This is a genomic window from Pseudomonas sp. NCHU5216 (assembly GCF_052156495.1).
Lineage (GTDB): Bacteria > Pseudomonadota > Gammaproteobacteria > Pseudomonadales > Pseudomonadaceae > Aquipseudomonas.
Window position 1 is genome coordinate 1 of sequence record NZ_JBQLIX010000040.1, and the last position, 48,848, is coordinate 48,848.

39 protein-coding genes and 2 pseudogenes are annotated in these 48,848 nt (G+C 64.2%); 20 read left to right on the forward strand and 21 right to left on the reverse strand.

Features of this window, described 5'->3' with window-relative positions; all coding sequences use genetic code 11:
• Positions 1-258: 258 nt before the first annotated feature.
• From ACSVIK_RS21485 to recQ, 4 genes are all read right to left on the reverse strand, one after another.
• A complete protein-coding gene (locus ACSVIK_RS21485) occupies positions 259-2,466 on the reverse strand; it encodes a FimV/HubP family polar landmark protein (RefSeq protein ID WP_442446232.1) in 2,208 nt (735 codons plus the stop codon).
• 305 nt (positions 2,467-2,771) lie between these two features.
• On the reverse strand, positions 2,772-3,206 hold the full coding sequence (locus ACSVIK_RS21490; RefSeq protein WP_442446233.1) for a MarR family transcriptional regulator: 435 nt from the start codon (positions 3,204-3,206) through the stop codon (positions 2,772-2,774).
• A 110-nt stretch (positions 3,207-3,316) separates the two neighbouring features.
• On the reverse strand, positions 3,317-4,477 hold the full coding sequence (locus tag ACSVIK_RS21495) for a diguanylate cyclase domain-containing protein (protein ID WP_442446234.1): 1,161 nt from the start codon (positions 4,475-4,477) through the stop codon (positions 3,317-3,319).
• Positions 4,478-4,538: 61 nt separating this feature from the next.
• Positions 4,539-6,677, reverse strand: coding sequence for a DNA helicase RecQ (gene recQ / locus ACSVIK_RS21500; protein ID WP_442446267.1), 2,139 nt, complete (start codon positions 6,675-6,677; stop codon positions 4,539-4,541).
• Between the two features lie 151 nt (positions 6,678-6,828).
• On the opposite strand from recQ, the gene ACSVIK_RS21505 reads away from it, so the two are divergent.
• Together ACSVIK_RS21505 and ACSVIK_RS21510 are read left to right on the forward strand one after the other, a co-directional pair.
• Positions 6,829-7,413: a UPF0149 family protein gene (locus tag ACSVIK_RS21505; protein WP_442446235.1), complete on the forward strand. Its 585-nt coding sequence runs from the start codon at positions 6,829-6,831 to the stop codon at positions 7,411-7,413.
• Between the two features lie 16 nt (positions 7,414-7,429).
• On the forward strand, positions 7,430-7,840 hold the full coding sequence (locus ACSVIK_RS21510) for a YbaN family protein (protein ID WP_442446236.1): 411 nt from the start codon (positions 7,430-7,432) through the stop codon (positions 7,838-7,840).
• Between the two features lie 326 nt (positions 7,841-8,166).
• On the opposite strand, the gene ligA is transcribed toward ACSVIK_RS21510, so the two are convergent.
• The 4 genes from ligA to ACSVIK_RS21530 all read right to left on the reverse strand — a co-directional run bounded on the left by ligA (position 8,167) and on the right by ACSVIK_RS21530 (position 15,830).
• The gene (ligA, locus tag ACSVIK_RS21515; protein WP_442446237.1) at positions 8,167-10,584 is read right to left on the reverse strand and encodes an NAD-dependent DNA ligase LigA; all 2,418 of its coding nucleotides are present in this window, start codon (positions 10,582-10,584) and stop codon (positions 8,167-8,169) included.
• A 100-nt stretch (positions 10,585-10,684) separates the two neighbouring features.
• Positions 10,685-11,506 carry a cell division protein ZipA gene (zipA, locus tag ACSVIK_RS21520; RefSeq protein ID WP_442446238.1) on the reverse strand — a complete coding sequence of 274 codons (822 nt, stop codon included), beginning with the start codon at positions 11,504-11,506 and terminating at the stop codon, positions 10,685-10,687.
• 169 nt (positions 11,507-11,675) lie between these two features.
• Positions 11,676-15,164 carry a chromosome segregation protein SMC gene (smc, locus tag ACSVIK_RS21525; RefSeq protein WP_442446239.1) on the reverse strand — a complete coding sequence of 1,163 codons (3,489 nt, stop codon included), beginning with the start codon at positions 15,162-15,164 and terminating at the stop codon, positions 11,676-11,678.
• 6 nt (positions 15,165-15,170) lie between these two features.
• Complete coding sequence (locus ACSVIK_RS21530; RefSeq protein ID WP_442446240.1) at positions 15,171-15,830, reverse strand: GntR family transcriptional regulator; 660 nt, start codon at positions 15,828-15,830, stop codon at positions 15,171-15,173.
• A 305-nt stretch (positions 15,831-16,135) separates the two neighbouring features.
• Between ACSVIK_RS21530 and ACSVIK_RS21535 the strand changes: the two genes are divergently transcribed.
• From ACSVIK_RS21535 to guaD, 5 genes are all read left to right on the forward strand, one after another.
• Positions 16,136-17,275 (forward strand): alkane 1-monooxygenase, encoded by a 1,140-nt coding sequence (locus tag ACSVIK_RS21535; RefSeq protein ID WP_442446241.1) that lies wholly within the window; start codon positions 16,136-16,138, stop codon positions 17,273-17,275.
• A 1,216-nt stretch (positions 17,276-18,491) separates the two neighbouring features.
• On the forward strand, positions 18,492-19,931 hold the full coding sequence (gene xdhA / locus ACSVIK_RS21540; RefSeq protein WP_442446242.1) for a xanthine dehydrogenase small subunit: 1,440 nt from the start codon (positions 18,492-18,494) through the stop codon (positions 19,929-19,931).
• Positions 19,924-22,317 carry a xanthine dehydrogenase molybdopterin binding subunit gene (gene xdhB / locus ACSVIK_RS21545; RefSeq protein WP_442446243.1) on the forward strand — a complete coding sequence of 798 codons (2,394 nt, stop codon included), beginning with the start codon at positions 19,924-19,926 and terminating at the stop codon, positions 22,315-22,317. The genes xdhA and xdhB overlap by 8 nt, the downstream gene beginning before the upstream one ends.
• A 34-nt stretch (positions 22,318-22,351) precedes the next feature.
• Positions 22,352-23,182 carry a xanthine dehydrogenase accessory protein XdhC gene (xdhC, locus tag ACSVIK_RS21550; protein WP_442446244.1) on the forward strand — a complete coding sequence of 277 codons (831 nt, stop codon included), beginning with the start codon at positions 22,352-22,354 and terminating at the stop codon, positions 23,180-23,182.
• A 77-nt stretch (positions 23,183-23,259) separates the two neighbouring features.
• Positions 23,260-24,564 (forward strand): guanine deaminase, encoded by a 1,305-nt coding sequence (guaD, locus tag ACSVIK_RS21555; RefSeq protein WP_442446245.1) that lies wholly within the window; start codon positions 23,260-23,262, stop codon positions 24,562-24,564.
• On the opposite strand, the gene ACSVIK_RS21560 is transcribed toward guaD, so the two are convergent.
• The 5 genes from ACSVIK_RS21560 to aroC all read right to left on the reverse strand — a co-directional run bounded on the left by ACSVIK_RS21560 (position 24,561) and on the right by aroC (position 28,234).
• A complete protein-coding gene (locus ACSVIK_RS21560; protein WP_442446246.1) occupies positions 24,561-25,115 on the reverse strand; it encodes a histidine phosphatase family protein in 555 nt (184 codons plus the stop codon). The two genes, guaD and ACSVIK_RS21560, sit on opposite strands and share 4 nt — an antisense overlap.
• The gene (locus ACSVIK_RS21565; protein ID WP_442446247.1) at positions 25,112-25,303 is read right to left on the reverse strand and encodes a PLDc N-terminal domain-containing protein; all 192 of its coding nucleotides are present in this window, start codon (positions 25,301-25,303) and stop codon (positions 25,112-25,114) included. Before ACSVIK_RS21565 ends, ACSVIK_RS21560 begins: the two co-directional genes overlap by 4 nt.
• A 67-nt stretch (positions 25,304-25,370) precedes the next feature.
• The gene (locus ACSVIK_RS21570; RefSeq protein ID WP_442446248.1) at positions 25,371-25,910 is read right to left on the reverse strand and encodes an acireductone dioxygenase; all 540 of its coding nucleotides are present in this window, start codon (positions 25,908-25,910) and stop codon (positions 25,371-25,373) included.
• 15 nt (positions 25,911-25,925) lie between these two features.
• Positions 25,926-27,074 carry an MFS transporter gene (locus tag ACSVIK_RS21575; RefSeq protein ID WP_442446249.1) on the reverse strand — a complete coding sequence of 383 codons (1,149 nt, stop codon included), beginning with the start codon at positions 27,072-27,074 and terminating at the stop codon, positions 25,926-25,928.
• A gap of 68 nt (positions 27,075-27,142) precedes the next feature.
• Positions 27,143-28,234 (reverse strand): chorismate synthase, encoded by a 1,092-nt coding sequence (gene aroC, locus ACSVIK_RS21580; RefSeq protein ID WP_442446250.1) that lies wholly within the window; start codon positions 28,232-28,234, stop codon positions 27,143-27,145.
• A gap of 124 nt (positions 28,235-28,358) precedes the next feature.
• On the opposite strand from aroC, the gene ACSVIK_RS21585 reads away from it, so the two are divergent.
• Entirely contained in the window at positions 28,359-29,351 is a 993-nt protein-coding gene (locus ACSVIK_RS21585; RefSeq protein ID WP_442446251.1) for an alpha/beta hydrolase, read from the forward strand.
• 34 nt (positions 29,352-29,385) lie between these two features.
• The gene (locus tag ACSVIK_RS21590; protein ID WP_442446252.1) at positions 29,386-30,192 is read left to right on the forward strand and encodes a hypothetical protein; all 807 of its coding nucleotides are present in this window, start codon (positions 29,386-29,388) and stop codon (positions 30,190-30,192) included.
• A 184-nt stretch (positions 30,193-30,376) separates the two neighbouring features.
• Here ACSVIK_RS21590 and prmB read toward each other — a convergent pair whose 3' ends face one another.
• Together prmB and ACSVIK_RS21600 are read right to left on the reverse strand one after the other, a co-directional pair.
• Positions 30,377-31,297 carry a 50S ribosomal protein L3 N(5)-glutamine methyltransferase gene (prmB, locus tag ACSVIK_RS21595; protein ID WP_442446253.1) on the reverse strand — a complete coding sequence of 307 codons (921 nt, stop codon included), beginning with the start codon at positions 31,295-31,297 and terminating at the stop codon, positions 30,377-30,379.
• Positions 31,298-31,357: 60 nt separating this feature from the next.
• On the reverse strand, positions 31,358-31,483 hold the full coding sequence (locus tag ACSVIK_RS21600) for a hypothetical protein (protein ID WP_268183568.1): 126 nt from the start codon (positions 31,481-31,483) through the stop codon (positions 31,358-31,360).
• Between the two features lie 153 nt (positions 31,484-31,636).
• Here ACSVIK_RS21600 and ACSVIK_RS21605 point away from each other — a divergent pair, with 153 nt between their 5' ends.
• The 5 genes from ACSVIK_RS21605 (at position 31,637) to ACSVIK_RS21625 (ending at position 35,268) form a co-directional block, all read left to right on the forward strand.
• Positions 31,637-32,233, forward strand: coding sequence for a cysteine hydrolase family protein (locus ACSVIK_RS21605; RefSeq protein ID WP_442446254.1), 597 nt, complete (start codon positions 31,637-31,639; stop codon positions 32,231-32,233).
• A 75-nt stretch (positions 32,234-32,308) separates the two neighbouring features.
• Positions 32,309-32,629: a hypothetical protein gene (locus ACSVIK_RS21610; protein ID WP_442446255.1), complete on the forward strand. Its 321-nt coding sequence runs from the start codon at positions 32,309-32,311 to the stop codon at positions 32,627-32,629.
• Between the two features lie 1,032 nt (positions 32,630-33,661).
• Entirely contained in the window at positions 33,662-34,222 is a 561-nt protein-coding gene (locus ACSVIK_RS21615) for a Smr/MutS family protein (protein ID WP_442446256.1), read from the forward strand.
• Between the two features lie 64 nt (positions 34,223-34,286).
• Entirely contained in the window at positions 34,287-34,832 is a 546-nt protein-coding gene (folE, locus tag ACSVIK_RS21620) for a GTP cyclohydrolase I FolE (protein ID WP_268183559.1), read from the forward strand.
• Positions 34,833-34,899: 67 nt separating this feature from the next.
• The gene (locus tag ACSVIK_RS21625; protein WP_442446257.1) at positions 34,900-35,268 is read left to right on the forward strand and encodes a glutathione S-transferase N-terminal domain-containing protein; all 369 of its coding nucleotides are present in this window, start codon (positions 34,900-34,902) and stop codon (positions 35,266-35,268) included.
• A 9-nt stretch (positions 35,269-35,277) separates the two neighbouring features.
• Here ACSVIK_RS21625 and ACSVIK_RS21630 read toward each other — a convergent pair whose 3' ends face one another.
• The 4 genes and pseudogenes from ACSVIK_RS21630 to ACSVIK_RS21645 form a co-directional block, all read right to left on the reverse strand.
• Positions 35,278-35,874, reverse strand: coding sequence for a tRNA-uridine aminocarboxypropyltransferase (locus ACSVIK_RS21630; protein WP_442446258.1), 597 nt, complete (start codon positions 35,872-35,874; stop codon positions 35,278-35,280).
• A gap of 85 nt (positions 35,875-35,959) precedes the next feature.
• Positions 35,960-36,934 (reverse strand): annotated as a pseudogene (locus ACSVIK_RS21635) (methyl-accepting chemotaxis protein); the annotation flags it as partial.
• A gap of 309 nt (positions 36,935-37,243) precedes the next feature.
• A pseudogene (locus ACSVIK_RS21640) lies at positions 37,244-37,525 on the reverse strand (PAS domain-containing protein); the annotation flags it as partial.
• A 312-nt stretch (positions 37,526-37,837) separates the two neighbouring features.
• Positions 37,838-38,737 carry a LysR family transcriptional regulator gene (locus ACSVIK_RS21645; protein WP_442446259.1) on the reverse strand — a complete coding sequence of 300 codons (900 nt, stop codon included), beginning with the start codon at positions 38,735-38,737 and terminating at the stop codon, positions 37,838-37,840.
• 215 nt (positions 38,738-38,952) lie between these two features.
• Here ACSVIK_RS21645 and speB point away from each other — a divergent pair, with 215 nt between their 5' ends.
• The 5 genes from speB to ACSVIK_RS21670 all read left to right on the forward strand — a co-directional run bounded on the left by speB (position 38,953) and on the right by ACSVIK_RS21670 (position 45,443).
• Positions 38,953-39,912 (forward strand): agmatinase, encoded by a 960-nt coding sequence (gene speB, locus ACSVIK_RS21650; RefSeq protein WP_442446260.1) that lies wholly within the window; start codon positions 38,953-38,955, stop codon positions 39,910-39,912.
• Between the two features lie 75 nt (positions 39,913-39,987).
• Positions 39,988-41,382: a YjiH family protein gene (locus ACSVIK_RS21655; RefSeq protein WP_442446261.1), complete on the forward strand. Its 1,395-nt coding sequence runs from the start codon at positions 39,988-39,990 to the stop codon at positions 41,380-41,382.
• A gap of 21 nt (positions 41,383-41,403) precedes the next feature.
• The gene (locus ACSVIK_RS21660) at positions 41,404-43,005 is read left to right on the forward strand and encodes a 5-guanidino-2-oxopentanoate decarboxylase (protein WP_442446262.1); all 1,602 of its coding nucleotides are present in this window, start codon (positions 41,404-41,406) and stop codon (positions 43,003-43,005) included.
• 276 nt (positions 43,006-43,281) lie between these two features.
• Positions 43,282-44,622, forward strand: coding sequence for a purine-cytosine permease family protein (locus ACSVIK_RS21665; RefSeq protein WP_442446263.1), 1,341 nt, complete (start codon positions 43,282-43,284; stop codon positions 44,620-44,622).
• Positions 44,623-44,711: 89 nt separating this feature from the next.
• On the forward strand, positions 44,712-45,443 hold the full coding sequence (locus tag ACSVIK_RS21670) for an MBL fold metallo-hydrolase (protein ID WP_442446264.1): 732 nt from the start codon (positions 44,712-44,714) through the stop codon (positions 45,441-45,443).
• A 5-nt stretch (positions 45,444-45,448) separates the two neighbouring features.
• Here the strand turns inward: ACSVIK_RS21670 and ACSVIK_RS21675 are convergent, their stop codons facing one another.
• On the reverse strand, positions 45,449-45,580 hold the full coding sequence (locus tag ACSVIK_RS21675) for a PA1414 family protein (protein ID WP_316916220.1): 132 nt from the start codon (positions 45,578-45,580) through the stop codon (positions 45,449-45,451).
• Between the two features lie 231 nt (positions 45,581-45,811).
• Entirely contained in the window at positions 45,812-47,530 is a 1,719-nt protein-coding gene (gene aceK / locus ACSVIK_RS21680; RefSeq protein ID WP_442446265.1) for a bifunctional isocitrate dehydrogenase kinase/phosphatase, read from the reverse strand.
• Between the two features lie 176 nt (positions 47,531-47,706).
• Between aceK and ACSVIK_RS21685 the strand changes: the two genes are divergently transcribed.
• A complete protein-coding gene (locus tag ACSVIK_RS21685; RefSeq protein ID WP_442446266.1) occupies positions 47,707-48,597 on the forward strand; it encodes a DMT family transporter in 891 nt (296 codons plus the stop codon).
• The last annotated feature ends 251 nt before the right edge of the window (positions 48,598-48,848 follow it).

Here is a 48,848-nt window from a genome sequence, read left to right on the forward strand (position 1 = left end):
CGGGGGTGCGTTTCTTTTGCTTACTTTTCTTTGCGCTGGGCGGCAATCCGATTTCAAAGAAAAGTGAGTCGCCCGAGTGGGCGAAATCCGTAATACCTGAAAACACCGCAGCGGCGTCCAAAACACCCAGAATCAACCAGAAACTCACAAAAATGCACCGCCCAATAAAAAACCCGATCCCAGAACCTGGCATCGGGTTTTCGAGAGAGCCCTCAAGGAACTCAGACGTTCAGCTCAGGCGTCCCCTGAACCGCGGGGTCAGGCGATCTCGGCGAGTAGCTGGCGCGCGGCCTGTTTTTCCTGCTCGTCACCCTCGTCAATCACTTCGTTGAGGATGTCACAGGCCTGCTCGATATCGCCCTGCTTGATGTAAGCCAGCGCCTGGTTGAGCTTGGTCATGTGCTCGGGATCACCGGCCAGCTCTTCGATATCCATGCCATGCAACGGCGGCTCTTCGCCCTCGTCGAAGGCGTCGAGGAACTGTTCGTCGAGCACGTATTCGTCTACCGGGGCGGGCTCGGGCTCGGCAGGCTGCTCGCCCATCTCGAAGACCTCGGGCAACTCCTGCAGGTTACTGGAGAAATGTTCGTCGACTTCGGCTTCCTGAGCTTCCTGCTGCGCCTTCTTCTTCAACCGCTCTGGAGTTTCGGCCTTGAACGGGCTGACCAGATCCCAGTCGGCATCCAGCGAGAAGTCATCGAGGTTGAGCTGGTAATCGCCGTCGACCAGCGGCTCCGGCGCGACTGCCTGGTGGCTCGCGGCTGCTGCGGCAGAAGCGGATGCGGCGGCGGAGTTGGAGAAGTAACGCGCCCTGATCGGTTCGATCTGCGCAGCCGGAACCCCCAGCTCGAGCAAAGTCTTTTGCTGATCGAGGAACGCCGGCTCATCGGCCAGCTCACCGTACACCTCGCACAGACGCAGACGCAGATCGGTACGCTGCGGATGCTGTTCGATGGAGCGGCGCAGTGCACTGGCGGCTTCGGCGAAACGGCCATAGGCGATATAGACGTTGGCCCCCTCCAGCGGGTCAGGCTCGGCCACCGGCTGAGCGGCCACCGGACGGCTGACCGGAGCAGATGCAGGAGCAGGCGCAGGTTCGGCAACGGCAACCGCCGGCGTCTCCTTGACCGGTTCCGGCGGCTGTTCTTCGGCCTTGCGCCGATAGGCCACCAGCAAGCCGAACAGGGCCAGGCCGAGCAGCGGCAACCCCGCTACCAACCAGAAACTCCAGCCCAGGGTCGAGCTGTTGGTAGCGGCGTCGGTTTCTGCCTGCGTCGCTGCCTCGGCTGGCGGGCGCTGTGCCACCTCTTGGGAAATTGCCTGCAGTTGGCGATCCTTTTCCGCCATCTGCTGGCGTAGCTCTTCCAACTGGCTCTGCATCTGCGCCAGTGCCGACTGCAACTGGGCGTTCTGCTCGGACACCTCCTGCAATTGCTCGTTGACCTGGGCCACCGCCTCGCTGGGGATGGCCGGTTCCACACCGGGAACGGCCTCGGCAGACGGGGCGTCCGTCACCTGTTCGGCAGGGTTGTCCTGTACGGCATTGGTGTCTGCAGCAGGGACTTGGGGCGTCACGCTAGCCGGCGCCGGGGCCTGTGCTGGTGCCGTAGCAGGAGGTGTAGCGGGCTGCGTGACTGGGGCCTGCACCGCTGGCGCCGTGGCAGAGGCTGTAGTGGGCTGCGTGACTGGCGCCGCGGCAGAGGGTGTAGCGGGCTGCGCGACTGGCGCCTGCACCACGGGCGCAGCAGCAGGTGCGGCAGAATCCGGCAATAGCAGGTTCTGATCGACCCGCAGGCGATTGCGGTTGCCGCCGACGAACGCGCTCTGGTTGAGGGCGAAGATATCCTCCATCAACGCTTCGCGGCTGGCCGGGCTGCCGGCCTTGACCAGGTTGGAGGCAATGCGCCAGAGGCTGTCGCCACGCTGCACGCGGTAACGCTGGCCCAGGATGGCTGGCGGCATTCTGCTGGGGATGGGGGTCTTGTTGGTCGTGGCCACGGCGACCGGCTTCGGCGCGGGTGCCTGTTGCGCCGCTGCGATGCTGGCGGCACTACTGCTGTAAGCCGTCGAGCCGGGGGGGTCGAGCAGTACGGTGTACTCGCGATAGAGCTGGCCGTTGGGGCGCGCCACCTCGACGATGAAGTTCAGGTATGGCTCGCGTACCGGCTTGCTGGACACCACTCGGATGACATTGCGCGAACCATCGAGAATCGGCGTGAAACGCAGGTCGTTGAGGAAATAGAAACGCTCGACCCCAGAACGCGTGAAGACATCGGCAGGCGCCAGGCGTACCTTCATGTCCGAGTTGCTCAGGTCACCGACCTGCAGCAATTCGATCTCGGCATCCAGCGGCTGACTCAGCGCAGAGTGCAGGGTGATCTCGCCCAACCCCAATGCCGGCACCATACCGGAATAGAGAGCGGAGCCCGAGGCCACTCCCAAAACCAACTGACGCATCCGAGCCATTTGACCTCCACGGTTTACACTTCGCACAGCACCTTCGGACTTCCTGTCATGGCTTTCCCTTGCCAGAAGAGTAGCTTACGAAACGATAGGACAGCACTTCAGAAGCGCAGAAGCCTGTTGGCCTCGCCTCACTCCAGTGACGACTGCTTCACAAAACAGCACAATGCCACCAGTTTGCCGACGAAAGCCAGGCACCAGCAAGCGCTTTATGTCAAAAAATGGACACCAACACCACTGGCCTGCCGAATGGTTGTGCTTACTCTTTGGTTTGGCGAGCAATTGCTCGTGTGTAGTAGCTACCCAACTCAGTTTTTTTGCAGGTTGGCCAGCACCCGGGCATGCACCTGCTGGCAACGACGCAGATCCTCTTCGTCGATACCAGCAAAGACCTCCTGACGCAGTTGGGTGGAAATCGCCTCGATCTTCTCGATCAACGGCTGCGCCTTGGGCTGCAGTGCCACCTTCTTCGCTCGGCGATCTTCGGGCACCGCCACGCGGCTCACCAGCCCCTGCGCTTCCAGGCTGTCGAGCAGACGCGCCAGGGTCGGCCCTTCGACGCAGACGCTCTGCGCCAACTCGCGCTGGGTGGGCATTTCCGCGAAACGTGCCAGGTGCAACAGCACCAGCCAGCGTGCCTGGGACAGGCCAAGGCCAACTAAACGGCGGTCGAGTTCGGAGCGCCAGGCGCGTGACAGTTGAGCGACTTGCATGGCGAAACGATGTTGATCAGGGTAGGACATGAGTGAATCGGCTCTTACAAAGGTCAAAAACTAATTATTAGTCAGCTAGCCATAACCTCGGCCTCAGAGCAAGCCTGCCTTTTGTCGCGGCGCGTTTCAGTTGCTGCGGATCAGCTCGCCACCCGGTCACGACCGAAGGCTTTGGCCTCGTAGAGGGCACGGTCGGCATGGGCATACAGGTGGCTGAGTTCCTGGCCGCTGCCCGGGGTGATGGCCGCGACGCCGATGGACAGGCTCAGCACCTGGGCGGTATCCGAAGCCAGGTGCTCGATGGCCGCCTCGGTAACCGACTGGCGCAAGGACTCGGCGCGCAACATGGCTTCCTCGGCACTGATGTCGAACAGCAACAGGCCGAACTCCTCGCCCCCCAGGCGTACCGCCATATCCAGTGGCCTGCGGGCAGCCTGCTCGATCAGCGCAGCGACCTGCTGCAAGGCGCGATCGCCAGCCTGATGGCCATAGCGGTCGTTGTAAGCCTTGAAGTGGTCGATATCGCACAGCAACAGGGCCAGGGACTGGCCATTGCGCTGCGCTTGCCGCCAAATGCGCTCGAAATGGCGGTTGAAGCTGCGCCGATTGTGCAAGCCGGTGAGGCTGTCGTGATCAGCCAGCAACTGCAGCAGGTTGCTGACCAGAAAATGCTCGCGCGATTTGTATTCCAGCAGATAGCAGCCGACCGCCCCCATCAGGTTGCCGACCACCAGCAGCAACAGGTTGTTGAGCAGACGCGCTGGTGGCAAGCCAGCCCAGATCTCGACCAGGACGTACACCAGCAGCACCAACGAGGCGCAGATCACCGCCTCGGTGAGGCGCAAGCCCACCAGGAAGTAGGCGGCCATGCTCACCAGAAACAGCCCTTCATAGGGGTAATGCGGGTCGGCCCGGTGTGCGATGCCGATGTCCAGTGCGGTGCCGATGCCCAGCGCCAGGATGCACAGCAGGCTGAGTGGCTGCAGCAGATGCGGATGGCGGCGTTGCAGGATCAGCACACCACAGACCAGCAGGACGATCAGCACCAGCAGCCGCACGGCGAGCATCCACCACAGGTGCACACCCTGGATCATGAAACTGTCCAGCACCGCCAGTGCCACCCAGATGAGCACCCCCATGCTCAGGGCGATACGTTTGAGCTCGAAAAGCTCTTCCAGCAGATGGGTTCGATATTCGGCCTCCAGCCCACGGACGAAACGCAGGCCACGGAAACCCATGTTCAACTGGTCGGCATAGGGACTGGGGCGGATGTCGTTGAGCCAAGCACGGTAGGTCGGCACAGGTATCTCACTCTACGGGAGCTTCAGCATACCTTAGCAGGGTGCGGGCAATGACAGAACGTCAGGCCTCGAATTCCGCGAGCAAGGCGGCCCGCACACAGTGCAGCACCGCCTCCTCCACCTGCCCGGCGAACAGCGGCGCGATGGCGCTGACCGGGGGCAACTCGCCCTCGCCGTCGAGAAAGGCATCCTGAATCTCGCCGAGCAGTTCCTCGGGCAGATCCAGCGCCTGCTCCAGGCTCAGTTGCTGCTTGCCGATGGCTTCCGCCAGCAGGCTGTAGACGTTGCGCTCGCTGCAGTTCAGCTGACTGGCGATCTGTGCCGGGGTCATGCCGGCACGGGCCAGGCTGACCAGCTCGTGACGCAGATCGGCGATTGGCGCGGGCGCAGGCGCTTCTTCGCCGCCATTGAGCACATCGAGAAAGGCCTGGCCGTAGCGCTCCAGCTTGCGCGCACCGACACCGCTGACCTGAGCCATGTCGCTGAGCGACGCTGGCTGGCTGCGCAGCATTTCCAGCAGCGTGGCATCGGGGAAGATCACGTAGGGCGGCACGCTGTGCTCCTCGGCCAGCTTGCGCCGCAGGCTGCGCAGCGCCTCCCACATCTCGCGTTCGTGGCCGCGCACCAGTTGGCTGGCTGCACTGCCGGAAGACGAGGCCTTGGCGCTCTGCGCCGGTTTGGGATCGTGACGCAGTTGCAGGCTCACCTCGCCACGCAGCAATGGCCGGCAGGCCTCGGTCAGGCGCAGGCCGCCGAAGCCTTCCAGGTCGACGTCGGCCAGGCCGCGCGCCACCAATTGGCGGAACAGGGTGCGCCATTCGCTCTCGCTGTGCGCCTTGCCCATGCCGAACACCGCCAGGTGCTGATGGCCGGCGCTGCGGATCTTCTCGTTATCGCGCCCCAGAAGAATGTCCACCAGATGGCCGACGCCATAGCGCTGGCCACTGCGGTAGATGGTCGACAAGGCCTGGCGCGCGGCCTCGGTGGCATCCCAGGTCTGTACCTCATCGATGCAGTTGTCACAGTGGCCACAGGGCTGCGGCAGCTCCTCGTCGAAATAGGCCAGCAACGCCTGACGCCGGCAGCGTGGCTCCTCGCACAGCGCCAGCATGGCGTCGAGCTTGTGTTGCTCGATGCGCTTGTGCCGTTCGTCGCCCTCGGAGTTCGCCAGCATCTGCTTGAGGAAGATCACATCCTGCAGGCCGTAGGCCATCCAGGCATCGGCCGGCAGACCATCGCGGCCAGCGCGGCCGGTTTCCTGGTAGTAGGCCTCCAGCGACTTGGGCAGATCGAGGTGGCAGACGAAGCGCACGTTGGGCTTGTCGATGCCCATGCCGAAGGCGATGGTGGCCACCATGATCAGCCCTTCCTCGTTGAGGAAGCGCTTCTGGTGATAGGCGCGCAGGTCGTTGGCCAGGCCGGCGTGATAAGGCAGCGCCGGATAGCCCTGACTGCTGAGGAATTCGGCCACCTCCTCCACCTTCTTGCGCGACAGGCAGTAGACGATGCCCGCATCGCCCTTGCGCGGGGCGAGAAAGGCCAGCAACTGCTTGCGCGGATTGTCCTTGGGCTGGATGCGATAGAAGATGTTCGGCCGGTCGAAGCTGGAGAGGAAGCGCTCGGCGTCGTTCAGGTGCAGGCGCTGGACGATCTCCTCGCGGGTGCGTTTGTCCGCCGTGGCGGTCAGGGCGATGCGCGGTACCTGCGGGAACAACTCGGCGAGTTGACCGAGCTGCAGATATTCGGGGCGGAAGTCATGGCCCCACTGCGACACGCAGTGCGCCTCGTCGATGGCGAACAGAGCGATCTCCAGCCCTTGCAGGAAGCTCAGCATACGCGGCTGCACCAGGCGCTCGGGGGCCAGGTAGAGCATCTTGATCTCGCCACGGCGAATGCGCTCGGCGATCTCGCGCTGCTCGTCGGCGCTCAGCGTGGAGTTCAGCGCCACGGCGGCCACGCCCAACTCGTCGAGGGTGGCGACCTGATCGTCCATCAGCGCGATCAAGGGCGATACCACCACCGCCAGGCCCTCGCGCATCAGCGCTGGCACCTGGAAGCACAGCGACTTGCCACCGCCGGTGGGCATCAGCACCAATGCATCGCCGCCAGCGGCCACACGCTCGATGATCGCAGCCTGATTGCCACGAAAGGCGTCGTAACCGAAAACGTCTTTGAGAATGCGCATGGCGTGGTCGAGCATGAAGGCCTCCGAAATCCAGCCGCGCATTATGCCGCACTCTGGCCCCGTGCAGGGCAACGCCCTGCCCGATGGCCTCGACATCGCGGCGTAGGTAGTTTTCCTTCAGCCTGATAGAATCCAGCCTCGCATTCAGCCTCAAGGTAACGCCACGATGTCCTTCGCCGAGCAACTGTCCCGCCTGCAAGCCTTCCTCGATGCCGACGAACTGCATGAAGAAGCGCTGGACTACGTGGCCGCCCATGGCTACCTGACGGCGCTGGCCATCTGCCCCGAGCAGGTGCCCGAGCGCGAGTGGATCGACGCGCTGTTCGCCGAACCACCGCACTACCGCAGCGACGCCGAACGCGAAGAGATCGAAACCACCCTGGTGCATCTCAAGGCTCATATCGCCCGCCAACTGGCCGGCGAAGAGGAGCCGGAGCTGCCCTGCGACCTCGACCTTGGCGATGAGCCGGACGACTCCGACCTGCGCGGCTGGTGCATCGGTTTCATGGAAGGGGTGTTCCTGCGCGAAGCGGTCTGGTTCGAGGATGCCGAAGACGAAGTCAGCGAGCTGCTGCTGCCGATCATGGTCGGCTCCGGCCTGTTCGACGAGCAGCAGGAATTCGCCGAAATCGCCCGTGACCACGACCTGGTGGACAGCATGGTCGAGCAGATTCCGGAACTGCTCACCGCCCTCTTCCTGCTGTGCCAGGCCCCGGAAGAAAAGCCCGCCCTGCTCAAGCCGCGCCACTGATCCCTGCCGCTCGGCCATGCCTCGCGAAGTGCGCGAAAGCCGTCATCGCAGCGTGCGTTACGCGCTGCTGGCGCTGGGCTGGCTGAGTGTCGCCCTGGGCGTCATCGGCATCTTCCTGCCGGTGATGCCGACCACCCCCTTTCTCCTGCTGGCCGCCGCCTGCTTCATGCGCAGCTCACGGCGCTTCTACCTGTGGCTGGTGCTGCACCCGAAGCTCGGCCCGTGGATCCGCGACTACCTCGCTGGCGAGGGCATTCCACTCAAGGCCAAGGTCTACAGCCTGGTGCTGATGTGGTCGAGCATCGCCCTGTCCAGCTACCTGGTGCCGCACTTCTGGGCCCGGGCCTTCATGCTCACCAGCGCCATTTGCGTGAGCATCTACATCCTGCGCCAGAAGACCCTGGCTATGCCGCGCGGCGAGCGCTGAGCCGCCAGCCAGAGGGCTGGCCTATTTTCCCGGATTGCATCCGGGCTACTTCTGCTTGAACAGACTCCGTAGGAGCGAGCTCTGCTCGCGAACGCATTTTCGCGAGCAGAGCTCGCTCCTACAGCGCCTCGGGGGCTCTCGCCCTTGGCCGAAGCCTTATCAGGCTGTTGAAAAACTACCTGCGTTGCCATTGCTGCGTTAAAAACAGGCTCGTGCGCGAGTCCGATCAAAATGCTTATTTACAGCTCGTAAACTCCACTTTTTCGCCTGTTTTTGCCTTGCACTGGCTGCCTCGCTTACGTTTTTAAACGGCCTGTTATCTGAGTCTATGGCTCAATGCCATAGGCCTTGAGCTGGTCGAGAAACTGCGCCTCGTCCAGCACCTTCACTCCCAGTTCGCTGGCCTTGGCCAGCTTCGAGCCGGCGCCCGGACCAGCCACCACGCAGTGGGTCTTGGCCGATACCGAGCCGGCCACCTTGGCTCCCAGGCTTTCCAGCTTGCCCTTGGCCACGTCGCGGCTCATCACCTCCAGGGTGCCGGTCAGCACCCAGGTCTGGCCGGCTAGAGGCAAGCCTTCGACAACCTTCTTGGTAGAGCTCCAATGCATGCCGAAAGCCTCTAACTGCTGCTCAATGGCTGTCGCATCGTTAACGCGCTGATGATCAGCAAAGTATTCTCGTAGCGCCTGCTTGGCCTTCTCATTGATGCCCTTGAGGGTCGATAGATCCAGCCAGTCCTGAGTCAGGGCGATGACATGCTTGAGACGCACATCTTCTTCCGGCGTAGTCGAACCGCTGAGCGCTAGCCGCGCCATGGCTGCATCCGCCAGCTTCTGCGCCGCGCCGGGGCCAACACTGGGAATATTGAGTTTGTCGAGCATGCCACCCGGAGTAGCGACCTTGCTGAACTCGGCGCCCAGCTCGCCCTCCTCCTGCAGTTGCAGGCCGCACTCACCCAGCAACGCCTCGATTACCTGCTGGTTGTGCCCGTCCTCGAAGAAGCTGTGGATTTCGTGCGCCACTTCCAGGCCGATATCCGGCAGGTAGGTAAGCACCTCGGGCAGAGCCTGCTGGATACGCGCCAGCGAACCCAGGGAACGGGCCAGCACCTTGGCGGTTTCCTCGCCGACATCGGGAATGCCGAGGGCGTAAATGAAACGCGCCAGGGTCGGCCGTTTGCTGTCCGCGATGGCTGCCAGCAGCTTGTTGCTGGACACCTCGGCGAAACCTTCCAGGCCGATGATCTGCTCGAAGGTCAGTTTGTACAGGTCAGCCGGCGAGCCGATCAGCTTCTCGTCCACCAGTTGCTCGATGGTCTTGTCGCCGAGGCCTTCGATGTCCATCGCGCGACGCGAGACGAAGTGGATGATCGCCTGCTTGAGCTGCGCCTGGCAGCTCAGGCGACCGACGCAGCGGTACACCGAACCTTCGCTGACCGATTCCTTGCCCTTGCTGCGCTTGATCAGTTGCGTGCGCTCCACCGCCGAGCCGCACACCGGGCACTGCTCGGGGATATGCACGGGCCGTGCAGCGGCCGGGCGACGCTCGGGCACTACGGCCATCACCTGCGGGATCACGTCACCGGCACGGCGGATGATCACCGTGTCGCCGATCATCACGCCAAGGCGCGCTACCTCGTCCATGTTGTGCAACGTAGCGTTGGCCACCATCACCCCGGCCACCTTGACCGGCTTGAGGCGCGCCACAGGGGTCACCGCACCGGTGCGGCCAACCTGGAATTCCACGTCGAGCAGTTCGGTCAGTTCTTCCTGCGCCGGAAACTTGTGCGCGATGGCCCAGTGCGGCGTGCGCGCACGGTAGCCCAGTTGTTGCTGGTCTTCGATGTTGTTGACCTTGAACACCACACCGTCGATGTCATATTCCAGACTCATGCGCCGCTGGCCGATATCGTGGTAGTAGTCCAGGCAAGCCGCCACCCCCTTGGCCAGCTTCAACTCGCGGCTGATGGGAATGCCCCAGGCCCTGAGCTGTTGCAGCATGGCCACCTGGGTGCCGGGCAGCTCGCCGCTGACCTGGCCGACGCCGTAGCAGCAGAACTCCAGCGGGCGGCTGGCGGTGATCTTCGGGTCGAGCTGACGCAGGCTGCCGGCGGCAGCGTTGCGCGGGTTGGCGAAGGTCTTGCCGCCGCTCTCGGCCTGGCGCGCATTGAGCGCCTCGAAACCGGACTTGGGCATGAACACCTCGCCGCGCACCTCCAGCACCTGCGGCCAGCCCTCGCCCTGCAGCTTGAGCGGCACATTGCGGATGGTGCGCACGTTGGCGCTGATGTCCTCGCCGGTGGCGCCATCGCCACGGGTGGCGCCCCGCACCAGTTGGCCGTTCTCGTACAGCAGGCTCACCGCCAGGCCGTCGAGCTTGGGCTCGCAGCTGTATTCCACTTCGGCACCGCCGCTGAACAGGTCAGCACCGGAGAGGCCAAGGCCGCTCTGCACGCTGCGGTCGAAGGCACGCAGATCCTCTTCCTCGAAGGCGTTGCCGAGGCTGAGCATGGGCACCTCATGACGCACCTCGCCAAAGGCGCTGATGGCCTCGCCACCGACACGCTGGGTCGGCGAGTCCGGCGTCACCAGCTCCGGATGCTCGGCCTCCAGGGCCTGCAACTCACGGAACAGGCGGTCGTACTCGGCATCGGGGATGCTCGGTTCGTCCAGCACGTAGTAACGGTAATTGTGCGCGTCCAGCTCCTGGCGCAGGGCTGCAACACGTTGGGCGGCGTCGGTCATCACATAAGCCTCAAGCGACAAACTTCCAGCGGCAAGAACGAAAAAGCCCCAAGCCAAGCGCTCGGCTTGCAACTTGGGGCTTGCAGCTTGCCGCTGCTCTTCAGCGTTTCTGGGTCAACTGCCGGCGCTCGAATTCGACGATACGCTGGCGATAGTGTTCGATGGTCTGCGCGGTCATCACGCTGCGCTGGTCGTCCTTCAGCTCGCCGCCCAGTTCATGGGCCAGCTTGCGCGCGGCGGCGACCATGACGTCGAAGGCCTGCTTGGGGTGACGTGGGCCGGGCAGGCTGAGGAAGAAGCTCACCGCACGGGTGCTGAAGCCTTCGATGTCGTCCAGGTCGAAGGTGCCGGGCTTGAGGGCATTGGCCATGGAGAACAGCACTTCGCCATTGCCGGCCATGCTCTCGTGGCGGTGGAAGATGTCCATTTCGCCGAAACGCAGGCCGCTTTCCAGAATGTTCTGCAGCAGTGCCGGGCCCTTGAAGCCGAAGTCGTCGCGGGCCACCACGTTGATCACCAGCACTTCTTCCACCGGCGCGGCCTCGGCAGCCGGCTTGGCGGCTTTCTTCGGCTCCCTGGGTTCGTCGTCGACCGGGTTGAGCAGGGTCGGCACCGGCTCGTCGACGGCCAGGTTGAGGTCGCCCTGCTGCGGCTCGTTGCGCGGGCGGCGCGGCAAGTCCTTGGCACTCATCGACGGCAGGTCGTCTTCGTCCAGTTGCGGATCCTGGTCGCGCTGCACCACCCGCGGCGGACTGAGCAGATCCGGATCGCTGTCGTCATCGGGCATGTTGGCGAAGCTGCGATCGAGTTTGAACTTGAGCTTGCCCTTGCCACCGCGCATACGGCGCCAGCCGTCGAACAGAATGCCAGCGATAACGATGATGCCAATAACGATCAGCCACTCGCGCAGACCGAATTCCATGTAATACCTGACCCTTGATAATTCTGGTGAAAAAAAGATCCCGACAATCGGATCACAACTCGACTATAAAACGCGGTGCCAACTCCATGTTCTGCCTGACGTTTTCCGCGTGTAACAAAGTGGGCAATAAACTAGCACGACGAACGGCAACTTTACACAGGCAGACGCATCAACTCTCCACCATGGCCAAGGCCTCTTCGACATCCACTGCCACCAGACGTGAACAACCCGGCTCGTGCATGGTCACCCCCATCAGTTGATCGGCCATTTCCATGGCGATCTTGTTGTGGGTGATGTAGATGAACTGCACCGTTGCCGACATTTCCTTGACCAGCCGCGCATAGCGACCGACGTTGGCGTCGTCCAGCGGTGCATCCACTTCATCCAACATGCAGAACGGCGCCGGATTGAGCTGGAAGATGGAAAACACCAGCGCCAACGCAGTCAGCGCTTTCTCTCCACCGGAGAGCAAATGGATGGTGCTGTTCTTCTTGCCCGGGGGCCGCGCCATGATGGTCACCCCCGTATCGAGTAAATCTTCGCCGGTGAGTTCCAAATAAGCGTTGCCGCCACCGAAAACTTTTGGAAAGAGTGCCTGCAAACCGCCATTGATCTGATCGAAGGTTTCCTTGAAACGATTGCGCGTTTCCTTGTCGATCTTGCGGATGACGTTTTCCAGGGTTTCCAGCGCTTCCACCAGATCGGCGTCCTGGGCGTCCAGATAACGCTTGCGCTCGGATTGCTGCTGATATTCGTCGATGGCTGCGAGGTTGATCGGCCCGAGGCGGGCGATACGCGCCGCCATGCGCTCCAGCTCTTCTTCCCAGGCGCTCTCCGTGGCCTCGGCCGGCAGCGTGGCGATTACCCCGTGCAGGTCGTAGTTGTCCTCGGCGAGCTGATCGGCCAGGGCCTTGCGCCGTACGTTGAGCGACTGCCAATCCATGCGCTGCTGCTCCAGTTGGCTGCGCAGCAGTTGCGCCTGCTGCTCGGCCTGGGTGCGGCGTTTTTCGGCGTCACGCAGCTCGCGATCGGCGTCTTCCAGAGCCAGGCGCGCCTGACGCAGCTCCTCGTCCACCGCCATGCGCCGTTCGAGCAGTTCTTCGAGCTTGATGCGCAGCTCTTCCAGCGGCGCCTCGCCCTCCTCCAGGTTCAGCGACAGTTGCTCGCGCCGCTCATGCAGGCGTTCGGCCTGCAGCTCCAGGCGTTCCAGCGCCTGGCGAGTGGAGTCGTGCTGGGCCTTGAGCGAGCCCACGCGCACCGCCAACTGATGGGCGTGATCCTTGTGCTGACGGGCTTCCTGCCGCACGCGGTCGAGGCGCTCGCGCAGGCTGTCACGGCTGGCCAGCAGGCTTTCGCGCTGCTCATTGTCCTGGGCCATGGCGTCCAGCGCGTCCTGCAATTGCAGACGTGCTTCGCCCAGTTGCTCCTGCTCGATCTCGCGCTGTTCGGCCGCTTCCTGCAACTCGTCCTGCAGGCGACGGCGGCGCAGACCCAGCTGCTCGGCCTTGGCCTGGCTGGCGGACAAGCGCGCCTTGAGCTCGGCCAACTGTCGCGCCAGTTCCTGGCCCTGGCGGCGCTGCGCCTCGCGCGCCTCTTCCTGCTGGCGCTGCTCGTCGCGCAGCCCCAGCAGGCGTTCATCCAGTTGCGTCAGAGCCGCTTCGCGCTCCTCGCGCTCAAGCTGCAGACGCTCCAGCTCCTGGCCACGGGCCAGCACGCCACTGTCCGCCTCGGCAGCGCGGCGCACGCGCAGGAAGTGCCGGCCGACCCAGTAACCGTCACGACTGATCAGGCTCTCGCCCTCGGCCAGTTGTGCACGCGCGGCCAGCGCCTGCTCCAGCGACTCCACCGGGCGCACGCTGGCCAGCCAGGGCGACAGGTCGTGACTGGACTCCACCTTGTCCAGCAGGCTGCCGGCACGGCGCGTACCACCCGTGGCGGGGCTGGCCAGGCGCAGCTCACCCTGCTCCAGCGCGGCGAAATCCAGGCCGGCGAAATCATCCAGCAGCACGGCCTGCAAGTCGGCGCCGAGCACAGTCTCCACCGCCAGCTCCCAACCGGCCTCCACCCGTAGCCCTTCGGCCAGGCGTGGGCGCTGCTGCAAACCTTGCTCGCGCAGCCAGTCGCCAGCGCCCTGCCCCGGGTCCAGCGCGGCCTGCTGCAGTGCCTCCAGTGAGGCCAGGCGACCGTTCAACCGTTGCAGTTCGCCCTGCGCCTGCTGCTGGGCCTGACTGGCCTGCTGCAGTTCCTCGCGCAGTTGCTGCAAGCGCTCGGCCTGCTGCTCTTCGGCCAGTTGCAGAGCTTCCTGCTCCAGCTCGCCAGCGGCAAGCTGCTCGTTCAGCTCGAGAATGGCGGCGTCTTCGGGGTCGGCCGCCAGTTGCTGCAACTCTTCGTTCAGCCGGCGCTGACGCTCACTCAGACGCTCCAGGCTCTGCTCAAGCTGGGCGATGCGCGACTGCTGCACCTCGGCCTGGCGGCGCGGCTCGGCGCTGCGCTGGTTGAAAGCGTCCCACTGCTCCTGCCAGCCGTGCATGGCGGCCTCGGCCTCCTCCAGGCTGGCGGCGGATTCCTCAGCGGCGGCGGCGGTCATCTCCTGTTCCGGCAGGAGCATCTCCAGTTCTTCGCCCAGGGTAGCCAGCAGGGTGCGGTCGTGGCCCAGGTGCGATTCGGTTTCCAGGCGCGCCTTTTCCGCCTCGCGCAGATCATCCTGCAACTGGCGCAGGCGCTGCTGGCCATGCTGGATGCTCTGTTCGACGCGGGCGATATCGCCGCCCACCGAATAGAAGCGACCCTGCACCAGATTGAAACGCTCGGAGAGTTCGTGATGGCCGTCGCGCAGGCGCTCGATGCTGGCATCGGCGCTGCGCTGCTCGGCCACCAGGGCCTCGAAGGCCACTTCCTGATCGCCGATCACCTGCTCGCGGCTGCCCACCTGCTGGTTCAGGCCCTGCCAGCGCAGGGCCAGCAGTTGCGCCTTGAGCTGACGCTCCTCGGCCTTGTATTCCTGATATTTCTCCGCCGCCTGGGCCTGACGGTGCAGGCGTTCGAGCTGGCGTTCCAGCTCCTCGCGCAGGTCGGTCAGGCGCGCCAGGTTCTCCTGGGTGCGGCGGATGCGATTCTCGGTCTCGCGGCGACGCTCCTTGTACTTGGAGATGCCGGCGGCTTCCTCGATGAAGTTGCGCAGCTCCTCGGGCTTGGCCTCGATCAGCTTGCTGATCATGCCCTGTTCGATGATCGAGTAGCTGCGCGGCCCCAGGCCGGTACCGAGAAAGATGTCGGTGATGTCGCGGCGGCGGCACTTGGTGCCGTTGAGGAAATAGGTGTTCTGCCCGTCGCGGGTGACCCGGCGGCGAATGGAGATTTCCGCGAAGGCAGCGTATTCACCCACCAGCGAGTTGTCGCTGTTGTCGAAGATCAGCTCGATGGAGGCCTGGGTCACCGGCTTGCGCGTATTGGAGCCGTTGAAGATGACGTCGGTCATCGACTCGCCGCGCAGGTTCTTCGCCGAACTCTCGCCCATCACCCAACGCACGGCGTCGATGATGTTGGACTTGCCGCAGCCATTGGGCCCGACCACCGCCGCCATGTTGCTGGGAAAGCTCACCGTCGTCGGGTCGACGAAGGACTTGAAGCCGGCCAGCTTGATGCTCTTCAGGCGCATCTGGGCTTAACGCTCGGCCAGGGCGGCCAGCACCAGCCGGCAGTTGTGCTCGCCATAGGCGCGCAGCACCTGGTAGGCGCGCACCTCGTCGCGGGCGATGATCGCTTGCAGCAGGCTGGCGAAAGTGCCCATGAACTGGCCCATTTCGCCTTTGCGCCGTTCCAGCGCCAGGTGGTAGGTGCGGCTGATGGCCGGCAACAGGTTTTCCAGAATCTCCTGCAGGTAAGGGTTGTCGGCGAAGGGGAACGCCGCGCGCATGACGTCGAAGCTACCCGCGACGAAGGCGTCGATATCGCCGCCCTGGAGGCTTTCCAGCAAACGCTGCTGAATCTGCAGGAAGGGCGCCAAATCGCTGTCCGTCTGCCAGCGCTCGATCACCGCACGGGCCAGCAGAATGTACAGCTCGATCATCAGCGCGTAGAGGCTCTGCACCTTGTGCGGGGTAAGTTCGCTCACCTGAGCGCCACGGCGCGGCAGGATGACGATCAGATGACGGCGCTCGAGGATCAGCAGCGCCTCGCGCACCGACCCCCGGCTGACATTCAACGCCTGGGTGACCTTCTGTTCCTGGATGCGCTCACGCTCCTTGAGCTCACCGCGGATGATGCGTTCGGCCAGGTAATGAGCGATTTGCTCGGCGAGGCTGTCCGGGGCCTTGAACGTCATGACATTCCTTATTTACGTCGATCCAGGGGCAGTCGTTCGCGTCTGGGCACACCGTCACGGCTGGGCGAACGCGAACAACGCCGGGTGCGTTGCTTGGCGCTGCCTGCGGTGGCCCACAGGGTGGCCGCCAGGGTTGGCGGGCCAGAAAAAGCTGGCGGCGAGTGTAGCACAGGGCGGTAACGGGCCAAGCCTCGCAACACCGCTCTCACCCTTCTAAAGGTCGGGTCTGCTGAGGTAGTCATGAAAAATTATTGTCCTACAATCCTACAACACCACAACAAAAACCTGACAGCAAGGAAACGACCATGTTCGAGCGTCTGCCCTCGCATTGGATGATCACCCTGAAGAAGATCGGTTACTGGTTCTGGCTGATCCCGGTTCTGGGCATCCCCTTCAGCTACTACTGTTCGCTCGGCAGCGCGCATGCCGATGCCTGGGCCTGGATGGTGATCGGCCTGGTGTTCGGCGTGATTCCGCTGCTGGACTTCATCGTCGGCCGCGACCCGGCGAACCCCGAAGAAGGCAGTGAAGTACCTGCCCTGGAGGCGCAGCGTTACTACCGCCTGCTGACCCTGGCTTGCGTCCCCCTGCTGCTGGGCATGCTGACCTGGAGTGCCTGGGTGTTCGTCAACTACGAGGCCTGGAGCTGGGTCGGCCGACTGGGCTGGATCATGTCGGTGGGCACGGTGATGGGCGCCATCGGTATTACCGTGTCGCACGAACTGATCCACAAGGATCCGGCGCTGGAGCAACGCGCCGGTGGCCTGCTGCTAGCCGCGGTGTGCTACGCCGGCTTCAAGGTCGAGCACGTGCGCGGCCACCATGTGCATGTTTCAACGCCGGAAGACGCCTCGTCCTCGCGTTACGACCAGAGCCTTTACGCCTTCCTGCCGCACGCTTACAAGCACAACTTCCTCAATGCCTGGAAGCTGGAGGCCGAACGCCTGCGCCGGCGCGGCTTGCCCGCCCTGCACTGGCGCAACGAGCTGATCTGGTGGTACGCGCTCAGCGCACTGATGCTGCTCGGCTTCACCTTGGCCCTGGGCTGGCTGGGCGCGCTGTTCTTCCTCGGCCAGGCGGCGATGGCCTTCACCCTGCTGGAGATCGTCAACTACGTCGAACATTACGGCCTGCACCGGCGCAAACTGGACAACGGCCGCTACGAACGCACCAATGTGCGGCATTCCTGGAACAGCAACTTCCTGCTGACCAACCTGTTTCTCTTTCACCTGCAGCGTCATTCCGACCACCATGCCTACGCCAAGCGTCGCTATCAGGTGCTGCGCCATTTCGACGACAGCCCGCAGTTGCCCAACGGTTATGCCGGGATGGTGGTACTGGCGGTAATCCCGCCGCTCTGGCGCGCGGTGATGAACCCAAGGGTGCGGGCGTACTATGCGGGTGAAGAACATCAGTTGAGCGAGTCACAACTGAGCCACTCCTGAAGCACTCCACTCCTCCAGAAACCCCGGCCGCGTTTGCGGCCGGGGTTTTCGTGGGGGCTTGTTGGTAGCGGACTGACAAGTTTGTGTGTTGGATTGCCGGTTGTCCGGGAGTCTGTTCCGAATTGCCGCGTTTTTGCTGATGTTTTCGGTTTCGCCCTCCCGGGCGAGTCACTTTGCGGGCAAAGTAACCAAAACCTCCGCCCGATCATCCGGCCCTGGCTGCGCCAGGGTTCGCTCACTCCATCATCGCTCCAGAGGCCCGCCGCGGTGGGCCATCCCTGGCCCATCGCGGCTCTCGCGACATCCATGTCGCTCAACCTCTTCCACGACGACTCCGTTCGCCCTCCTGGGCGGGCTCTGCACGCGCCTGAACCTGCGGTTACTCCATGGGACTCTTACGCGCTTGATCGGGGCAGCCGTAGGGCGGACTCAGGAGCGCCAGCGAACAGTCCGCCGGGCCATGCCGAGTTCGGCACCATGGCTCACGTCCAATACTCCCACCAACGGCGTACTGCTTCGCGAGTACGCCCTACGCGAATGAAACTATTGGTTTAACTCGACGACCCAATCGCGATTTCATAACCACAAGAACACGCCGAGCAACCTATGGAGTGCCCGTTCGTTCAGGCGCGCGAGTGACCCCTTCAGGAGGGTGAGTGGAATCGTTGTGTAGAGGGTTGAGCGGCATGGATGCCGCGACGACTGCATGGATGCAGGAGGTAGAGCGACGCAGGATGCCAAAGCCGAGAGCCGTGACTGGCCAGGGATGGCCCTTCGCGGCGGGCCCTCGGAGCAGCGATGGAACGAACGAACCTCGGCGCAGCCGGGGCCGGATGGCGGGGCCAAGCCTTTTTGCCTTCTTTTGTGGCGTTTGACAAAAGAAGGTCGCCGGGGGCGAAACGGGAGCCATCAGCAGAGCACGATAAGCAGCTTTACACCGAAAACAAAAGCATACTCACACAAACTTGCCAGTCTAGTCCCAAATACCCTCCACGCCTGACCTTTCCATTTACATCCACACACCACCACCCTGGCACGAAAGCCGCTAGCATTCCTGCAATCGAATCACTGCAGCAGAACTGACCTGAAAGTCAAAAAATATTGACCAAAAAGTCAGAAAACCCTAGATTGCCGCAAGGTCAACCAGTCGGGCCTTGCCGCGTGCTCGCCATCTGCAAACCGATGACCGAGAAGAATAAAACGCCTGGAGGTCACCTTGATCCAGTTTCTACTGAACCGGGAGCTGCGCACCGAGCACGCCCTGGATCCCAACCTCACGGTGCTCGAATACCTGCGCCAACACCTGCGCAAGACTGGCACCAAGGAGGGTTGCGCCTCCGGTGACTGCGGCGCCTGCACCGTGGTGGTCGGCGAGGTGGTCGAGGAGCGCCTGCGCTATCGCACCCTCAATTCCTGCCTCACCTTCGTCGCCAGCCTGCATGGCAAGCAATTGATCACCGTGGAAGACCTCAAGCACCAGGGCAAGCTGCACGCCGTGCAGCAGGCGATGGTCGATTGCCATGGTTCGCAATGCGGCTTCTGCACCCCCGGCTTCGTCATGTCGCTGTTCGCCCTGCAGAAGAACGGCAACGGCTACGACAAGCACGCCACACTGGAGGCGCTGGCCGGCAACCTCTGCCGCTGCACCGGCTACCGGCCGATCATCGACGCCGCCGAGCAGGCCTGCAGCCAGCGCCAGGCAGACCAGTTCGACGCCAGCGAAGCCGACACCCTGGCGCGCCTCAAAGCCATCGCCCCGCGAGAAACCGCCGAGCTGGCCGACGCCGACAAGCGTTGCCTGCTGCCGCTGACCGTGAGCGACCTGGCCGAACTCTACGCCGCCAACCCGCAGGCCCGTCTGCTGGCCGGCGGCACCGACCTGGCCCTGGAGGTCACCCAGTTCCACCGCCCGCTGCCGGTGATGATCCATGTCGGCCACATCGAGGAGCTCAAGCGTATCGAGGTGACGGACGACACCATCGAAATCGGCGCCGCCGCCGCCCTCTCCGATTGCCATGGCGTGTTGGCCAGCGAATACCCGGACTTCGGCGAACTGCTGCAGCGCTTCGCCTCCCTGCAGATCCGCAACCAGGGCACCCTGGGCGGCAACATCGGCAACGCCTCGCCCATCGGCGACGCCCCGCCGCTGCTGATCGCCCTGGGCGCGCGGATCGTCCTCAACCGCAACGGCCAGCGCCGTACCCTGGAGCTGCAGGATTACTTCCTCGACTACAAGGTCACCGCACGCCAGGAAGCCGAATTCATAGAGACGATCATCGTGCCGCGCGCACGGTCGAATCAGAGCCTGCGCGCCTACAAGGTCTCCAAGCGCCTGGACGACGATATCTCCGCTGTCTGCGCCGCCTTCAACCTGACCCTCGAAGAGGGCGTGGTACGCGAAGCGCGCATCGCCTTCGGTGGCATGGCCGCCATTCCCAAACGCGCCAGCGCCTGCGAAGCGATATTGCAGGGCGCCCGCTTCGACCAGGCCCTGATCGAGCGCGCCTGCGCCGCACTGGACGAAGACTTCACCCCGCTCTCGGACTTTCGCGCCAGCCGCGAATACCGCCTGCTCACGGCGCAGAACCTGCTGCGCAAGTGCTTCCTCGAACTGAGCGCCCCCGCCACTGCCACCCGAGTGACCGCCCATGTCTAAGCACGCCGCCGAAAAGCCCCAGGACGAACTGGCCGCGCTGTTCCGCGCCGGCATGACCAGCGGCGTAGGCCGCAGCATCAAGCATGAGAGCGCGGACAAACACGTCTGCGGCGAAGCACTGTACGTCGACGACCGCCTGGAGTTTCCCAACCAGTTGCACGTCTATGCGCGCCAGTCCGACCGCGCCCATGCGCGCATCCTGCGCATCGATACCCGCCCCTGCTACGAGATTCCCGGCGTGGCCATCGCCATCACCAAGGATGACGTACCGGGGCAACTGGACATCGGCCCGGTGTTCGCCGGCGACCCGCTGCTGGCCGACGGCAAGGTGGAGTACGTCGGCCAGGTGGTGCTGGCGGTGGCCGCCGATAGCCAGGAGGCAGCGCGTCAGGCGGCCATGGCGGCGATCATCGAATACGAAGACCTGGAGCCGGTGCTCGACGTGGTCGAGGCCCTGCGCAAGAAGCACTTCGTGCTCGACAGCCACAGCCATCGCATCGGCGAATCGGCCCGCCAACTGGCCAGCGCGCCGAACCGTCTCAAGGGCAGCCTGCATATCGGCGGCCAGGAACACTTCTATCTGGAAACCCAGGTGGCCTCGGTGATGCCCAGCGAAGACGGCGGCATGCTGGTATACAGCTCGACGCAGAACCCCACCGAGGTGCAGAAGCTGGTGGCCGAAGTGCTCGGCGTATCGATGAACAAGGTGGTCATCGACATGCGCCGCATGGGCGGCGGCTTCGGCGGCAAGGAAACCCAGGCCGCCGGCCCGGCCTGCCTCTGTGCGGTGATCGCGCACCTCACCGGGCGACCGACCAAGATGCGCCTGCCGCGCATGGAAGACATGAGCATGACCGGCAAGCGCCACCCCTTCTACGTCGAATACGACGTGGGCTTTGACGATGACGGCCTGCTGCACGGCATCGAGATGGATCTGGCCGGCAACTGCGGCTATTCACCCGACCTGTCCGGGGCCATCGTCGACCGCGCCATGTTCCACGCCGACAACGCCTACTTCCTCGGCAACGCCACCATCAACGGCCATCGCTGCAAGACCAACACTGCGTCGAACACCGCCTACCGGGGCTTCGGCGGCCCGCAAGGCATGGTCGCCATCGAGGAGGTGATGGACGCCATCGCCCGCCACCTGGGCAAAGACCCGCTGGAAGTGCGCAAGCGCAACTACTACGGCAAGACCGAGCGCAACCTTACCCACTACCACCAGACCGTCGAGCACAACGTCATCCACGAGATGACCGCCGAGCTGGAGCAAAGCTGCGATTACACCAAGCGTCGCGAAGAAATTCGCGCCTTCAACGCCAAGAGCCCAGTGCTGAAGAAGGGCCTGGCCATGACCCCGGTGAAGTTCGGCATCAGCTTCACCTCCAGCTTCCTCAACCAGGCAGGCGCGCTGATCCACGTCTACACCGACGGCTCGATCCACCTCAACCACGGCGGCACCGAGATGGGCCAGGGGCTCAATACCAAGGTGGCGCAGATCGTCGCCGAGGTGTTCCAGGTGGACATCGCGCGCATCCAGATCACCGCCACCAACACTGACAAGGTGCCCAACACCTCGCCCACCGCTGCCTCCAGCGGCACCGACCTCAACGGCATGGCGGCGAAGAACGCCGCCGAAACCATCAAGCAGCGTCTGGTGGACTTTCTCGCCCACGAGTACCGCGTGTATGCCGAGGACGTGGAGTTCAAGGGCGGCCAGGTGCGCGTGCGCGACCACTACCTGTCGTTCGAGCAGGTGATCCAGCAGGCCTATGTCGGCCAGGTGTCGCTGTCCTCCACTGGTTTCTATCGCACGCCGAAGATCTATTACGATCGTGACAAGGCCGCCGGTCGGCCCTTCTACTACTACGCCTATGGCGTGGCCTGCGTGGAGGTGCTGATCGATACCCTGACCGGCGAATACCGCATGCTGCGCGCCGACCTCCTGCACGACGTCGGCGACTCGCTGAACCCGGCCATCGACATCGGCCAGGTGGAAGGCGCCTTCGTCCAGGGCATGGGCTGGCTGACCACCGAGGAACTGGTGTGGAGCGACAAGGGCAAGCTGCTCACCAACGGCCCGGCCAGCTACAAGATCCCGGCCATCGCCGACATGCCCCTCGACCTGCGCGTCAAGCTGGTGGAAAACCGCAAGAACCCCGAGGACACCGTGTTCCACTCCAAGGCCGTGGGCGAGCCACCGTTCATGCTCGGCATCGCCGCCTGGTGCGCGATCAAGGATGCCGTGGCCAGCCTGGCCGACTACAAGGTGCAACCGCAGATCGACGCCCCAGCCACGCCGGAGCGTGTGCTCTGGGGCGTGCAGCAGCTACAAGCGGCAAACCTCAAGCCGCAAGCTCAAGAAAGCAGCGAGGTGAGCGCATGAACCAAGTGCGCTTGCAACCTGAGGCTTGCCGCTCATGAACTGGATCAGCGCCCTCGCCGAGCTGCAGGACAAGGGCGAGCCCTGCGTGCTGGTGACCATCATCGAGGAGCGCGGCTCAACCCCGCGCAATGCCGGCTCGAAGATGGTCGTCACCGCCGAGCGCATCTTTGCAACCATCGGCGGCGGCCACTTGGAATACAAGGCCATGGCCATGGCCCGCGAGATGCTCGCCAGCCGCACCCAGGACACTCGCCTGGAGCGCTTCGCCCTCGGTGCCAGCCTCGGCCAGTGCTGTGGCGGCGCCACCGTGCTGCTGTTCGAGCCCATGGGCCAGCCGCAGGCGCAGATCGCCGTGTTCGGCGCCGGCCACGTCGGTCGCGCGCTGGTGCCGCTGCTGGCCAGCCTGCCATGCCAGGTGCGCTGGATCGACGCGCGCGAGCAGGAATTTCCCGAGCAGACGCCGCCCGGCGTGGAGAAGATCGTCGAAGACGACGTGATCGATGAAGTGGCGAGCATGCCCCCTGGCAGCTACTTCATCGTCATGACCCACGACCATCGCCTCGACCTGGAGCTGAGCGCCGCCATCCTTGCCCGTGACGACTTCGCCTATTTCGGCCTGATCGGCTCGAAGACCAAGCGCGTCAAGTTCGAGCACCGCCTGCGCCAACGCGGCCTGGACGACGCATCGCTGGCGCGCATGCGCTGCCCCATGGGCCTGCCCGAGGTGAAGGGCAAGCTGCCCATGGAGATTGCCGTGTCCATCGCTGGCGAGGTGATCGCCAGCTACAACGCCACCTTCGGCCAGGACGTGAAAAAGGGCGAATCCAGCATTGCCAGGCTGCTGCCGGCCTCACGTCGCTCCTGATCGAGTCGGGTGCGCCGCGAGCACCACCACCCACTTCTTCGGTGCGCGCAGCGCACCCTACGCATGAGATTTGAACCATGAGCAACACCCGCAAGGCCTACCGCGCCGCCATCCTGCACAGCCTCGCCGACCCGACGCAGGTCGGCGTCGAGCGTTCCTACCAGTATTTCGAGGACGGCATCCTGCTGATCGAGAACGGCCAGGTCGCTGAGGTTGGTGCGGCGACCGAGTTGCTGCCCAAGCTGGCTAGCATGGAGATCCAGCACTACCCCGACGCGCTGATCACCCCAGGCTTCATCGATACACATGTGCACTACCCGCAGACCGGCATGATCGCCTCCTACGGCGAACAACTGCTGGACTGGCTCAACACCTACACCTTCCCCACCGAGCGCCAGTTCGCCGACAAGGCCCACGCCAGCGAAGTGGCGGCGATCTTTCTCAAGGAGCTGCTGCGCAACGGCACCACCACTGCCCTGGTGTTCGGTACCGTGCATCCGCAGTCGATGGACGCCTTCTTCGAGCAGGCCGCAAAGCTCGACCTGCGCATGATCGCCGGCAAGGTGCTGATGGATCGCAACGCCCCGGACTACCTGTGCGACACGGCCGAGAGTGGCTACGCCGAAAGCAAGGCGTTGATCGAACGCTGGCACGGCAAGGGTCGCCTGCACTACGCCGTCACCCCGCGCTTCGCCCCCACCAGCACGCCCGAGCAACTGGAGCTGGCCGGCAAGCTGCTGTGCGAGTACCCGAACCTGTATCTGCACACTCACCTGTCGGAGAACCGCCAGGAAATCGAGTGGGTGAAAGCGTTGTTCCCCGAGCGCCAGGGCTATCTCGACGTCTACCACCACCACGGCCTGACCGGCCCGCGCGCAGTGTTCGCCCATGGCGTGCACCTGTGCGACGAGGAGTGCCAGCGCCTGGCCGAAACCGGTTCGGCGGTGGCCTTCTGCCCCACTTCCAACCTGTTCCTCGGCAGCGGCCTGTTCGACCTGAACAAACTGGAACGCCATGGCGTACGCGTCGGCCTGGGCACCGACGTGGGCGCCGGCACCAGCTTCAGCCAGTTGCAGTCACTGAACGAGGCCTACAAGGTGATGCAGTTGCAGGGCAACAAGCTCGACCCGTTCAAATCACTGTACCTGGCCACCCTGGGCGGCGCCCATGCGCTGTATCTGGACGAACGACTGGGCAACTTCCTGCCCGGCAAGGACGCCGACTTCATCGTCCTCGACTACCACGCCACGCCGCTGCTGCGTTATCGCATGCAGCAGGCCAGGAGCCTGGAAGAACGCCTGTTCGCCCTGACCATGCTCGGCGACGACCGCGCGGTACGGGAAACCTTCGCGGCGGGGGTATCCGTGCATCAGCGCGACTAAGGCGCAGGAATGCGTGCCAGCGGCTGGGCGCGCGGACTTAGCGGCAAGGCGAGAATCAGCCCTTCGCCGGAGGCGGGAAAGATCCCCGTCAGGGCGGTGATGTTGACCTGATGGGACACCAGCACCAGCGGCGCACCGGCCGGCAATTGATTGATCGTGCGGATCAGCTCGGCGGTCTGCTCGGCGCCGTCGCTGCGCTGCTGAAAGAAGGAGTCCAGTGCCGCCAGCGGCTGCACCGGGCCAAGCTGCAGGCCGCTGGCGGTATCCAGCGCGCGGCACCAGCGGCTGCTGAGAATGCGCGGCTGCTCGATACCCTGACGCGCCAGCAACTCACCCCAGCGCCGCGCTTCGGCGCGCCCTTGGGCATCGAGGTTACGTTGGGTGGCGCATTGGCCCAGGCGAAAGTTCGCCGGATCCCCGGTGCCCGGCGCCGTGGCATGGCGCATGAGCAACAGCGCGCGGCCTTCGCGCAGGGCCTGCCAGGCGTCGTCCGCCCCTGCTGCGGCGCTGCCGAGCGGTAACAGCAACGCCAGCAGCCACAGGCACCTCATATCCGCACGTTACCTCGCGGCCCGGCCAGCGCCCAGATGATCAGGCCCAGCACCGGCAGGAAGAGGATCAGCAGCACCCAGAGAATCTTGATGCCGGTTTCGGCGTTGCTTTTCAGCACGTTGATGATGGCCCAGATATCCAGGGCGAAGATGGCCAGGCCGATCAGGCTACTGAGGGTAGACCCCATGAGGACACTCCTGTGCGAAGGGTTGTCCTCTTAGGATAGCCGGCGCCCTGCCCGGGTTCCCTCTGCGTCAGTCACCCAGACGCGGGAAGCGGCTGGCGATCTCCTCGCCGGTCAGCGCGGGCGCCTCGTCGCTGGCGCTCAGGCGCAGCACCAGGGCATGCGGCTCCTGCCCCAGGTCGAACCAGTGGCGGGTGCCGGCCGGCAAGGTCAGCAGATCGCCACGCTCGCCCTGCAGCACGTACACATGGCCATCCAGGTGCAGGCTGAGCTGGGCGAAGCCGGCGAGGAACAACCAGGCGCTGGTCGAGCCCTGCACCTGCTCGTCCAGATGACGGGCGCGCAGCTCCAGCTTCTGCGGGTGGTTGCGCTGCAGGTTGAACAGCTCCTGCTGCACGTAGCCCTGCTCACCCATCAGGGCCTGCAGCCACAGGCCATAGGCCGCATCGAACTCGGCCTGCTCGCAGCCAGGGCGCAGCGTGGCCGGCAGCTCCAGTTGGCGATAGTCGATGCCCACCGCCGCCAGGGTGCTGGCGATATCGTCGGCGTGGTTCAGTACCTTGTTCGGCAGTTCCGGTGAAGTATGCAGATGGACGGCGAGGCTGCTCATGAGGGGTCACTCGATTCAGGGCCGCTCGGGCGGCAAGCGGCTGGCGATGATGATGGCTGCGAGCAAGGCTACCAGACTGGCGATGGCGAAGGTCCAGCCCGAGCCCAGGCTCTTCCAGCTATAGCCGGCATACAGCGCCCCCAGGGCACCACCGATACCGGCCAGGCTGGCATAGAGCGCCTGCCCCTGGCCTTGCTGGCGATCAGCGAAACTGCGCTGGACGAAATGGATGCAGGCGGCATGGAAGGCGCCGAAGGTGGCGGCGTGCATGCACTGCGCCAGCAACAGCAGCGGCAGGTGCTGGGCCAGGTTGCCCAGCAGCAGCCAGCGTATTGCGGTGATCAGGAAGCTGGCCAGCAACACGCTGCGCAGCGAATAGCGTTGTAGCAAGCGCGCCATGAACAGGAACAGGACGATCTCCGCCACCACCCCCAGCGCCCAGAGTAGGCCGATGGCGCCCCGGCTGTAGCCGACGCCTTCCAGATGCAGGCTGAGGAAGGTGTAGTAGGGGCCATTGCTCAGCTGCATCAGCGCCACGCAGAGGTAGAAGGCAGCAATGCCGGGGCGCCGCAACTGGCGCAGGAAGCCGCCCTGCTCCGCCGTGTTCGGCCGCTGCAAGGGTTGCGCATTGGGCACCCAGAAGCTGCCGGCGACGATACCCGCCATGATCACCACCAGCGCCGCCGGATAGGCGTCCAGGCTCAGCCACTCGAACAGCAGACCGAGGCCGACCACCGCGACGATGAAGCCGATACTGCCCCACAGGCGGATCTGGCTGTAACGCGCCGCCTGCTCACGCAGATGAGCCAGGGTGATCACCTCGAACTGCGGTAGCACTGCATGCCAGAAAAAAGCGTGAGTGGCCATGATCAGCGCCAGCCAGGCATAGCTCTGGTCGAGAAAGATTCCGGCGAAGCAGGCCAGGGTGCACAGCGCGCCGAAGCGCACGATCAACAGGCGCTGGCCGCTGTAATCCCCCAGCCAGCCCCACAGGTTCGGCGCCACGCAGCGCATCAGCATGGGAATGGCGATCAGCTCACCGATGCGTGCCGGGGAGAAGCCCAAATGGTCGAAGTACAACGCCAGAAAAGGCGCCGTCCCGCCCAACAGAGCGAAGTAGAAGAAATAGAAGCCGGACAGGCGCCAGTACGGAAGAGCAGCCACAGGCTACAGGCCGCAGGCTGCAGGAAAGCACCGCTCTGGCCTGTAGCTTGCGGCTTGCAGCTTGCCGCTCATAGCTGCGGCAGTACGGGCGTGGTAACGCGCACGTCGGCGTTCTGCGCGCGGTGGCGCAGCAGGTGATCCATCAGCACCATGGCCATCATCGCCTCGGCGATGGGCGTGGCGCGGATGCCGACGCAAGGGTCGTGACGGCCCTTGGTGATCATGTCCACCGGGTTGCCGTCGACGTCGATGGAACGCCCCGGCGTGGTGATGCTGGAGGTCGGCTTGAGCGCCAGGTGGGCGACGATCGGCTGGCCGCTGGAGATGCCGCCGAGAATGCCGCCGGCATTGTTGGAGAGGAAACCTTCCGGGGTCAGCTCGTCGCGGTGCTCGGTACCGCGCTGGGCGACGCAAGCGAAGCCGGCGCCGATCTCCACGCCCTTGACCGCGTTGATGCTCATCAGCGCGTGGGCCAGCTCGGCGTCGAGGCGGTCGAAGACCGGCTCGCCCAGGCCCGGCATCACCCCTTCGGCGACCACGGTGATCTTCGCCCCGACCGAATCCTGGTCGCGACGCAGTTGATCCATGTAGGCCTCCAGCTCCGGCACCTTGTCCGGGTCGGGGCTGAAGAAGGCGTTTTCCTCCACCGAATCCCAGGTCTTGAAGGGAATCTCGATGGGGCCGAGCTGGCTCATGTAGCCACGAATGACGATGCCCTGGCTGGCCAGGTACTTCTTGGCGATGGCGCCGGCCGCCACGCGCATGGCGGTTTCCCGCGCCGAGCTGCGGCCACCGCCGCGGTAGTCGCGGATGCCATACTTGTGGTGGTAGGCGTAATCGGCATGGGCTGGGCGGAACAGATCCTTGATCGCCGAATAATCCTTGGACTTCTGATCGGTGTTGCGGATCAGCAGGCCGATGGCGCAGCCGGTGGTCTTGCCCTCGAACACCCCGGAAAGGATCTCCACCTCGTCGGCTTCCTGGCGCTGCGTGGTATGGCGGCTGGTGCCAGGCTTGCGCCGGTCGAGGTCGCGCTGCATGTCTTCCAGCGACAGCTCCAGGCCCGGCGGGCAACCGTCGACGATGGCGACCAGGGCCGGGCCATGGCTTTCGCCAGCGGTGGTGACGGTGAACAGCTTGCCGTAGGTATTGCCGGACATGGGACGAGGCTCCGCGAAATTCAGCTCAGGCCCGGCGCTGCGCAGGCCCGATTCACAAGGTGGGCGAGTATACCTGCCGAGAACTTGCAGTTCATCCCGAACCTTGGCCATTCGGATACGTCCAATGCCAGTCTGCCACTACAGCCCTCTCATCATGCTGCGAGCCCTGCTCTTGACCCTCACCCTGATCACCGGCCTGGCCCAGGCCAGTACCACGCGACAACTGCCCGTCAGCCTCGACACCGACCAGGGCACCCTGTACGGCAGCCTGCTGCTGCCACAAAGCGACCAACCGCTGCCGGTGGCGTTGCTGATCGCCGGCTCCGGCCCCACCGACCGCAACGGTAACAACCCCGAAGGCGGCCATAACGATGCGTTGGAGAAGCTGGCACGGGTGCTGGCGCGCAACGGCATCGCCAGTCTGCGCTACGACAAGCGCGGTGTGGCCGCCAGCCGCGCAGCCACTCCAGACGAACGCGACCTCAGCGTCGAGCGCTACGTGGCCGATGCCCAGGGCTGGGCCAGGCAGCTCAAGAGCGACCCGCGCTTCGACCGGCTCATCCTCATCGGCCACAGCGAGGGTGCGCTGATCGCCAGCCTGGCCGCGCAGGACGGTCAGGCCGATGCCCTGGTGTCCATCGCCGGCCCTGCCCTGCCCATCGGCCAGGTGCTGGACATGCAACTGGCCATGCGTCTGCCACCGCCGCTGCTGGACGAGAGCCGGCACATCCTCGCCAACCTGATCCGCGGCAAGCTGCAGCCAGAGGTACCCAAGGAGTTGCAGGCGATCTATCGTCCCAGCGTGCAGCCCTATCTGATCAGCCTGCTGCGCCAGGATCCGGCAGCCAACTTCGCGGCCCTGCGCATCCCCGCGCTGATCGTCCAGGGCACCCACGACGCCCAGGTCAGCCCGGAGAACGCCGAGTTGCTCAAGCAGGCCAAGCCCGATGCCGAGCTGGCGCTGATCCCCGGCATGAACCACGTCATGCGCATCACCCCGGCACCCTGGAAGGAACAACTGGCATCCTACAACGATCCGCAGCTACCCTTGGCCCGCGCGCTGGGTGAACGCATCGTCGCCTTCATTCGCTCCAGCGCGGAGGAAAACGGCCGATAAACCGCTGAACGCATTGATCATACGCAGGACGCCCATGAGCGAAAACCCAGCCCCAGAGGCCGAACCCACGCCTGCTGAATCGACTGAAGAAGCCGCCAGCGAAACGCCCAGCATTCACCCCTGGGCCAATCTGCCGGCCGAGCACTTCAAGCTGCTGCGCCTGGCGCCCCTGCCGGTGGATCGCGAAACCGGCGCCCGCCCCTTGCGCTTCGTCCAGCTAGGCCGAGTCGAGCGCCATGCACGCAGCCTCAGCCTGCTGCGCCTGACCCTGCAGGTGCCGGGGCAACGCCTGCATGGCGAACAGAACCTGCTGGAAGTCTGGGCCAATCACCAGCTCAAGGAAATACGCTTTGGCCCGGACAAGGGCCTCAGCGTCGAGCCGGCCAACCGTGGCCTGGGGCGTTTCATGCTGGCTCAGGGCATCGCCTGGGCGCGCAAGCGTTTTGCCCACTACAGCGTCGAAGGCGGCGCCCTGCCAACCAAGGACAACTTCAACGCAGCCGCCATCGCCCGCCGCGATCATGCACTGAAGGCTCAGGGCTTCACCATCGAGTACAGCGACCCGCTGCAGCTCAAGCCTTTTTACAGTGCGCCGCGGGTCAGCTCGCTGCATGGTGACTGGCACACCGAGAAAGTGCAGATCATCGAACCGCTGGATGCAGCGGCGATGCTCCAGCAGGCCGATCAGAACCTGCAGGAACAGGACAAGGCGCTGCGCAAGCTGCAGGAACACGCGGATCGCCTCAAACGCGAAGACAGCAGCCTGCGCTTCACCATCACCTGCCTGGTGGCCTTCAGCCTGTTTCAGGCCGGGCTGCTGATCTGGATTGCCACGCGTTAGAGGCTCGTGGTGCGCACAGCGCACCCTACGTCATCCGCAACGCCCGTAGGGTGCGCCACGCGCACCAAGTTGCGTAGGGTGGATCGCGCTCTATCGATCCACCGTTTTGGTGGATGTGAAAAGCGACATCCACCCTACGCTCTGTGTTCGCTCTACCGTAGAGCGCGCCGTGCTCACCGGGGAATCAGCCTGCGAGGCGCGAACGGAACAGCGCCTGATGTTCACGGCACTGCTTGGCCGCCAGCAGGAACACGCCATGACCACCGCGCTGGAAGTCCAGCCAGGTGAAATCCACCTCCGGGTACAGCGCCTCGACATGCACCTGGCTGTTGCCCACCTCGACGACCAGCACACCACGCTCGGTGAGGTGATCGGCCGCCTCGGCCAGCATGCGCCGCACCAGATCCAGGCCATCGTCGCCGCAGGCCAGGCCCATGGCCGGCTCGTGCTGGTACTCGGCGGGCATGTCGGCGAAATCCTCGGCATCGACATAGGGCGGGTTGGAGACGATCAGGTCGAAACGCTGCGCCGGCAGCCCGGCGAAACCGTCGCCCTGCACGCAATAGACGCGCTCTTGCAGGCCATGATGCTCGATGTTCCGGTTGGCCACCTCCAGCGCATCGAACGACAGGTCGGCGAGCACCACCTCCGCCTCGGGAAACTCGTAGGCGCAAGCGATGCCGATGCAACCGGAACCCGTGCACAGATCCAGCACCCGTGCCGGCTCGGTGGGCAGCCAGGGGGCGAAATGTCGATCGATCAGTTCGGCAATGGGTGAACGCGGCACCAGCACGCGCTCGTCGACGATGAACGGCAAGCCGCAGAACCAGGCCTCGCCCAGCAGATAGGCGGTGGGCACACGTTCCTCGATACGACGTTTGAGCAAGGCCTGCAGATGGGCATGCTCGTCATCCTCGAGCCGGCAGTCGAGGTAGGCATCGTTGATTTCCCAGGGTAGATGCAGAGCACCGAGCACCAGTTGACGCGCCTCGTCCCAGGCATTGTCGGTGCCATGGCCGAAGAACAACTGATTGGCTTGGAAGCGGCTGACAGCCCAGCGGATATAGTCGCGCAGGGTGCGTAAACGGGTGATGGGAGCGGTCATGGGCGGCCTCCGGGTGAAAAAATCACGCAGTCTAGCCGAACCGGATCACACTGTGCCCGCTTACTCGCGCTCGGAAGACGAACGTCGCTCCTGCGACGGGCGCCGCAACTCGCGCAGCACCGCGATGGACACCGCCAACGAGAACAGCAGCCAGAGATAGGGGGATAGATGAGAGATGAAGGACATGAGCAACTCCTTTTGCCTGTGACCACCTGCTTTCCTGGCAGGTTCCGAACCACCCTTGCTCTTTACCTCAGCAACTAATGCCGCGCAAGAGGTTCACATCCCGCGCTGGCAAGCGGACAATGGCACATCATCACCATCGACCAGGAGCCCGAGATGTCCCGTCCGCAAACCATGTTCCAGCTCACCGGCCGTGGCCATGCAGCGGCCAGTCTGAGCAATGCGACCCTGGTGATCATCGATGCTCAAGAAGAATATCGCAGCGGCGTACTCGCCCTGCCGGGCCTGGATGCCGCGCTGGCGGAAATCGCCTCGCTGCTGGCCGCCGCGCGCAGTGCCGGCACGCCCATCGTCCACGTCAAGCACCTGGGCATTCCCGGCGGCCTGCTCGACCCCAGCGGCCCACGCGGCCGCCATCTGCCGGAAGCCGAACCGCTGCCCGGCGAGATCGTGGTGGAAAAACGCCTGCCCAACGCCTTTGCCGGCACCGAGCTGCATGACCGCCTGCAGAGCCTCGGCCATCTCAACCTGATCGTCTGCGGTTTCATGACCCATTCGAGCATCAGTACCACGGTGCGCGCCGCCAAGGACTATGGTTATCGCTGTACCCTGGTCGATGCCGCCTGCGCCACCCGTGATCTGCCGGCACCGGACGGCAGCGTGATCGCCGCTGACGAGGTGCACCGGATCGAGATGATCGCCCTGGGTGACAACTTCGCCACCCTGGTGGCCCACGCCAAGTCGCTGGTCTGAGGCGCGGGCCCACCAAGGCGGAACCCCGGTAAGGCCTGTGGGTCTTACCGCCGACAGTCTGCGAGGAAGGCCGCAATGAAACTGTCCGACGATTTCGACGCAAGCCGACTGCGCCCGCGCCACGCCAAGCCTTGGCGCTTGCGTATCGGCGCAGCCCTGGGCGCGCTGTTCGCCGCCCTCGGCACGCTCCTGGCGATGGCCGGCGTCGCCTCGCTGGCCGGGCGCGCTCCGCGCCTGGGCTCGCTCAACGACACCGTGGGCGAGGCTTTGGTGGTGCTCGTGCTGGGTCTGTTTCTGTTCTGGGCCGGGATCGCCTTCTGGCGCCGCTGCCGGCGCCGTCTGCGCCGGCCTGGTGATTTGGGGCTGTCCCCTCATTTGCTGAAGAAGCGTGGCTGAAAGACAAGACACTGTCTGGGTTGTTTTGGGGTCATTCGTGGAATGCCCTGAGCATTGGTCTTGATACCGGACTGGCAAGTTTGTGTGTGGTCTTGTTGTCCTGGTCTGGTGTTCCGGACGCCGCTTTGGGTGTTTTCAGATATTCCGGGTTTCGCCCCCTCGGGCGACTCACTTTTCTTTGAAATGCGCAAAGAAAAGTAAGCAAAAGAAACGCACCCCCACCATCCGGGTCTCGCTTCGCGAGACTTCCCTCACTCCAGCACCGCTCCGGGGTCGGCTTGCAAGGGCCATCCATGGCCCTTCAAGCCTCTCGCGGCATCCATGCCGCTCGCCCCCTGCGCAATGCCTACGTTCGGCCTCCTGAAGGGGGAGTTAGCGCGCCTGAACGAACCGGCATTCCGGGATATGCTCGGCGTGCTCTGGTAATGGGGGAACTACGACGTGGCCGTTGAGTTAAACCAAAACTTTCACTCGTGTAGGGCGTACTCGCGAAGCAGTACGCCGCTGGGAGTACGGGACGTAAGTTGCGGTGCCGAACTCGGCATGGCCCGGCGGACTGTTCGCTTAGGCTCCTGAGTCCGCCCTACGGCTGCCCCCAATCAAGCACGCAGACTCCCTGGGAGTTACCTCAGGTTCAGGCGCGTGCAGAGCCCGCCCAGGAGGGCGAACGCAATCGTCGTGGAAGAGGCTGAGCGGCATGGATGCCGCGAAAGCCGCGATGGGCCATGGATGGCCCACCGCGGCGGGCCTCTGGAGCGGCGATGGAGTGAGCGAACCCTGGCGCAGCCAGGGCCGGATGAAAGGGCGGAGGTTTTGGTTACTTTTGCCCCAAAAGTGACTCGCCCGGGAGGGCGAAACCGAAAACATCAGCAAAAACGCGACAATCCGGAACAAACACCCAAGCAACCAACAACCAACAACCAACCAACACACAAACTTGCCAGTCCGGTATCAAGCCCCCCCCAAGCCCCTCAGGCTGGCCGCCAGAGGCAGCAGGCCATAAACTATCCGCCTGATTCGCGGAGCCCTTCCATGCAAGACGACGATCTTTCTCTCTTCCAGGCCGAACTGCGTGGCGTCAAGCCCATCAAGTACGACCGCGCCGACACCGGCAAGCCCAGGGCCGACCGCAAGCAACTGGGCGCCTTGCGCCAGGCAGCGACCATCAGCCAGGGCGAGATCAAGGTGGATGGCCTGTCCGATCAGTTCGTCATCGACGTCGGCGCCGAGGACGCCCTGTACTGGGCCGCCAACGGCATGCAGGAAGGCCAGATGCGCAAGCTCAAGCTCGGCCAGATCCCCTTCGACGGCAGCCTCGACCTGCACGGCATGAGCGTGGAGAAAGCGCGCGACACCCTCTGGGAGTTCATCGCCGAGGCCACCAAGCTGGAAGTGCGTTGCGTGCGCGTGACCCATGGCAAGGCCGCGCGCATGGACGGGCGCAAACCGCTGATCAAGAGCCACGTCAACACCTGGCTGCGCCAGCATCCCCAGGTGCTCGGCTTCACCTCCTGCCAGGCCAAACACGGCGGCACTGGCGCGGTGTATGTGATTCTCAAGCGCACCATGATGGATGGCCGCGACGAATACTGATCGCCCTTGCCAGGCACGCAGCGGCACCCTACCCTGCGCCCTTCGTTACTCAACAGGAAGCGCCATGTCCCTGGAAAACCACTACACCGCCATCCTCGGCCAGCTCGGCGAGGACGTCTCCCGCGAGGGTCTGCTGGACACGCCAAAGCGTGCCGCCAAAGCCATGCAGTACCTCTGCCGCGGCTACCAGCAGACGCTGGAGGAAGTCACCAACGGCGCCCTGTTCAGCTCAGACAACAGCGAGATGGTGCTGGTCAAGAACATCGAGCTGTATTCCCTGTGCGAGCATCATATGTTGCCGTTCATCGGCAAGGCTCATGTCGCTTACCTGCCCAACGGCAAGGTGCTCGGCCTGTCCAAGGTGGCCCGTATCGTCGACATGTACGCCCGCCGCCTGCAGATCCAGGAAAACCTCAGCCGGCAGATCGCCGAGGCGATCGAGCAGGTCACCGGCGCCCTGGGTGTGGCGGTGGTTATCGAGGCCCAGCACATGTGCATGATGATGCGCGGCGTGGAGAAGCAGAACTCCTCCATGGTCACCTCGGTGATGCTCGGCGAGTTCCGCAGCAACCCGGCAACCCGCGGCGAATTCCTCAATCTCGTTCGCTGAGCCCACCTCTTTTCACGACGGCCGCACACCTCGGTGCCCGGCCGCCTGCATTTTCAGGAGTTCCCAGATGTTGCTCAAAGCCCTGCGCATCGGCCTTGGCCAGTTGGTCATCTTCGCCGACTGGGTCAGCCGCCCACGCAAGCTCAAACGCAGTGCCGAGGCCCAGGCCGAGGTGCAACGCGCCACGGCCGACCTGGCGCTGTATCAGTTCCGCGCCTGCCCCTTCTGCGTCAAGGTACGGCGCACCCTGCACCGCCTCGACCTGCCGGTGGAGCTGCGCGATGCCAAGAACGATGCCCAGCATCGCCAGGCACTGGAACAGCAAGGTGGTCGCATCAAGGTGCCCTGCCTGCGCATCGAGGAAAACGGCCAGAGCACCTGGCTGTACGAATCCAATGCGATCATTGCTTATCTGCAGCAGCGCTTCGCCGCCTGAACGCCAGGCTCAGTCCCTGACGTGATTACGCCTGTAGGTCTGCTCGCCCATAGCCGCGATCTGCCCTTCGATCAGGGCATCGAAGGGCCGTAGCAGCGCCTGGAAGCAGCTCGGCGCTTCCAGCGTCTCCAGCGCGCTGACGATAGCTTCGATGGTCGACAGCGCGTCCGCCTGCGGTGCCTTGCGCAAGCGGTAGCGCGATGCCGGCGCATTGCTCAGGCTGACACGCGGCAAGGCCGCCAGCAGCGGGTTGAGATGCAAGAGCTTGCGCGCCTTGCGCCAGGTGCCGTCCGGCACCACCAACAGCAACGGCAATTGCCCTGCTTGGCGTGGCGCCAGCGGCGCTGCGTGCTCGCCTGGAAACAACAGACAGGCCTGATACCCCGGCCGCGCCAGCCATTGCGGCAGTTCGTCGAATACCTCGCCCACCCGGAACTCGGCATTGCGCAGCCCCAGCGCCGCCAGGCGCGCCGTATTGAGCGCGTGCGCAGCCTCGCTCGGGTGCTGCAGGATCAGCAACCGGGTCTGGCTATCGAGATCGGGAATCAGCGGGCACAGGCAACGGCTGAGCGGGCGCTGGCAGCGGCAACAGGTCGGACGAGGCATGCCGCGCAGTGTGCCATGAACGCCGGCCGCAGGCGTAGCCCGGATGCAATCCGGGAACTTGCCCGAATTGCCTCCGCCAGTTCCGTCAGCGGTTGAAACGCTCCGCCAGACTGTGCAGATAGTCGGCCATCTCTTCCAGCTCACGGCTGATGGCCGCGCCCTGATGGGCCTGCGAAGCGCTGTTTTCCGAGAGCTGGGCGATGCGGGTGATCTGCCGGCTGATGTCCTCGGCCACGTGGCTCTGCTCCTCGGAAGCGGATGCCATCTGCTGGCTCATGCCGGAAATGCGGCTCACCGCTTCGCTGATGCCCTCCAGCGCATTCTTCACCGACTCCACGCTGTCCACGCTGCCCCGGGAAATCTCCTCGCCCCGCGAAGCGGTGGCCACGGCACGATCGGCCCCCGCGCGCAGAGCGGAAATGATCTGGTGGATCTGCTCGGTGGATTCCCGGGTACGCGACGCCAGGGAACGCACCTCATCGGCCACCACGGCGAAGCCCCGCCCCTGCTCACCGGCACGGGCCGCTTCGATGGCCGCATTGAGCGCCAGCAGGTTGGTCTGTTCGGCAATCGAGGTGATCACGTCTGCCACGCTGCCGATGGACTGGGTGGAATTGGCCAGCTCATTGACCGCATGACCGATATCGGTGACCGCCTGGGCCATCTGCCGCATGGAGTCCAGGCTGCCGTTGGCCAGGTCGCGCCCCTCCTGGGCCAGACGATCCGCCTCACCGGCGGCATGCGAGGTGTTCTGCACGTTGTGCGCCACCTCCTGAATGGTGGCGGCCATTTCATTGATGGCGGTGGCGGACTGATCCGTCTCGGCACGCTGCTGATCGAGCAGGCCGGCCCCGGCACTGGCCAGTTCGGAGGCCTGCGTCGCCCGCCGTTTGACGTTCTCGCCGGCATCTTCCAGACGGGTCAGCGCAGTCTGCAGACGCGCCTCCTCACTGATCATGGCCAGATCGAGCAGCGCCTGAGCGCCCCGGTTATCGCTGTAGGTCAGGGCCACCAGGTCACTGGTGAAGGCCTTGGGGTGCTCGTCGAGGGTACGCATGATCAGTGTCCGGGTACGGTGCAACTGATAGGCGCCCAGAGCGACCATCATGGCGAAGGTGAAGCCGACCAGCAGCCAATCCGTCATGACGGTTTCGGCTGCCAGGATGACCGCCGCTGCCAGGATCAAAGGCCAGGAGCGCACCAGGCTGTAGGTCCAGCGCTCGAAGGCCGGCACTGCAGGTTTGCCTTCACGCAGGCGGGCGTAGAGTGCTTCCGCCCTGCGCTTCTGCGCCTCGCTGGGCAGCGAGCGCACCGACTCGTAACCGACCATGCGCCCAGCCTCGTAAACCGGCGTGACATAGGCGCTGACCCAGTAGAAATCGCCATTCTTCGCCCGGTTCTTGACGATACCCATCCAGGGCTTGCCCTGTTTGATGGTCTCCCACATATGGCCGAACACCGAGGGCGGCATATCGGGATGGCGTACGAGGTTGTGCGGCTGACCAATCAGCTCTTCGCGGGTGAAACCGCTGATTGCGACGAATGCGTCATTGCAGTAGGTGATCCGGCTATCCATGTCGGTGGTGGAGATAAGGCGTTCATCGGCAGCAAAGGTGCGTTCACGCTGGGTCACAGGCAAATTCTGGCGCATGGGCGATCTCGGTGGGGTCAGAATTACAGCTTTTTTAAGTAGTAGCACAGCGCCAGAGGATCGCTAATCGGCGATTAGTCGTAACCCCCTGATGAACAGTGGCTTTCAGGCTTTCGACCAGTCGCCAAAGGACTTTAACAACAGGCCGTTGAAAAACTACCTGCGTTGGCAATGCTGCGTTAAAAACGGCCTCGCGTGCGAGCCCAGTCAAAATGCTCATTTACAACACGTAAACTGCGCTTTTTCGGCTGTTTTTGCGGGGCCGCCATCGGTATTGTCTTGCCTGCCTCGCCTACGTTTTTCAACAGCCTGTTAACGATCGCCCGGATTGAGCTGCGCCTTGAGCAGATCGCGAAAGGTCTGGATCAGCGGTTCACGCGCGCGGCCGCGCCGCAGGATCAACGAGAACGGCGCCTGATAGCCGAAGGTCGCAGGCGATAGCACACGCAGCCGTCCCAGATCCACCCAGTGCTGGGCGTAGTGCTCCGGCAGGTAGCCGATATAGGCCCCGGACAGCACCAGAATCAGTTGCGCCTCCATCGACTCCACCGTCGCCGCACTGTGCTTGAAGCCATGACGAGCCAGCTCGGCCTGGCTCCAGTAGCCGCGGCCGACCATGCGCTGCTGGGTGATCAGCTCCGCCGGGATGCGCCGCTGGGCGAACAGCGCGTGCCGTTCGCTGCAGTACAACCAGTGCTGCTCGCGGTACAGCGGCTGGTAGACCAGGCCGTTCATGCGCGTGGAGAAGGCGCCGATGGCCAGATCCAGACGGTTGTCCAGTACCGCCAGTTGCAGCTCGTAGGGGCTCATCACCGACAGGTGCAGATGCACACCAGGATGCTCCTGGCTGTAGGCGCCGATCACCTCGGCCAAGGGCAGCGCCGGATCGCTGACGGTGGAGTCCAGCACAGCGAGGTTGAGGGTGCCGCGCAACTCGCCCTTGAGCGCCGCCGAATAGCGCTCGAAGCCCTCCAGCTCGCCGAGCAAGCGCAGGGTTTCCTGGTGAAACAGCTCGCCCTTGCTGGTCAGGCTGAAACCGCCACGGCCACGGTGACAAAGTACGATGCCAAGCTGGGTCTCCAGCTGGCTCATGTAGGTGCTGATCGCAGAAGTGGACAGGTTCAGCTCCTGCTGCGCAGCGGCGAAGCCCTGGTGGCGTACCACGCTGGCAAAGATGCGCAGCAGTTTCAGATCGGGCAAGGGGCTGGTCATGACTTTCTCGTCAGATATCGATGGTGCGCACGGCGCACCCTACGGCGGGCCGCCGAGGTCAGGGAGGGTGCGCCGCGCGCACCACTCTATCCCGCCGGCCATTAGTTTAGAAATCTCTGAACTAAGTTTTTGCCCCTGCCGATTTTTCCCTGAAGGTGCCTGGCCAAGAATCCGGCCAACGATTCCTACAACCACAACAACCGTGAGGCCTTCCCATGGACAAGGTTTTTCATCAGCCCCTGGGCGGCAACGAAATGCCCCGTTTCGGCGGCATCGCCACCATGATGCGCCTGCCCCACATCCAGAGCCCCGAGGACAAACGCCAGCTCGATGCCGCCTTCGTCGGCGTGCCGCTGGATATCGGCACCTCGCTGCGCTCCGGCACCCGCTTCGGCCCGCGCGAGATCCGCGCCCAGTCGGTGATGATCCGCCCCTACAACATGGCCACCGGCGCCGCCCCCTTCGACTCGCTGAACGTGGCCGACATCGGCGATGTGGCGATCAACACCTTCAACCTGCTCGACGCCGTGCGCATCATCGAAGAGGCCTACGACGAGATCGTCGAATTCGGCATCAAGCCACTGACCCTGGGCGGCGATCACACCATCACCCTGCCGATCCTGCGCGCCCTGCACAAGAAACACGGCAAGATCGGCCTGGTGCATGTCGATGCCCACGCCGATGTGAATGACCACATGTTCGGCGAGAAGATCGCCCACGGCACCACCTTCCGCCGCGCCCAGGAAGAAGGCCTGCTCGACAGCCAGCGCGTGGTGCAGATCGGCCTGCGCGCCCAGGGCTATACCGCCGAGGATTTCAACTGGAGCCGCAAGCAGGGTTTCCGCGTGGTACAGGCCGAAGAGTGCTGGCACCAGTCGCTGGCGCCGTTGATGGCCGAGGTGCGCGAGAAGGTCGGCGGCGGCCCGGTGTACCTGTCCTTCGACATCGACGGCATCGACCCGGCCTGGGCGCCCGGCACCGGCACTCCGGAAATCGGCGGCCTGACCACCATCCAGGCCATGGAGATCATCCGCGGCTGCCAGGGCCTGGATCTGATCGGCGGCGATCTGGTGGAGGTCTCGCCGCCCTACGACACCACCGGCAACACCTCGTTGCTCGGTGCCAACCTGCTGTACGAGATGCTCTGCGTACTGCCTGGGGTACAGCGCCGCTGACCCAGGTTGCCCTGCCCACCCGGGTGTTCGTCACGACACCCGGTACATCCCTACAACAACAATCAGAGTGCCCAGATGAATCGCGAAGAAACCTTGCCGCTGACGGATGACCCGTCGCCGAGCGCCACCTCCTACAGCCTGCGCCAGTTGCTGATATTCCTGATCCCCTCGTTGCTCGGCGTGCTGCTGTTTCTCACCCCCATCGTCTATGAAGAGAAAGTGACCATCGGCCTCGGCGTGATGGCCGATGCACTCAAGGCGCTGGTCAGCGACCAGCTACCCGCCATCGCCACCGCGCTGTTGCTGCTCTCGGCCGTGCTCGGCGTACTTGGTACGCTGTTCAAGCCAGGCTGGATCACCGAACGGCGCGCGCTGAACGAGCTGTTCAACCTGCACCCGCTATGGCTCGGCCTGCGCCTGCTCGGCGCGCTGTTCGCGGCCATGACCTTCTGGCAGTTCGGCCCGGAATGGATCTGGAGTGCCAACACTGGCGGCGTGGTGCTGAAAGACCTGGCGCCGGTGCTGATCACCTTCTTCCTGGTAGCCGGGCTGATCCTGCCGCTGCTCACCGATTACGGCCTGATGGAGTTCATCGGCACCATCGTACGTAATGTGTTTCGCAAGATCTTCGGTCTACCCGGGCGCTCGGCCATCGACGCCATCGCCAGTTGGCTCGGCTCCGGCACCGTCGGTGTGCTGATTACCGCTCAGCAGTATCAGAAGGGTTTCTACAGCGCGCGGGAAGCCGCGGTGATCGCCACCAACTTCTCCATCGCCTCGATCGCCTTCAGCCTGCTGATCACCAGCTTCATGAAAATCGATCACCTGTTCGTGCCCTTCTACCTAACCGTGGTGGTCGCCGGCCTCGCTGCCGCCATCATCACCCCGCGCATTCCGCCGCTGTCGTGGAAGAAGGATGAGTATGTCGCCGGCGTCGGCAAGCAGATCCAGGAAGACGTGCCGGCCGGCACCTCGCTGCTGCGCTGGGGGCTGACCCAGGCGGTTCAGCGCGCCAATGCCAATCCCTCGCCGGCGCAGATGGTCAAGATCGGCGTGCACAACGTGGTGGATATCTGGCTCGGCCTGCTGCCGCTGGTCATGGCCATCGGCACCCTTTCCCTGGCGATTGCCGAGTTCACGCCGATCTTCAACTGGCTGTCCTATCCCTTCGTGCCCCTGCTCGAAGCCCTGCAACTGCCGGAAGCGGCCAAGGCCGCGCCGGCCATGCTGGTGGGCTTCGCCGACATGTTCCTGCCAGCGGTGCTGGGCAAGGGCATAGACAGCGAGCTGACCCGTTTCGTGGTGGCCTGCGTGTCGCTGACCCAACTGATCTACATGTCCGAAGTGGGCGTGCTGATCCTCAAGGCCAAGCTGCCGCTGAACCTGCTGGAGCTGTTCGTCATCTTCATCATCCGCACCCTGATCACCCTGCCGATCATCGCGCTGATGGCGCACTGGATCGTTGGCTGACGTCATCACGAGGATCTGAGCATGAGCACCTGCGGCGAATTTCTCGTCAGGCAACTCCAGGCCTGGGGCGTCGACACCGTATTCGGCATCCCTGGCGTGCACACCGTCGAGCTCTACCGTGGCCTGCCGGCGAGCGGCATCCGCCATGTCACCCCGCGCCACGAACAGGGCGCAGGCTTCATGGCCGATGGCTATGCGCGGGTCTCGGGCAAGCCTGGTGTGTGCTTCATCATCACCGGGCCGGGGATGACCAATATCCTCACCGCCATGGGCCAGGCCTACGCCGACTCGATCCCGATGCTGGTGATCTCCAGCGTCAACGAGCGTGATCGTCTCGGCCTGGGCAAGGGCTATCTGCATGAACTGCCCAACCAGCGCGCCATGGTGGCGGGCGTGAGTGCCTTCAGCCATACCCTGATGAGCGTCGAGGAATTGCCTGGTGTACTGGCACGCGCCTTCGCCGTATTCGAGGGCGAACGGCCGCGCCCGGTGCATATCGAGCTGCCGCTGGACATCATCACCGCCGACGCCACGCATATGGCTGTCGCACCACGGCAGGTGCTACGACGCCCGGCGCCGAATCGCACGCTGATTCGCGAAGCGGCCGGACTGCTCAAGCAGGCTGAGCGCCCATTGCTGCTGCTCGGCGGTGGCTGCGTCGCCGCCGAGGCCGAGGCGCGCGCCTTGGCCGCCGTGCTGGATGCGCCCACCGCCCTGACCATCAATGCCAAAGGCCTGCTGCCGCCGGGCCATCCGCTGTTGCTGGGCAGCAACCAGTCGCTGCGCCCGGTGCGCGACCTGGCACTGGACGCCGATGTGGTGCTGGCCATCGGCACCGAACTGGGCGAGACCGACTACGACGTGGTGTTCGATGGCGACTTCCGCCTGCCTGGCCGGCTGATCCGCATCGACATCGACGCCCAGCAACTGCAGCGCAACTTCACCCCGCACCTGGCGATCCAGGGCGATGCGCGGCTGGCCATGCGCATGCTGCTGGCCGAGTTCGCCCCGCGCCAGGTCAGCGCAGACAGCCCCGGTGCCCAGCGCACCGCCGCCGTACAGGCGCGCTTGACCGAAGACTTCGCCAGTTGGGCGCATTACCGCCAGTTGTTCGATTGCATGCTCGACGCCCTGCCCACTGCGCGCTTCGTCGGCGACTCGACGCAGACCGTGTACAGCGGCAATCATCTGGTCGAGCTGGACGGTGCGCGGCGCTGGTTCAACGCCTCCACCGGCTACGGCACTCTCGGCTACGGCCTGCCGGCGGCCATCGGCGCCAAGCTGGCCGAACCGACGCGGCCGGTGATCAGTCTGATGGGCGACGGCGGCATCCAGTTCACCATCGCCGAGCTGGCCAGCGCCGTGGAGGCGCGGATCGGCATCATCGTGCTGTTGTGGAACAACACCGGCTATGGCGAGATCAAGCGCTACATGCAGCGCCGCGACATCAAGCCCATCGGCGTCGATATCTACACCCCGGATTTGCTGGCCATCGCCCGTGGCTTCGGCTGCGTCGCCGAACGTGCGCGCGACCATGCCCATCTGGTCGAGCTGCTGCGCGGCGCCCCCGAAGACCGCCCCCTGATCATCGAAGTACAGGAGGCCGCGCCCTTTCATCCCTGACTGGATCGATCGCAGCTAAAGCCGCTCCTACACCTTCGTAGGGTGGATGACGCTTCACCCATCCACCAACTGCAATGGTGGATGAAAAAGGCGTCATCCACCCTACCCGATTAAAGCCCCTCCCACAGGGCTATAGCGCTTGCCGTGGGTGGGGCTTTAGCCGCGACATTCCCCCACCCGGACCGCATCCGGGCGACGGGCATAACCACAAGACTCAGCACCACCACTGACTGCCGTTCTACCAAGACCAACAATCAAGCATCGGGGAGTCGCACCATGTTCAAGCATTTCAGCCAGCATTTCGGCCAGGACGGCCTGACGCCAACCGACAAGGCACATCGCAGCCTCGGCCTGGGCGGCACCATCGCCCTGTGGCTGGGCGCCAACGTGGTGGTCACCACCATTCTCACCGGCATGCTGCTGGTGCCGGATCTGCAATTCACCCAGGCCATGCTCATCGTCCTGATCGGCTCGGGTATCGGCATTCTGCCGCTGGTGCTGGTCGGCCTGATGGGCCAGCGTTCGGGCCTCACCACCATGGTGCTGGCACGCGGCAGCTACGGCTCGCGCGGCGCCAAGCTGCCGTCGCTGGTCAACCTGCTGACCCTGCTGGCCTGGAGCTGGATCCAGGCGCTGCTGGCCGGCATGAGCCTCAACTATGCAGTGGAGCACCTGACCGGCTACTCCAACCTGCCGCTGTTCACCATCTTCTGCGAAACCCTGGTGCTGCTGATCGCCCTGCGCGGCCACCTGGGCATCGAGCGCGTCGAGCGCTGGGCCGCCATCGGCATGCTCCTGCTGGCCGCTGCGGTGTTCTATGTGATGGGACAGAAGTTCGAGTTCGCCAGCCTCCTGGCCATGCCTACCGAGCCACGTAACGAGATCACCCCCGGCATCGCCTTCGATATCGTCATCGCCACCGCCTTCTCCTGGATTCCGCTGGCCGCCGACTACAACCGCAACTGCCGCAGTCAGGGCGTGGCGGCGGTCGGTACCTGGGTCGGCTATGTCGCCGCCACCCTCCTGGCCATGGGCCTGGGCGCCACGGTGTCGGGCTTCTCGGTGCTCACCGGCATGGAGCAAACCTACGACCCGGCGGTGCTGCTGGCCGGTTTCGGCTTCGGCCTGCCAGCGGCCCTCGTGGTCTTCCTCTCGGTGATGACCACCAACGTCATGTGCGTCTACAGCGCCTCGCTGTCGTACCTCAACATCAGCCCGAAAACCCCGTTCTGGAAACCAGCACTGTGCATTGGTGTGCTGTCGATCCTGGGTTCGCAGATCCCCGGCATTCTCGACAACTTCCAGAGCTTTTTACTGGTGATCGGCAGCGTGTTCATCCCCGCCTTCGCCGTGCTGATCGCCGACTACTTCCTGATCCACAAAGGTCGATACGCGGTGGACGAGCTGCTCAGCGAGGACGGCGGTCGTTATCGTTACCTGAACGGCTTCAACCCGGCAGCCTTCGTCGCCTACGGCCTGGGTGCGGTACTGGCCTACTACTGGGGCTGGGTCGCACCGCTGACCTGGGGCGCTTCATTGCCGGTGTTCCTGATCACCGCCGTCAGCTACGCAGTGCTGCGACGCTGGGTGCTGGTGCCACGGGTGCAGCTGGCGTAGCGTGGTGTGCGGTGCGCACAGCGCACCCTACGGCTGGTGATTACCGCTCGCCGTCCGCAATCGACGCCAAGACAACCACGAGGTGGGCCATGAAAATCGTCAGCCGTGACCGCTGGTTCGAGGTAGAGCATCGCCACGACGGCATCTGCCTGATCCACGAGCCCTACGTGCGCCCCTTCTACCGCTGCAACATGTGGCACGTGCAGGGCCGCGGGCATGATGTGTTGATCGATTCGGGCTCCGGCCTGGTCAGCCTGCGCGAACAACTGCCCTGGCTGAGCGACAGGCCGCTGCTGGCGGTGGCCAGCCATTGCCACTTCGACCATATTGCCGGGCATCACGAATTCACCGAGCGCCTGGTGCATCCGGCCGAGGCCGATATCCTCGCCGCACCGGACGGCGCCAATACCCTGGCCACGGATTTCGTTGGCGACGAGATGTTCGAGGCGCACCCGGACTGCCCGCTGTGCTACGCCGAATATCGCGTGCGAGCGGCACCGGCCACGCGCCTGATCGAAGATGGCGATGTGCTGGATCTGGGGGATCGAGTGTTACAGGTGCTGCACACACCCGGTCATTCACCGGGTGGCATCAGCCTGTGGGAGGCGAGTACGCAAACGCTGTTTTCCGGCGACATCCTCTACGATGGGCCGCTGATCGAGGACGCCTACCATTCCAACCTGGAGGATTACGCGCACAGCCTGGCGCGCCTGCGCGAGCTGCCCGTGCGCACCGTGCACGGCGGGCATTTCGCCAGTTTTTCGGGACAGCGGATGCGCGAGCTGATAGACGCCTGGTTCGACGTCCACCAGCTCGCCTGAAACCTTCAGCGGCGCTGCTGCGCTTCGCGCCGTAGACGCTCCTGCTCTGCCTCGCTGATACGAATCGGCTGGGGTTGCGGGACGAGGCCGAGGGCCTGCAGCAGGGCTTGCAGTTGTTCTTGCAGCTTGGCGAGCATGGGTACGACCTCCTGCCAAGTAAAGGGAAGAGCCAACGGCTCAACTATCAGATTAGCAGGCTGTTGAAAAACTACCTACGTTGCCATTGCTGCGTTAAAAACAGGCTCAAAATGCTCATTTACAGCTCGTAAACTCCGCTTTTTCGCCTGTTTTTGCCTTGCACTGGCTGCCTCGCCTACGTTTTTCAACGGCCTGTTAGGCCGGGCGACCCGGATTTCAACCGAGCACCGTCAAATCACCGGGCTCTTACGCCGATAGGGGAACACGTCGATCACCTTGCCTGCGCGAATCGCCTCCTGCAATCGTTTCCAGTAATCGGCGTCATACAGATTGCCATGCAGCTTGCTGAACAGCTGGCGCTGCTTGATATCGGCGAACAGAAAAGGCGGGAACTCCTCGGGGAACACGTCATTGGGTGCCACCGAATACCAGGGCTCGGCGCTCATCTCGTCCTCGGGGAAACGTGGCGGCGGTATATGACGGAAATTCACCTCGGTGAGAAAACAGATCTCGTCGTAGTCATAGAACACCACGCGACCATGGCGGGTGACGCCGAAGTTCTTCAGCAGCATGTCACCGGGGAAGATATTCGCCGCAGCAAGCTGCTTGATGGCCAGGCCGTAATCGTCCAGCGCCTCGCGCACCTGCGCGTCGTTGGCACTTTCCAGATAGAGGTTGAGTGGCGTCATGCGCCGTTCGGTCCAGCAGTGCCGTACCAACACTGTGTCGCCCTCCAGCACCACGGTGGAGGGCGCCACCTCGAGCAGTTCAGCCAGGCATGCAGGCTCGAACTTGGCCTTGGGAAAACGGAAGTCGGAGAACTCCTGGGTATCGGCCATACGCCCCACCCGGTCGACGCTTTTCACCAGGCGATACTTCTCGATCACCGTGTTGCGATCCACCGTCTTGGCGTGGGCGAAACGGTCCTTGATGATCTTGAATACGGTATTGAAGCCCGGCAGGGTGAATACGCTCATGACCATGCCGCGCACCCCCGGCGCCATGATGAAGCGGTCCTCGGTACTGGCCAGGTGGCCGATCAGGGCGCGGTAGAACTCGGACTTGCCGTGCTTGTAGAAACCGATCGAGGTGTACAGCTCGGCGATGTGCTTGCCCGGCAGGATGCGTTTGAGAAAGCCGATGAACTCGGTGGGGATGGCCACCTCCACCATGAAATAACTGCGGGTGAAGGAAAAGATGATCGACACCTCGGCCTCGTCGGTGATCGCCGCATCGGCCTGGATGCCCTGCCCCTCCAGATGCAATAAGGGAATCGCCAGCGGCCATTGCTCGTCGCGGGTGTAGATGCGGCCGATCAGGTAGGCGCCCTTGTTGCGGTAGAGCACCGAGGAAAACAGCTCGATGCACAGCTCCGGATCCTTGCAGATCCAGTCCGGCAGGCTGGCACGCAGTTGCTCTTCCAGGCGTTGCAGGTCACGCGGCAGATCCTCATAGGGCACGTCGAAGCGATAGTCGTGGAAGATGGCCTGCAGCGCTTCGCCCAGTTCCCCTCGCGGCCAGTACCTGCGCGTCTGCGCCACGGCATTCTGGCTGCGCTGCGATGGCCGGGTGGTGTGGATGAACATGCACTCGTCGTTGATCTGGTCATGACTGAACAGGCTGCAGAAGATCGAGTTGAACCAGGTTTCCGCCAGCTCGTCGTCGCAGCGCCGATCAATCAGGCTGATGTAGGCGCTTTTCACCAGCGGCCACTGCTGCGCCTCCAGCGAACCAGCCTCGAAGTCCAGCAGCAGGCGTTCGCGGGTCTGCGCGACCTTCTCCTCGTACAGGTTGATGCGCGCCGCGGAAGCCTGCTGCGCTGCCTGCCACTGCGCCTGCTCGAAACGGGCACGCGCCCCATCGGTGATCTGGCGAAAATCCTCGCGGTAGTCGTCGAAACCCTCGAGAATCAACGCCGCGATCTCGCCGGCCGGCCGTTGTTGTCCCATGGAGGCACCTCGCTATGCACTGGGTGAACCGAGTGTAGCGACAAAGCGTAGCCCGGATGCAATCCGGCAGTGCAATCCACTCAGAGCCCGCGACAAGGCTTTGAAAGCGCAATGCGGATTGCCAGAAGCTCGCCCAGCGGCAACACTCGCGCCCTCAATCTGCCGGATGCCTCGCCTTGCGCAGCACTGATCTGTTTCGCCTGCTACTACTCGCCGCCATCTGGGGCGCCAGTTTCCTCTTCATGCGCATTGCCGCGCCGGTACTGGGCAGCATGCCGACCGCCTTCTTCCGCGCCAGTATCGGCGCACTGGGGCTGTTCGCCGTGATCCTGCTGCTACGCACACCCTGGGACTTTCGCGGCAAATTGCGCATCTGCCTGGTACTCGGGGTGATCAATGCCGGCCTGCCCTCGGCCATGTACTGCCTGGCGGCACTGATCCTGCCGGCGGGCTACTCGGCGATCTTCAACGCCACCACGCCCTTGATGGGGGTGATGATCGGCGCCTTGTTCTTCCATGAAGGCATCACCCCGAGCAAGGCCCTGGGTGTATTCCTCGGCCTGCTTGGCGTCGCCGTGCTGACCCGTACCGGCCCGGTCGCCTTCGACTTGCAGTTGCTGCTGGGCGCCGGTGCCTGCCTGGTGGCCACCACCTGCTACGGTTTTGCCGGTTTTCTCACGCGACGCTGGATCGGCCAACAGGGCGGCCTGGACAATCGCCTGACGGCCTTCGCCAGCCTGCTTGGCGCCAGCCTGTTCCTCCTGCCACTGCTGGCCGGCAGCCTGGCACTGCAACCGCCAGCGAGCTGGGGCGGCATCGAGGTGTGGCTGTCACTGGCTGGCCTCGGCCTGCTCTGCACGGCGTTCGCCTACGTGCTGTACTTCCGTCTGCTGAGCGATATCGGGCCGATCAAGGCCAGCACCACCACCTTCCTCATCCCGCCGTTCGGCGTGCTGTGGGGCGCGTTGCTACTGGGTGAACCACTGAGCTGGGACTACCTGCCCGGCTGCCTGCTGATCGCCCTGGCCCTGTGGCTAGTGGTACGCCCGAGCGTGAGCAGAACGTAGGGTGCGCTGCGCGCACCAGGGCCACCGCGAGATCGCCCCGGTGCGCAAGGCGCACCCTACGAAAAAGCGCCGCTCGAACAGACCGATGTGAAACCTGGCCCTGTGGCTGGTGGTGCGCCCGAGCGTGAGCAGGACGTAGGGTGCGCTGCGCGCACCAGGGCCACGGCGAGATCACCCCGGTGCGCAAGGCGCACCCTACGAAAAAGCGCCGCTCGAACAGACCGATGTGAAACCTGGCCCTGTGGCTGGTG

Coding starts and splice junctions, on each gene's coding strand:
- ACSVIK_RS21600 (WP_268183568.1), bottom strand. CDS start 31,483: ATGTCCTTCATCTCTCATCTATCCCCCTATCTCTGGCTGCTGTTCTCG.
- xdhC (WP_442446244.1), top strand. CDS start 22,352: ATGAACTGGATCAGCGCCCTCGCCGAGCTGCAGGACAAGGGCGAGCCC.
- guaD (WP_442446245.1), top strand. CDS start 23,260: ATGAGCAACACCCGCAAGGCCTACCGCGCCGCCATCCTGCACAGCCTC.
- prmB (WP_442446253.1), bottom strand. CDS start 31,297: ATGACCGCTCCCATCACCCGTTTACGCACCCTGCGCGACTATATCCGC.
- aroC (WP_442446250.1), bottom strand. CDS start 28,234: ATGTCCGGCAATACCTACGGCAAGCTGTTCACCGTCACCACCGCTGGC.
- ACSVIK_RS21625 (WP_442446257.1), top strand. CDS start 34,900: ATGTTGCTCAAAGCCCTGCGCATCGGCCTTGGCCAGTTGGTCATCTTC.
- ACSVIK_RS21535 (WP_442446241.1), top strand. CDS start 16,136: ATGTTCGAGCGTCTGCCCTCGCATTGGATGATCACCCTGAAGAAGATC.
- ACSVIK_RS21675 (WP_316916220.1), bottom strand. CDS start 45,580: ATGCTCGCCAAGCTGCAAGAACAACTGCAAGCCCTGCTGCAGGCCCTC.
- ACSVIK_RS21485 (WP_442446232.1), bottom strand. CDS start 2,466: ATGGCTCGGATGCGTCAGTTGGTTTTGGGAGTGGCCTCGGGCTCCGCT.
- ACSVIK_RS21590 (WP_442446252.1), top strand. CDS start 29,386: ATGAGCGAAAACCCAGCCCCAGAGGCCGAACCCACGCCTGCTGAATCG.
- ACSVIK_RS21585 (WP_442446251.1), top strand. CDS start 28,359: ATGCCAGTCTGCCACTACAGCCCTCTCATCATGCTGCGAGCCCTGCTC.
- xdhB (WP_442446243.1), top strand. CDS start 19,924: ATGTCTAAGCACGCCGCCGAAAAGCCCCAGGACGAACTGGCCGCGCTG.
- ACSVIK_RS21655 (WP_442446261.1), top strand. CDS start 39,988: ATGAATCGCGAAGAAACCTTGCCGCTGACGGATGACCCGTCGCCGAGC.
- smc (WP_442446239.1), bottom strand. CDS start 15,164: ATGCGCCTGAAGAGCATCAAGCTGGCCGGCTTCAAGTCCTTCGTCGAC.
- ACSVIK_RS21505 (WP_442446235.1), top strand. CDS start 6,829: ATGTCCTTCGCCGAGCAACTGTCCCGCCTGCAAGCCTTCCTCGATGCC.
- folE (WP_268183559.1), top strand. CDS start 34,287: ATGTCCCTGGAAAACCACTACACCGCCATCCTCGGCCAGCTCGGCGAG.
- ACSVIK_RS21530 (WP_442446240.1), bottom strand. CDS start 15,830: ATGACGTTCAAGGCCCCGGACAGCCTCGCCGAGCAAATCGCTCATTAC.
- ligA (WP_442446237.1), bottom strand. CDS start 10,584: ATGACCGACGCCGCCCAACGTGTTGCAGCCCTGCGCCAGGAGCTGGAC.
- ACSVIK_RS21490 (WP_442446233.1), bottom strand. CDS start 3,206: ATGTCCTACCCTGATCAACATCGTTTCGCCATGCAAGTCGCTCAACTG.
- recQ (WP_442446267.1), bottom strand. CDS start 6,677: ATGCTCGACCACGCCATGCGCATTCTCAAAGACGTTTTCGGTTACGAC.
- ACSVIK_RS21615 (WP_442446256.1), top strand. CDS start 33,662: ATGCAAGACGACGATCTTTCTCTCTTCCAGGCCGAACTGCGTGGCGTC.
- ACSVIK_RS21665 (WP_442446263.1), top strand. CDS start 43,282: ATGTTCAAGCATTTCAGCCAGCATTTCGGCCAGGACGGCCTGACGCCA.
- ACSVIK_RS21645 (WP_442446259.1), bottom strand. CDS start 38,737: ATGACCAGCCCCTTGCCCGATCTGAAACTGCTGCGCATCTTTGCCAGC.
- ACSVIK_RS21670 (WP_442446264.1), top strand. CDS start 44,712: ATGAAAATCGTCAGCCGTGACCGCTGGTTCGAGGTAGAGCATCGCCAC.
- ACSVIK_RS21630 (WP_442446258.1), bottom strand. CDS start 35,874: ATGCCTCGTCCGACCTGTTGCCGCTGCCAGCGCCCGCTCAGCCGTTGC.
- ACSVIK_RS21510 (WP_442446236.1), top strand. CDS start 7,430: ATGCCTCGCGAAGTGCGCGAAAGCCGTCATCGCAGCGTGCGTTACGCG.
- ACSVIK_RS21565 (WP_442446247.1), bottom strand. CDS start 25,303: ATGGGGTCTACCCTCAGTAGCCTGATCGGCCTGGCCATCTTCGCCCTG.
- ACSVIK_RS21570 (WP_442446248.1), bottom strand. CDS start 25,910: ATGAGCAGCCTCGCCGTCCATCTGCATACTTCACCGGAACTGCCGAAC.
- ACSVIK_RS21605 (WP_442446254.1), top strand. CDS start 31,637: ATGTCCCGTCCGCAAACCATGTTCCAGCTCACCGGCCGTGGCCATGCA.
- ACSVIK_RS21560 (WP_442446246.1), bottom strand. CDS start 25,115: ATGAGGTGCCTGTGGCTGCTGGCGTTGCTGTTACCGCTCGGCAGCGCC.
- zipA (WP_442446238.1), bottom strand. CDS start 11,506: ATGGAATTCGGTCTGCGCGAGTGGCTGATCGTTATTGGCATCATCGTT.
- ACSVIK_RS21660 (WP_442446262.1), top strand. CDS start 41,404: ATGAGCACCTGCGGCGAATTTCTCGTCAGGCAACTCCAGGCCTGGGGC.
- ACSVIK_RS21610 (WP_442446255.1), top strand. CDS start 32,309: ATGAAACTGTCCGACGATTTCGACGCAAGCCGACTGCGCCCGCGCCAC.
- aceK (WP_442446265.1), bottom strand. CDS start 47,530: ATGGGACAACAACGGCCGGCCGGCGAGATCGCGGCGTTGATTCTCGAG.
- speB (WP_442446260.1), top strand. CDS start 38,953: ATGGACAAGGTTTTTCATCAGCCCCTGGGCGGCAACGAAATGCCCCGT.